Raw genomic sequence first — 47,914 nt, 5'->3', positions numbered from 1 at the left:
CCCCTGCCCCTCTCACCGCATCGCCCCCCCAACCCGCCTCAAGGCGCTGGCTTGCGCACATCGTCCCTGCGGCGCTGGTGGTGTTGATCCTGTGGCTGCCGTTCGGCTTCGCGCTGACCGGACTGATCGAAGAGTGGGACGTCCTGGGCCTGTTCATCAAACATGGCGTCTTCTTTTTCGCCGACACCTCCAGCCCGCTCGCGCCGCACGCCTTGAGGCCGCTGACGATCTTTCCCCACGCCCTGGCCTTTTGGCTGGACAGCAACTCCTTCTTCTACTGGCATGTCCTGCTGATGCTCGCGCTGGTGATCAAGGGCGCCTCCGTCAGCTACCTGATGGAGAAGCTGACGGGCAGCCTGAAGCTGGGCGTCATTGCCTGTGTGCTGGTCATCATCTACCCGGCCGACACGATGCAGCTCTCCTTCAGGGGCGTGCACGTCAACTGGGCCCTCAGCCTGGCCTTGCTGGGCAGCGCCATTTTCCTGCATGCACTGTCGCTCAAGCACAAGCTCCGCGCCTGCCTGTTCAGCGCCCTGGCCAGCGCCTTGTTCGCCTCCGCGTGCTTCATGTACGAGGCCTCGCTGCTGCTCGCCTGCATCCCGGCCCTGATGCTCTTTGCCCGGGACGGCCTGGTGACGACGCTGCGCCAGATCAGGCCGAAGCTGGCGGAGCACGCGATCTGGGTCGCCGGCCCCGCTGCCTATGTGATCTACGCCCTGCGCACATCCGCCGCGGTCAAGAGCTATCAGGCCGGCGTCGTCGGCACCGATCTGCTCTCGACGCTCAAGCTCACCTATCCGAAACTGTTCAGCGTCGGTCTGCTGCGCAGCACGCTGGGCGGGTGGTTCGACGCCCTGAGGATCACTGCCGAAGAGTTCGCCAACTACGGGTACGTCGTCGCGGCGAGCGCTGTCTTGTCCGTGGCCATCGTGGCGCTCCTGCGAAAGGACAACGCAAACCCGGCCGGCACCCGGAACACGTCCGCCCTGGCCTTCAACATCAGACTCGGCCTCACCGGCCTGACACTGATCCTGCTCGGCTACTTCCCTTTCCTGACCTCCTATTCCCACCTTGCGATCAGCCAGAGGACTTTTCTGTTCGCGACACCAGGCGCGGCCTTGCTGCTGGCGGCGATACTGAACGGCGGGTTCAGCCTCTCCAAAGCGCTGACCCGTGCGGCCATCGGCTTTTTCTTCATCACGGGCATTTCGTTTCAGCTCTATCAGTTCCATCACTACATCGAGATATCCCGGACGCAGACGGCCGTACTGAGCGACATCACCCGTCAGTTTGACGGGAACTCCGAAAACAAGACGTTGCTGATCCTCGATCACGGCAATCGGCTGAACCACAATTGGATGTTCATCAATGCAAGCCTGACGGGGGCGTTGTCGTTCCTGTACGACAAACCGATTTCGAACGTCCAGGTCTGCCACCTGCCGAGCAAGTATTGGCAGCGTTCGGACGAACTGGGCCGCAAAGGGCGATGCGTTGAAGGCGCACAGGACTGGACATTCGAGTATCCGACCCCGGTCAGCGGACCGGGCTTCCCCACCAGCCTCCAGCCTGCAAGCCTGGTGATACCGAAAGCATCGATCGTCACTGTGGAGATCGGCAAGACCGACGAGACGCCCCAGGACATCCGGACAGTCCCCAAAGGCGTAGCCGAAAAGCGCTACGAAAGCCTTATCGACTCACTGAATGCGAAGACACGCTTCATCCGCTTCAAGGACACCGTCACGACCGACCGGTACGACTGGACGTTCGGCAAATGGTGGAGCATGGAGATACCGACCCACGGCGCTGGCTGGCGCCAAGGGGAATGGGAAGTCAACAGCTTTCATCACCAAGCATTGGCCTGGAAAAGCGAGCGCTACTCAAGCCTCATCTTCCCGTTCAAGCCCAAAGACCAGCGCACCTACGAACTCAAGGGCCGATTCACGATCTTCGCCGGAAAAACCGACCGGAGCAGCATGAAGATTACGCTCAACGGTCAGCCGCTGGCGCTGCAGTGGAGTGCGGACGGCACGTTCTCGGCCACGATCGCACAGGGAGCGCTCAAAGACGGCGACAACCTCCTGGAGTTCGACTCACCGACCGACGACAGCTACTACGGCCTTGCCGCAAGGCTCGAAGGCATCCATATCGCCCGGCAGCCCTGATACCCCCACGGAACCTGCTCGCCGGCCGCTGAAACGCGTGCCGGCCGGCCAACGCCGGATCCTGTCGACCGAAGCCCGCCAGCGCGCTTCAGTCGGCAATCCCCGCAGCGCAGCTAGCGCTCCTCGACACCCAATTCCCGCGCAATGGATCTCACGACGAAGTCCGCCCCCCCGAGGGGTCAGATGAACGATGTCGAGATAGAAGGCATCACCGCTCGATGCCGACTCCCGCATGAGGCAACCTTCGTCATTGCACATTTTCTGTATGACCGAGATGTAGACGGCCCCGTCTGTCGGGCGTGGGTCGGGAGGTACTGTTCCGCCGCAGCGGTGTGGCTGTCCTGGCCGCCTTCGGTTCAACCGGCGGCCGGGCCGGCGCTATCGTTCGCAAACCTTGCGATAGAGCGCCGCGTAGGCGGCGACCATCGTGTCGGCCGAAAAGACGGACTCGTAGCGGTGCATTGCGCGCCTGCCCATGCCTTCGGCCAACTCGGTGTCCTGCCACAGGGTGTTCATCGCCGCCGCCAGCGACTGAGCGTCGCGTGGAGGCACCACCAGCCCCGTTTCGCCGGCGATGTTGATGAATGTGGTGCCGGAACCCATTTCGCACGAAATGAGCGGCTTGCCGTACATGGCAGCCTCCAGCAGGGAAATGCCGAAGGACTCCGAACGCAGGTGCGAAGGGAAGACGAACGCGTGGCAAAGCGTGAGCAGCGCCGCCTTGTCCTCGTCGCCCAGCCCTCCCAGGAAGCGCACATTGGAAAGCCCGAGGCGCTGCGCCTGCGCCTTCAGCTCGGCCTCCTCATGGCCGCCGCCGAGGATCACCACCGGCAAGCCGGTGATCCTGGCCGCCTCCAGCAAGTAGTCCAGGCCTTTGTAGTAGCGCAACGCCCCCACAAAGAGAAAGAACTTCTCGCCGACCATTCGCCGCCACTCGGCGAGCTTCGCCTCGGGAACGGCCGGATAGGTGGCCCGGTCCAGCCCGTAGGGAATGATTTCGACCTTGTCACGGAAGCGGGACAGCACCGGGCTGCTCTGCGCATAGTTCGGCGAAGAGGCGACGATGCTGTCGACGCTGGACAGGAAGCGGTTCATCAGCGGCTGGTAGAGCTTGAGCAGGGTCTTCTGCTTGACGATGTCGGAGTGGTAGCTGACCACCGCCGGCTTGCCGTGGCGGGTCGCGAAATGCACCAGGTCCATGAAGGGCCACGGAAAGTGGTAGTGCACCACGTCGGCCTTTTTCGCCAGCTGCGAAAAGTCCTTGAAGGCCGACAGCGAGAACCCGGTGGACGCGACGTGCAGGTCCAGTTTCGAACGGTGGGTGATGTGATTGCCCACCGTTTCGCCACGGGCGGCCCCCCGCTCGCTCAGGTAAAGCACCTCGGAGGAAAAGCCGTGGCCGGCGCCGCCCTGGGCGATCTGGAAAATGACCTGTTCGATCCCGCCCATCGTTTCCGGGTAGTAGGTCTTGAAGAAGTGCAGAACCTTGATCATTTTCCGTCGACGACCCTTCGATAGACCTGTTGGGTTTCCCGGGCGCAGCGCTCCCAGGAAAACCCTTGGGCGTGCTGAATGCCTTTGGCCACCGCGATGCCGCGCCAGGCCTCGTCGACCAGGCCCCGCTCCAGCAGCCGGGTCAACTCGTCGATGTCCATCGGTGCGCACATCAACGCCGCGTCGCCGGCCACTTCCGGCAGCGAAGAACTGTTGGAGCACACCACCGGCACGCCGGAACTCATGGCTTCGAGCACCGGCAAGCCGAACCCTTCATAGTGCGACGGGAAAGCGAACAGACGCGCGCCGGCGAACAGCAGGGGAAGATCCTCGCTCGGCACGAATCCGAGGTAATGGGCCCAGCCTTCGCGCCGAGCGGTTTCCAGCTTCTGGTGAATCACATCGCTGCGCCAGCCGTGGTAGCCCGTGAGGATCAGCGGCCAACGCGTGCGCACATCCACCGGCAGCCGGCTGTAGGCGTCCAGCAGCGTTTCGATGTTCTTGCGCGGTTCGATGGTGCCGACGAACAGCGAGTAACCGTTCGCCTTGAGGCCGTAACGGGCCAGTGCCGGCTCAAGCTCGGCAAGCGGCCTCGGGTAGAACTCAGGGGAACTGGCCAGCGGCACGGTGTGGATCCGTTCGATGGGCCAGTTAAAGTACTCGGCCAGCTCCCGGCGGGTGAATTCCGAATCGGTGATCAGCGCATCGGCCCTGGTCAACGTGGCCTTCAGCTCTTTCTGCAGGTAGCGCACCAGTTGCGGGGCGTGGCAATGGGCCCAGGTGAAGGGCGACAGGTCGTGGAACGTCGCCACGCTGCGCCCGGCGAAGGGCGGCAGATAGTAATTGGGGCTGTGGTACAGGAAATCGCCGTGGCCCTTGAGCGCCGCCTTGCGCAGCATCGGCATCAGCAGCCGGTAGGCCTCGACGGCGAGGAAGTTTTTCTGCACCGCACGCTTCAGGCCATAACCGCTGCCGGACTCGTCGGCGGCCGTGGGCAGTTCTGGCAAAAAGCGTCGACCGGCAAAGAACTGCAGGTCTGAAATGTCTGAACTCTGCCGAAGCCTCAGCGCAAGTTCGTAGGTATAGCGACCGATGCCGGTCAGCGGAAAGCGGATCGGCTCAACAGACAGGATTAGCTTCATTTAGTCCGCCGAAAGCATCCAGCTCAACGTTTCATCCAGCGCCGGCGTCTCCCACCCCTTCACCAGTTCACGGAGCCGGGTGTTGTCGCCGCACAGGATCTTCACCTCATTGGCCCGGACGAAGGCCGGATTCACTTCGACTTCGATGCTGTGGCCGGTGAAGGCCGAACACATATCGATGACTTCGCGAAGGGAATGGCTCTTGCCCGAACTGACGTTGACGGTCTGCCCCAACGGCCTGGCTTCGATCAAGCCGCGGTAGGCCTTGACCACCGCGCGGACATCGCTGAAGTCCCGGGAGACGTCGAGGTTGCCCAGTTCGATCTTGTCGGCGCGCCGACGGAAATGCGCGACGATCTTGGGCAACAGGAAACTGTCGGCCTGACCGACGCCCGTGTAGTTGAACGGCCGGGCAATCACGATCGGAAGACGGTCGAACCAGAGGCGGGCCATGTACTCCATCGCCAGCTTGCTGACCGCGTAATCGTTGGCCGGCGCCGGAAGCGTCGCTTCACTGAGCAAGCCGGTGGAGGCATTGCCGTAGACGTTCGCGCTGCTGGCCAGCAGCACGCAGTCAGGCACCTTGCCGCAGGCCGCGATCGCTTCCAGCAGGTGACGGGTTCCGATCAGGTTGACCCGATAGAACGTGTCGGCGGCGCCATGCCCGACGAAGGCCAGCGCCGCCAGATGGATCACGACATCCGGTTGAATGGTTGCCAGCAACTCGCGCAGTGCGGAGCCATCCGCCAGATCGGCTTGAAAGTACCCGGGCTCGTCGGAGGGCTGGGTACCCAGCCCGAACACTTCATAGCCGCCAGCCTTGAGCTCGGCGGCCATGTAACGCCCGGTGAAACCTTGAACTCCTGTAATCAGCGCTCGTTTACCGGCAATACTCATCAGAAGGAAAATCCTTTCTCATTTCGACGCAGGTCAGCCTCGACCATCATGCGGCACAGCTCTTCCAGGGTGGTCTTCGGTTCCCAGCCCAGGGTGGCCTTGGCCTTGGCCGGGTTGCCGATCAGCAGCTCGACTTCCGCCGGACGGTAGTACTTAGGATTAATGCTCACCAGCACCTTGCCGGTCGCGGCGTCGGTGCCCTGCTCGTCTTCGGCCGAACCGCTCCAGGCCAGGTCGATGCCGACGGCCTTGAACGCCATGGTGACGAAGTCGCGCACGGTTTCAGTGCGGTTGGTGGCCAACACGAAGGTATCCGGCTCGTCGGCCTGCAGCATGCGCCACATGCCTTCCACGTATTCCTTGGCGAAGCCCCAGTCGCGCTTGGCGTCGAGGTTGCCCAGCTCCAGCTTGTCCAGCAGGCCCAGCTTGATCTTGGCCACGGAGTCGGTGATCTTGCGGGTCACGAACTCACGGCCGCGCAGCGGCGACTCGTGGTTGAACAGGATGCCGCTGGTGGCGAAGATGCCGTAGGACTCGCGGTAGTTGATGGTCATCCAGTGGGCGTACAGCTTGGCCACACCGTACGGGCTGCGCGGATAGAAAGGCGTGCTTTCGATCTGCGGGATCGCCTGGACCTTGCCGAACATCTCGGAGGTCGACGCCTGGTAGAAGCGCACTTTCGGGTTGACGATCCGGATGGCTTCCAGGAGGTTCACGCAGCCCATGCCGGTGATGTCGCCGGTGGTCAGGGGCTGGTCAAAGGACACGCCTACGAAACTCTGGGCCGCGAGGTTGTAGACCTCGGTCGCGCCGGTGGTCTGGAGCAGACGGATGCTGGCCGACAGGTCGGTCAGGTCGTACTCGACCAGGTGCAGCTCAGGGTGCTTGTCGATGCCAAGCTCCTCGATGCGCCAGAAGTTGACAGAACTGGTCCGGCGGTAGGTGCCATACACCGTGTAGCCCTTTTCCAGCAGCAGTTCCGCCAGGTAGGCGCCGTCTTGCCCAGTAATGCCGGTAACGATAGCTTTCATGCGAATCCTCTAAACTCCATTTGAGCGCCTAGTCAGCAGGCTCTGTTGTGTCGTGTGCGCCATTGGGCTCCGGTCGGCAGAGCCGCAAATTCTTGCAGATCATACAGAATGCGGCCCGGAACGACGATACCCAACCGACCGACAATACGTGTCAGGTCCTTTCCCGTCGCCGCCGGAGAAACCATTGCCCGATGCTGCACAAGGCGTCCGTTCGGTTTTCTCGCCTGCCGGGCGTTACCTTGAAAATTCAATCACTTGAGGGTTTCCGACCGAAGGCCCCGATCTTGCCCCGCCGACTGTAAAGAAAAGATGTAGAAAAGGTGACACTCCCCGCCCCCCAGCCTAAAATGGCGTGTTTTTTTGATCAATAATCTGGTGCTCTTAATGCGCAATGGTTCAGTAAGTATCGCCGTGTCGGACATCATCGCCGCGACAAGGCGGTACGCTTTGGTAGGGACGCTAGGCTGGCAAGACGTGCGACAGCGCTACAGGAGGTCCGCGCTCGGCCCCTTCTGGCTGACCATCAGCATGGGCGTGATGATCGGCACCATCGGCGTGGTGTTCGGCCAGATCTTCAATTCCCCGATGCAGGAGTTCCTTCCGTTCCTGGCCATCGGCATGATCCTCTGGAGCTTCATGTCGACCGTGGTCACCGAAGGCTGCACCGGCTTCATCGCCGCCGAGGGCATCATCAAGCAACTGCCCATTCCCCTGTTCACCCACATCCTGCGCATGATCTGGCGCAACATCCTGATCCTGGGGCACAACATCGTCATTTTCCCGCTCGTGCTGCTGGCCGTCGGCAAGCCGTTGACCTGGCTCGCCCTGATCAGCATTCCGGGCTTCATCCTCGCATTGGTCAACCTGACCTGGATCGCCTTGCTGCTGGGCATCCTCTGCGCCCGCTACCGCGACCTGCCGCAGATCGTCGGCAGCCTGCTGCAAGTGGTGTTCTACCTCACCCCGATCATGTGGATGCCGAGCCTGCTGCCGCAGCGCGCCGGGCTTTACCTGCTCGACCTCAACCCGGTCTACCACGTCATCTCCGTGGTCCGCTCCCCGCTGATCGGACAGATGCCGACCGCCACCAACTGGTGGTTCTCCGTGAGCATGGCCGTGATCGGCTGGATCGTCGCCCTCATGGTGTATGGCCGCTACAAGCGCCGCATCGCTTACTGGCTCTGAGAAGAACTCCCAATGTCCTTGATCGAATTCAATAACGTCAGCGTGGATTTCCCGATCTACAACGCCAACGGCCGTTCCCTGAAGAAACGCCTGATCCAGGTGGCCACCGGCGGGCAACTCGGCGCCGACCAGCAGGGCCGCGTCATCGTCCGGGCCCTCGAAGGCCTCACGTTCACCTTGCGCGACGGCGACCGGGTCGGCCTGCTCGGCCACAACGGCGCCGGCAAGAGCACCCTGCTGCGCCTGCTCAGCAGCGTCTACGAACCGTCCTCCGGCACCGCCCGGATCGACGGCGAGATCGGCTCCCTGATCGACATTTCCCTGGGCACCGACCCGGAAGCCACCGGCCGGGAAAACATCTACCTGCGCGGCGCCATCCTCGGCATGACCAAGGCGCAGATCACCGAAAAGCTCGACGAGATCATCGAGTTCTCCGAGCTGGGCGACTTCGTCGACATGCCGATCCGCACCTATTCTTCGGGCATGCACCTGCGGCTGGCGTTCGCGGTGTCGACCACGATCAAGCCGGAAATCCTGCTGATGGACGAATGGCTGTCGGTCGGCGACGAAGGCTTCAAGCACAAGGCCGAAATCCGCATGAACGAACTGGTGAAGTCGACCAACATCCTGGTGATCGCCAGCCACTCGCGCGAACTGGTCATGCACACCTGCAACCGGGTGCTGTGGCTGGAGCACGGCAAGATCAAGATGGACGGCGACCCGGCGACCGTCACCGCTGCGTACTTCGGAGGCTGAAGCCAGTGAACAGCATCAAGCGCAACGGCGTTGACATCGCAATGGCATTCACTTCGGCGTCCAGGCGCATGCGGATCGCTGCAGTCGTCCAGCCTGTCGCAGCCGCACCGGCCGACATCGCCGAGGCAGCCGTCCACAGCGTGGGCGATGTCGCCGGCGGCGCCCGAACGAGGATCAGCACGATGTTACGACACCAGATCAAACGAGTGCTTCGACGACTGGCCCGCAGCGCCTATCGCGCGACCAAGCCTTTCGCGCGTCCAGTGCTCTTTCGTGTACGCAGCTATTTCACCAGCGCCCTGCGCGAGGAAATGCAGCAGCAGTTCGCCAGGCTGCAGGAACATCAGCAAGAGCAAACCCGGCAAATCATGCAGGAGCTCCAACGCCTGGCGAATGCGGCCAATGTTCAGACCTCGCTCTCTCGCAAACTCATTGCCGAGCAGCTCCCCCTGGAGAAGGCCGGACCGCAGCTGGACCGCATCGAGCACTACTCGCTCATCGACGTCAACCGCGTCGCCATCAACTCCGGATCCGACGAGACCCTGGTGAAGTCGGCTGTCGGCTATGTCCTGTGCGGCGCCAAGGACCATGCCCTTCTGGCCAACCTGATGGAAGCCGGGGAGCTGGAGCCCGGAACCCGAAAGCTCATTGAACGGCTCGTCCGCCCGGGCGACACCTACATCGATGTCGGCGCCAATATCGGCATGCATTCGATCGCGGCGGCCCGGGCGATGGCGGGACGCGGCAAGGTCATCGCCTTCGAGCCGTTCGAACCCACCCGCAAAATGCTCGAAAGGAACCTGTGGCTCAACGGCTTCTCCGAGATCAGCGAAGTTTCCCACTACGCCCTGTCGGACACCACGGGCACCCACAAGCTGCACCTGGGTGCCACCAGCGGCCACCACTCGCTCTACGAACTCGAGACCCCGTCGTTCTCGTCTGCGGCATCGGTCGACATCTCAACGACCACCCTGGATGAGTTCCTGCCCGAACTCCAGACCGCGCGGCTGCTGAAGCTCGATGCGGAAGGGGCCGAGATCGATATCGTCAAAGGCGCAAAACGTCTGCTTTCGACCAACCCGCACATGTTCATCATCGTCGAGCTTGGCCTGTCCCACCTGAAACGGAACTCGATCGCGCTCGAAGACTGGCTGCGACATTTCACCGCCCTGGGGCTAGCCTTCAACGTCGTCAACGACCAAACCGGCGATCTCGAAGACTGGTCGGCCGAACGGCTGTCCCAGGCCGAGTCCGTCAACCTGCTTTTCACCTCCCCCGAATCAATGCAAGCCGCAAGGACGCAAGCATGAAGACCGAAGTCATCGTCATAGGCGCCGGCGGGCATGCCAAGGTCTGCATCGAACTGCTGCAGGCCCAGGGCGACACCGTCGCCTGCTGCGTCGGCAATCCGGACAGCCCGGACACCTGCGTGGGCATCCCCGTGCTGAAAAGTGACGACCACCTGTCCGCGCTCTTCAATGAAGGCTATCGGCGGGTGTTCGTCGCCATCGGCGCAAACGCCGTCCGAAACAAGCTCGCCGCCAAGGCCACCGCCCTGGGCTTCACGCTGGTCAACGCCGTCAGCCCGGCCGCCACCGTTTCGCCCTCGGCCCGGCTTGGCGCAGGGGTCGCCGTGATGGCGGGCGCCGTGATCAATGCCGAGGCGACGATAGCCGACCTCTGCATCGTCAACACCGGCGCCACCATCGACCATGACTGCGTCCTGGGCCAGGCCGTCCACATCGCCCCCCAGTGCGCACTGGCGGGCAACGTCCAGGTCGGCGACCTCAGTTTCGTCGGCGTAGGCAGCAAGATCATTCCGGAGATTCGCATCGGCGAGTCTTCCATGGTAGGCGCCGGCAGCGTCGTCATTTCCAATGTCGGTTCGGCAGTCACGGTTGTGGGCGTGCCGGCCAAAGCTTTAAACAAATTTTGAAGGAAGAGACATGAAACGTATTTCCGTTGCACAACCGAAGCTTGCCGGAAACGAGCGCAAGTACGTACTCGATTGCCTGGACACCAACTGGATTTCCTCCAACGGCAAGTACATCACCGCCTTCGAAGAAAGCTTTGCGGCCTTCTGCGGGGTCAAGCACGCGATCGCGACCAACAACGGCACCACCGCCCTGCACCTGGCGCTGGTCGTGCTCGACCTGCAGCCCGGCGACGAAGTCATCATTCCGACCGTGACGTACATCGCGACCGCGAACGCCGTCCGCTACTGCGGCGCCACCCCGGTGCTGGTGGATGTGTGCGCCGATACGATGAACATCGATCCGCAGACCATCGAAAGCAAGATCACCTCCAAGACCAAGGGCATCATCCCGGTGCACCTCTACGGCCATCCGGCGCAGATGGACGTGATCAACGACATCGCCCGCAAACACAACCTGTGGGTCGTCGAAGACGCCGCCGAAGCCCACGGCGCCGAGGTCAAGGGCAGCAAGGTCGGCAGTCTCGGCACGTGCGCGACCTTCAGCTTCTTCGGCAACAAGATCGTGACCACCGGCGAAGGCGGCATGGTCACCACCAACGACGATGCGCTGGCCGCCAAGCTGCGCCTGTTCCGCGGCCAGGGCATGGATCCGAACCGTCGCTACTGGTTCCCGGTGATCGGCTACAACTACCGCATGACCAACATCCAGGCCGCCATCGGCCTGGCCCAGATGGAAGGCATCGCCACCTCGCTGGCAGACCGCGAACAGATCGCCAACTGGTACGACGAGGCGCTGGCCGACCTCAAGGACAAGATCGTCCTGCCTACCGAGGCGGCCTGGGCCAAGCAGGTGTTCTGGATGTACAACATCTTCCTGGCTGACGGCGACGAGCACAAACGCGACGCCGTCATGCAGAAGCTGGACGCGATGGGCATCGAGACCCGGCCGGTGTTCTACCCGATGCACGTCCTGCCGCCCTACAAGGAAGACGGCATCTATCCGGTGGCGGATCTGTGGTCCGGCCGCGGCATCAACCTGCCGACCCACCAGGACCTGACCCGCGAAGACATCATCAGGATCGCGGCCAGCTTGCGTGAGGTCTTGGCGGCCTGATGAAAATCGCCCTTTGCTCTTCATTCGTCCCTTTCATCAAGGGCGGCGGAAGAAACATCGTCGACTGGCTGGCTTCGACCCTGATCGAAGCCGGACATCAGGTGGAGGTCGTGTACCTTCCGGAGTACGACGCTCCGCCCGACATCCTGTTCCAGCAGATGATGGCGTTGCGCTGGGTGGACCTGCAGGCGGCGGACCGGGTCATCTGCTTCCGCCCTCAGGCGCACCTGATACCGCACCCGCACAAGATTCTGTGGTTCATTCACCACATCCGCACCTTCTACGACCTGTGGGACACCCCGTACCGGGACTTTCCCGACAACGCCGAGAACCGGGCGATCCGCCAATCCCTGATGGAGGTGGACACCCTGGCGATGGGTGAAGCGAAGACCGTGTTCAGCAACTCGAAAGTCGTCTCCCAACGCCTCAAGACCTACAACGGCATCGACAGCGAAGTCCTGTATCCGCCGGTCTTTCAGCCGGAGCGCTTTTTCTGCGCCGGGTACAACGACGAGATCGTCTACATCTGCCGCCTGGAGCACTACAAGCGCCAGCACCTGCTCATCGAGGCGTTGAGCTACACCACCACGCCGGTTCGCCTGCGCATCCTGGGAACGGGCGCGAGCCCGGACTACGGCAACGCCCTCCGGCAGGCGATCGAGACCTGCAACGTCGCGGGCCGGGTCACGCTGGAAGACCGCTGGATCAGCGAGGAGGAGAAGGTGGAGCATCTGTCGCAGTGCCTGGCCGCCGCCTATCTGCCGCTGGACGAAGACTCCTACGGATACCCCAGCCTGGAAGCCAGCCACGCGCAGAAGCCGATCCTCACGACCTCGGACTCCGGCGGCGTGCTGGAGCTGGTCCAGGACGGGCACAACGGCTACGTCGCCGAACCGACCCCCGAATCCCTGGCCGACGCCATGGACAAACTCTACCGGGACAAGAACGTGACCCAAACCATGGGCAGGAATGCCAGTCAGCGGCTGGTCGACCTGAAGATCTCCTGGACACAGGTTCTGGAGCGTCTTCTGGCATGAAAGTATTGATCGTGAACAACATGGCGCCCTTCATCTGGGGGGGCGCGGAAGAGCTGGCCGTCAATCTGCAGAAGAACCTGACCGTCGCCGGGCATGACGCGGAAATCCTGCGGATCCCCTTCCAATGGGAGCCGGCCACCCGCATCCCGTCGCAGATGCTGTTGGCGCGGACGCTGGAGATCGCCAATACCGATCATGTCATCGCCCTGAAGTTTCCGGCGTACCTGGTGCGCCACCACCGCAAATCGCTGTGGCTGCTGCACCAGTACCGGCAAGCCTATGACCTGTACGATGCGGGCCAGACCAACCTGCCCCCAGGCGAGACCGGAGCGGACATCCGCAAAGCCATCGCCCATGCCGACAACGAGACCTTCGCGCAGAGCCGGCACATCTACACCAACTCGGAAGTCACCCGACAGCGCCTGCTCAAGTACAACGGCTTCGACTCCAAAGTGCTGCTTCCGCCCGTCAACGACCCGGAAGCCTTCACCGGCGGCGAAGACGACGGCTACATTTTCGCGGGCGGCCGGGTCAACGGCATGAAACGCCAGTACCTGCTGCTGCAAGCCCTGGCCAAAGCCGACCGGCGCGTGAAAATGATCATTGCCGGCCCGCCCGAAACGCCTGCCGACACACAGCAACTGCATGCGATCATCGAGCAGTTCGGCCTGCAGGACCGCGTCAGGCTCGACCTGCGCTTCCTGCCTCGCGCGACCTACGTGGACTACGTCAACCGTGCGCTGGCCGTTGCCTACATTCCGTTCGACGAAGACTCGTTGGGTTACGTCAGCATGGAAGCGGCGACCGCCCGCAAGGCATTGATCACGACCACCGACAGCGGCGGGATCCTCGGCCTGGTGGTGCCCGGCGAAACCGGATGGCGGGCAGAGCCGTCGGCGGAGAGCCTGGCGCAAGCGATGAACGCCGCTTACGAGAACAGGGCCAGGACCCGACAGTACGGGGAAGGGGCACAGACGCTGTGGAACAGCCTGGGCATCAATTGGCCGGAGACGGTCGAGGCACTGATCAAATGAAACTTGTCATGTTCACGCCGGCCGTCAAGACGTCGGCCATCGGCCGGATGACCCGGCTCGTCGTCCGCCAGCTCCTGGCCCAGCAACACCAGGTCGTGGTGGTCCGCACCGAAAGCCAGCACGTCACGGTCGACGAGCTGCACGACTTCGGCTGCACCGTGCTGCCATGGACCGACGAAGCCCAAGTCGCCCGGGAAATCGAAGCGGCCGACGAATGCGTCTATCAGATCGGCAACAGCTACGAGTTCCATGAAGGCGGCATCGCCTGGCTGACCAAGGCTCCCGGCGTCGTCTGCCTGCACGACTTCTTTCTCGGGCATCTGTTTTTCGGCTGGTCGCAGAACCGGCGCGAAGAGGCGGTCAGGATCCTGGAGCAGTGGTATGGAAACGCCGTTGCGCAGGGGTACTTCCAGATCCATGACGGTTCGGTCTTCATCAGCCAGACCCTCAACGAAGCCCCGCTCACCGAGTGGATCAGCTCGATGGCCAGCACCGTGATCACCCACAGCAATTGGGGTTGCGAGCGCGTGCTGGCGGCCTGTGCCGGCCCGGTCTACGTGACGCCGCTGGCCTACGACGCCCCCGGCGCCACAGGCAACGACGGGCACACCGGCGGTGACCGTCTGAATGTCCTGACCATCGGCCACGTCAACCCCAACAAGCGGGTCGAACGCTGCATCCAGGCCATCGCCGAAAGCCCTTCACTGCGGGCGAACGTCCGTTACCGACTGGTCGGCGCCATCCTTCCGGAAACGGAAAAACGACTGTCCGAGCTGGCGCTCGACAGCGGCGTCGAGCTGATCATCTCCAACGAGGTCGATGACGCGGCGCTGTCCGAAGCCATCCGCGAAGCGGATGTCATCAGTTGCCTGCGCTGGCCCAGCCTGGAGGCCGCCTCCGCCTCGGCCATCGAAGCGATGCTCTACGGCAAGGCCACGATCGTCACGGACACCGGCTTCTACAGTGAGCTGCCCGACGCGTGCGTCCTGAAGATATCGGCGGACAATGAAGTGGAGGACCTGAAACGGATCTTCCTTTCGCTCCACGAGGACCGGACATCGGCCAATGCCATCGGGCAGCGGGCACAAGCGTGGGCACGGGAAACGTTCACGGCCGAAAACTACGCACAGAAGCTGGAGCTGGCAGTCGGCGCTTCGCTTCGGGCGAAGGTGCTGCTCAAGGCCGTCGATCACTTTTCAGGCATCATCGAACAATGGTCGGCCAACCCTGCCCTGCTGGCGACGGCGGACATTCAGGCGCCGCTGAGCGTGTTCAACACCAACACCATCGTCTAGGTCTCGCGGCGCAGGCCCGGATCGCCGGGCCTGCGCCACCGACGCCTGACTATCTCGAACTGTCGAAAACGACCTGAGCGGTCTCTTTCCAGGCCACCGGCAGGTAGCGCTGGCGGATCGCCTCTTCCTTGGCGGCCAACGCCGCCGGGTCGAAGGCGTACTTTTCCAGCTCCGCCGCCCACACCGTGACGTCCCACGGCTCCAGGTAATCCAGCAGATCCCCACCGACCTCCGGAATCGAAGCCGCACTGGAGGCCAGGCAGTACTTGCCCGCCGCCAGGCTTTCCGCCACCGGCAGGCCCCAGCCTTCGTATAGGGACGGGAAGGCCGTCATCATGCAATGGCGATACAGGTGCATCAGATCCGAGTCGGAGACATTGTTGAGGATGCGGATATGGTCTTTCGTGCGCGGATCAAGGCTGATGTCCATCAGCAGATCCCCCACGCCCCAGCCCGGCATGCCGACGAACACCAGCTTGGGCAGGTCCTGCACGCCTTTGTCGACCAGGCGCGTGTAGGCCCGGTACAGCACCTCATGGTTCTTGCGACGCTCGATGGTGGACACGAACAGCACGAAGCGCTCCTTCAGCAGGGCCTTCACGTCCGCGCTGATGTCGTCGCTCAACTCATGGGACAACTGGCAACCCAGTTTGACCACCGCCGTCTCCGGAACAGGCGCGCCCAACTCGCCGAGCAGCGAAATCAGGTCTTTGCGGGTGCATTCCGAAATGCACAGGATCTTGTCCGCGCACCAGGCGACATCGGTGAAGTAGTTGGCGAACTTGGCCGCCACGTCACCCACGCACAGGTGCGGCAAGCGCACAGGGATCACGTCGTAGCAGCAAAGGACGACCCGCAGGCCGACCTTCTTCTTGAGCTCGTACAGGTACGGCAGATCCTTGTTGTCCCAATCCAGGCCGACGGAAATGTAGCTGTCGCCCCTGGAGAAGGGATGCCCGGCGATGCCGGCCTTGCGGGCAACCGGCGCGAACACGTAACCGCGGTTGGCCGGCTTCAGGAAGGCCTTGGCCGCCGAACGCAAATGCCGCACGCCGATCACCGCCTCGACGATCGAGACCCGACGCTGCTGGAAGAACTGATAGATCCGCCCGCTCAGGCGCGTCGGCAGCCGGTTCAGCACCTTGATGGCCTTATCCTTGAGCCGGGCTTCGATCGAGCTTTTGTTCGCGGCGCCGCTGGCGACCTTGCCTGGCGCCACGGCGTGGGCGCCGGAAATGCGCTTCAGCGTGGCCGCGACGTCACCGGCCGAGACCGCCGCGTAGCCGGCGGCATGGTCGTAGGCGCAGAACTTCACGTCTTCGCCGGCAGCGATCAGCTCAAGCGCGTGGGCAGCGGCTTCCGCCTCGGTGCGGATAATGCCTACCGCTGGCCGGCGCCAGCCCAGAATGGTCGTCACATCAAACCAGGTGGTCATGCCTCTTGCGCCTTCTTCTCAATGACTTGTGCCGCTGCTTGCGGAATCGGTTCCAGGCTCCGGGCCCAGGTCAACGGCTCACGGGACGCTCTGTCCGGCCCCTTGCCCTCTGTCGACGCCGGCCCGGTCAAACGGCCGCGGATCGCGGCGTGAAACTCGGCGGGCGAACGCGCGACGCTGATTTCCGGCTGGCTCAGATGCTGCTCGAACCCGCGGAACGCCGACTCGGTCCCGACCACATACTTGCCCGAATAGATGGCTTCCGCCGTCTTGATGTTCGAACCGCCGCCATGGGGGATCGGCAACAGGAACGCATGGGCGAGGGTCTTCACGGCATCCAGGTCTTCGTCGGGCAGCATGTACAGCAACTGCAGGCGCGACAGGTTCAGCTGGCCCCAACGACTGTCGCGCAGCGTCGCCTCCAGGTGCTCGCACACGCTGCCGACCACCACCAGCTTGCTGTCCGGCGGGATGCACGCCAGGGAACTGCCCAGGCACTCGTTGAACCCCTTGAAGTTCGGCGGGTGAGCACTGGCGACGTAGAGGATCCACGGCGATTCCGGCAGGCGCGCCTTCCAGGTCTCCAGAACCTCGGCCTTGGCGGTCCACGGCGCGATGCCGTTGGGTGCGAGCAGCGGCATCGCCGCGCCCCAGGCCTTGAGGATGTCATAGTCCGCCTGCGTGACGGCCACGGCGATGTCCGCCTCCAGCGCCGCCTTGCGCTCCAGCGCCTCGATGTCGGCGATCACCGGCGCTGCGCCCTTGATGCCGTAGCTGTCGAGGATTTCCTGCTTCAGCGGCGCTTCGATGTTCTGCGAACCGTAGATCAGGCAGGCGTTGCGGTACTGGGGCATCTGCTTGATCTTCAGCACCAGCGGCCACAGCCACGGCTGCTCGACATGGATGACGTCGATGGCCGGCGGCAGCTTCTTGAGGATCTCCGGGAACCCGCCCTGCTCCGAGGCCGCGAACTCCCCCGAAAGCAGGTCATTGATCAAGGGCACGTACGCGCCCTTGTACTTCCTGAAGTCGCTGCCGGCCGGGAACTTGACGTCGTTCGGCCCCAGCGTCGACGGCGGATACCCTTCCGGCTCATAGACCGCCAGGTGAGTCACGCTCCAGCCGCTTTGCTCGAAGGTCGAGGCGATGTTGGCCACCCGCACCTGCCCGCCGTGCCGGGGACTGGCGATCGGATAGGTACTCAGCAATAAAACCGTTTTCAAATTATGAACCTTCAGAATTGATGCTTCGCGACCGGCGACCGCGCCTGACCTCTTCGCTCACAGAAGCGCGGTCGCCGTTGGCTGCCAAAAGACCCGGAGCCTCAGGCGCCCGTGATCAGCGCCTCGACGTCCTTGAACCGCGCCTGCATCAGCGCCTCGTCGCCCTTCGCTTCGACATTGAGCCGCAACAGCGGTTCGGTGTTGGAACCGCGCAGGTTGAAACGCCAGTCACCGAAGGACAGGCTGATGCCGTCGGTCTTGTCGAGCTCCGGGCCGTGCGGCAGGTAATGCGCCAGCACCTTCTCCAGCACCGCCGGCACGTCCGCCACCCGGTAGTTGACCTCGCCGCTGCAGGGGTAAGCGGCAATCCGCTCGTCGACCAGCTGGGCCAGCGTCTTGCCGGTGGCGGACATCAAGGCCGCCACGAGCAGCCACGGAATCATCCCGCTGTCGCAGTAGGCAAAGTCGCGGAAGTAGTGGTGGGCGCTCATTTCGCCGCCGTAGATCGCATCTTCCAGGCGCATGCGCTCCTTGATGAACGCGTGCCCGGTCTTGCACAGCACAGGGACGCCGCCGGCCTGCTCGACCTGGTCGATGGTGTTCCAGGTCAGTCGCGGGTCGTGGATGATCTTGCTGCCCGGGTGCTGCTTGAGCAGCATCTCGGCCAGCAGGCCCACGATGTAGTAACCCTCGATGAACCGCCCGTTGCCGTCGAAGAAGAAGCAACGGTCGAAATCGCCGTCCCAGGCCAGGCCGATGTCGCAGCCGTTGTCCAGCAAGGCCTGGCGGGTCAGGTCACGGTTTTCCGGCAGCAGCGGGTTGGGCACGCCGTTGGGGAAATGGCCGTCCGGCTCGGCGTTGATGACCACCCACTCGAACGGCAGCCGGTCGATCAGCGCCTGCAGCGCCGGGCCTGCGGCACCGTTGCCCGGGTCGGCCAGGACCTTCAGGGGCTTGAGCGCGGCGACGTCGATGTAGGTCAGCAGGTGCTCGATGTAGCGCCCCTTGTCCGCCTCGACGCGAACGCTGCCCGGCGTGGCGGCCAGCGGGCCCAGGTCACCGCTGTCGACGCGGTCGCGGATGGCGTTGAGCCCGGTGTCGCCGCTGATCGGCCGCGACTGCGACTTGACCAGCTTCATGCCGTTGTAGCCCTTGGGGTTGTGGCTGGCCGTGATCATCACGCCGCCGTCGGCGCCGAACGCGCTGGTGGCGAAATACACCTCTTCGGTGCCGCACAGGCCGATGTCGATCACATCGGCGCCGGCTTCGAGCAGGCCCCGCGTCATCGCCTCGGCCAGCATCGGGCTCTCGAGCCGCATGTCCCGACCCAGCACAATGCTTTTGCCTTGAAGCTCAGTGACCATCGCCCGGCCGATCCGGTAGGCGACCTCTTCATTGAGGTCCGAAGGCACCTGGCCGCGAATGTCGTAAGCCTTGAAGCACTGGGTCTTGATAGGGGTATGCATGCTGGTCTCTTGCTCGGGATTCAGGTGACGGCACGCCGGGAACATCCGCTGCGCGCCGTCGGGATGGATGGGTGTCGAAGATCGACACATGCAAATAAGCCTGACCGGCAGAACATGCACCGGTCAGGCTTATGGCGTCCGGCCCGCAGTTACTTGTCGACGCGGCCGTAGTTGTCTTCGAAGCGGACGATATCGTCCTCGCCCAGGTAATCGCCGCTCTGCACTTCGATCAGCACCAGCGGAATCACGCCCGGGTTCTCCAGACGGTGCTGGTGGCCGGCGCGGATGAAGGTCGATTCGTTGGTGTTCAGCATCAGCTTCTGCTGATCGTTGACCACCACCGCCATGCCCTCGACGACGATCCAGTGCTCGCTGCGGTGGTGATGCATCTGCAGCGACAGCGAGGCCTTCGGCTTGACGACGATGCGCTTGATCTTGAAGCGCTTGCCCTCTTCCAGGGTGGTGTAGGTGCCCCACGGGCGATGGACCGTGCGGTGCAGCAGGTGCACCGTGTGGCTGCAGGCCTTGAGCTGGCTGACGATGTGCTTCACGTCCTGGGCGTGATCCTTGTGGGCGATCATCACGGCGTCAGGGGTGTCGATGACCAGCAGGTCCTCCACGCCGACCAGGGCGGTCAGGCGCTCTTCGCTGTTCACGTAGTTGTTGCGCGAGTCGTGGGCCAGCACCTCGCCTTCGAACCGGTTGCCGTTCTCGTCCGCCGGGGTCAGTTCGCTCACCGCGTTCCAGGAACCGATGTCGCTCCAGCCGATGTCGCAAGGGATGGTCGCGACCTTCTGGGAACGCTCCATCAGCGCGTAGTCGATGGAGATGTCCGGCACCTGGGCGAACAGCCCGCTGTCCAGGGCCAGGCAACGGTAGTTGTCGGACGACGTCAGGCGCGACGCCTCGATGGTCTTGGCGACCGCGGCGACGACGTCGGGAGCGTGCTGGCGCAGCTCCTCCAGCACCGTGCCGACGCGGAAGCAGAACATGCCGGAGTTCCAGAAGTAGTTGCCGGCGCTGAGGTAGCCCTGGGCGGTTTCCAGGTTCGGCTTCTCGACGAAACGCGCCACCTTCAGGCCGCCCTTGAGCGGAGCGGACTTTTGCGCCTCGATGTAGCCGAAGCCGGTTTCAGGATAGGTCGGCTGGATGCCGAAGGTGACCAGCCAGCCCTCGGAAGCCAGGGTGACGGCGTTGGCCACGGCCGCCGCAAACGCTTTCTCGTCCTTGATCAGGTGGTCGGCCGCCAGCACCAGCATGTGGGCGTCGGCGCCGTGGCTGGCCTCCAGCGAGAGCGCCGCCGCAGCGACGGCGGCTGCGGTGTTGCGACCGAACGGCTCGAGGATGAAGCCCTGGGCGTGCCCGGCCTTGTTGACCAGGCCGTACTCGTCCTCGGTCTTGAACAGCAGCTCACGGTTGGTGACCGTCAGGACTTCGACAACCCCTTCCAGGCGCGAAGCGCGCAGGAACGTCTTCTGGATCAGATTCTGGCCATCCGGCAGCTCCATGAACGGCTTTGGATGGGCCTCACGGGAAACCGGCCACAACCGGCTGCCCACTCCGCCAGACAAAATTACGGGAATCAGTTCCATGCTCTAAATCCTTAAGCCCCTTCCCGCGGATGACCGGCGGGCAAGCGGGTTCAGTTATGTTTCTGGTCGTTCGTGCACCGGATTCAGTGCAAAACCCTCGCCGCTGGCGGCCATTCTACAGCGCCAGCCCCCCATAGATCACTCGGCACGTGCATACGGGCCACAGCAACCGACAGAACGGCCGGCCTCACATCGTCGGGTGGTCCAGCAGCTTCTGAAGATACTGACCGTAACCGGTCTTCTTCAGACGCTCGGCCTGAACCTTCAGTTGCTCTGCGTCGATCCAGCCGTTGTTGTAGGCGATCTCTTCCAGGCACGCGACCTTCAGCCCCTGACGGTGCTCGATGGTGTGGACGAAGTGCCCGGCCTCCAGCAGCGAATCGTGCGTACCGGTGTCCAGCCAGGCGAACCCGCGGCCCAGCATTTCGACGTTGAGGGTCTTCTGCTCCAGGTACGCGCGGTTGATGTCGGTGATTTCCAGCTCGCCGCGCGCCGATGGCTTGATGCCTTTCGCGATCTCGACCACTTTGTTGTCGTAGAAGTACAGCCCGGTGACCGCATAGTTGGATTTGGGCTTCAGCGGTTTCTCTTCGATGCTCAGGGCGCTGCCCGATGCGTCGAATTCGACCACGCCGAAGCGCTCCGGGTCACTGACGTGATAGCCGAACACCGTCGCCCCGGAAGGCTGGGCATTGGCCGAACGCAGGTTTTCGGTGAAGTACTGCCCGTAGAAGATGTTGTCGCCCAGGATCAGGCAGCACGGATCGTCGCCGATGAACGACTCGCCGATGATGAACGCCTGCGCCAGGCCGTCGGGGCTTGGCTGCTCGGCGTAGCTCAGCTCGATGCCGTAGAGGCTGCCGTCGCCCAGCAGCTTGCGGAAATTGGGCAAGTCTTCAGGGGTGGAAATGATCAGGATTTCACGCATGCCGGCCAGCATGAGCACCGACAGCGGATAGAAAATCATCGGCTTGTCGTAGATCGGCAGCAACTGCTTGGACACACCGAGCGTGACCGGATGCAGACGGGTGCCCGAGCCGCCGGCCAGGATGATGCCTTTACGGTTTGTCTTGATCATTTGTTGAGAATTTCCCTAAGCATTCGTGTGACGCCACTTTGCCAATCCGGCAAGTGCAAAGAAAAGTTGTCGCGCAGTTTCTGGTTGCTCAGCCGCGAGTTCAGGGGGCGGCGGGCCGGGGTCGGATAGGCGGCGGAATCGATCGGATTGATCTGCGTGACCGCCAGCTCCTCGCCGAGGTCCCGGGCAAGGCCGATGACGAAAGCGGCGTAGCCGTGCCAGGACACCTCACCGCCGGCCACGAGGTGATACACGCCTGCCAGTTCGGGACGCTGTTGGACCTGCTGGATGGCGTGGGCCGTGACGTCTGCGATCAGGTCCGCACCGGTCGGCGCGCCGACCTGGTCGGCGACGACGTCGAGGCTTGCGCGCTCACGGGCCAGCCTCAGCATGGTCTTGGCGAAATTGCCGCCGCGGGAGCCATAGCACCAACTGGTGCGGAAAATCAGGTGCTTGCAGCCGCTGGCGATGATCGCCTGCTCACCCGCCGCCTTGCTGGCGCCGTAGTGGTTCAGCGGGGCCACCGCATCGGTCTCCAGCCAAGGCGCGGCCCCCTCGCCGCTGAAGACGTAATCGGTGGAATAGTGGATCAGCCACGCCCCCAGGCGCGCCGCTTCCTCGGCCATGACCCGGCTCGCCTGGGCATTCACCCGTTCGGCCAACTCCCGCTCGGCCTCGGCCTTGTCGACGGCGGTGTAGGCCGCGGCATTGACGATGACGTCCGGCCGCACCGTTTGCAGGGTCGCGCGCAGACCGTCCAGGTCGGCAAGATCTCCGCACAGCCCCGGCGCCCCATGACGATCCAAGCAGATCAGCTCGCCGAGGGGCGCGAGCGAGCGTTGCAGCTCCCAGCCCACCTGCCCGCTTTTGCCCAGCAGTAGAATCTTCATGGCTTGCCCGAACGGCCCGCGTAGTTCTGCTCGATCCACTGCTGGTAGCTGCCGCTCTTGACGTGGGCCACCCACTCCGCGTTGTTCAGGTACCACTCGACGGTCTTGCGGATGCCGGTCTCGAAGGTTTCCTCGGGCGCCCAGCCCAGCTCACGCTGGATCTTGCTGGCATCGATGGCATACCGCTGGTCGTGGCCGGGACGGTCCTGGACATACGTGATCAGGTCCGCATGCGGGCGATGGGCGGATTCCGGACGCAGCTCATCGAGCAAGGCGCAAAGCGCATGCACCACTTCGATGTTCTGCTTTTCGTTGTGTCCGCCGATGTTGTAGGTCTCGCCGACGACGCCCTCGGTCACGACCTTGTAGAGCGCCCGCGCGTGATCTTCGACATACAGCCAGTCGCGCACTTGGTTGCCTTTGCCGTACACAGGCAACGGCTTGCCTTCCAGCGCGTTGAGAATGATCAGGGGGATCAGCTTCTCGGGGAAATGGCAGGGGCCGTAGTTGTTGGAGCAATTGGTGACCAGGGTCGGCAGGCCATAGGTACGGGCCCAGGCGCGAACCAGATGGTCCGAACTGGCCTTGCTCGCCGAATACGGGGAGCTCGGCTGGTAGGGCGTGGTCTCGGTGAAGAGGTCTTCCGGCCCTTCCAGGTCGCCGTACACCTCGTCGGTCGAGATGTGATGGAAGCGGAAGCGCGCCTTGCGCGCCTCGTCCATCGCGCCCCAGTACTGGCGCGCGGCCTCAAGCAGGGTGTACGTGCCGATGATGTTGGTCTGGATGAATTCGGACGGCCCGGAGATCGAGCGGTCGACGTGGGACTCCGCGGCCAGGTGCATGATCGCATCCGGCTGATGCTCATTGAGGACGCGGTCGATCTGCCCGCGGTCGCAGATGTCGACCCGCTCGAAAACGTAACGCTCGTCCTGGCTCACTTGCGCCAACGATTCGAGATTACCGGCGTAGGTCAGCTTATCGACGTTCACCACGGAATCGGGCGTGTTGGAAATGATGTGACGGATAACGGCCGAGCCGATGAATCCGGCACCGCCGGTTACGAGAATTTTCACGCGAAGTCATACCCTTGAGCTGCTGACGGATCGCCGACCGGGCGATGTCAAATCCACGAATACAAAAGCCCCTGAACGAAGAGGCCTCTATCGAAATCGGTCCTGACGGAAGCGCAAAGATGCCTCCAGTCGGTCAGGGCGGCATTTTACAGCTTAATGAACGATTTACTAATGGATCTGGATAGGCTGCGGATCAAACGGAACAGCATCGACATTCGGCTTTGTCGCCGCATGTGTCAGGCGAGACGTTTGCGGGACGCCCTGGACGACCGCCCGAAAAGCCAACCGATCAGCGGGCCGATCAACATGCCGAACAGCAACGCCAGCACCATGATCAACGACACAGGCAGCTCGGGGCCGACCCAACCCATGAAGCGCAGCGAAAGCGGTTGCTGGTTTTCCAGCATGAACGCAAGGGTGGCCAGCACCGGCACCAGCAGGAAGACGCCTGCCACGATACGTTTGAGAGGGCTCATGCCGACTCCCCGGAAAGCAGCATGACGATCAAAGCCCCTCCTCCTCTTCGTTCACACGGTCACGCAATTCCTTGCCAGGCTTGAAGTGCGGAACGAACTTCCCGTCGAGGCTGACGGATTGGCCGGTCTTTGGGTTGCGGCCGACGCGCGGCGCACGGTAGTGCAGGGAAAAGCTGCCGAAGCCACGGATCTCGATGCGATCCCCGGTCGCCAGGCATTGGGACATTTGCTCAAGCATGGTCTTGATGGCCAACTCCACATCCTTGGATGAGAGCAGCCCTTGATGGGTGACAATTCGTTCGATCAACTCCGACTTCGTCATGTTTTTCCCTTCTTTTTCAAGCAGCTAGATCAGCGCTTCAAAGGTTTTAGCACGCCCTGAAGAATTTGAACAGCCCAGGGATTGACATATCTTCAACGCCCCGGAAACACCCGCTTTCGGCCCTGCGACGGCTGCGGAGTCACCGACAGATCACCAGCATGGTGCGCGTCACGTAGCCTGCCGGGTTGAACCCGAAAGGAAAGACGTCCTCCTCCTTCGCGTCGTCGGATCTCGCCAACACCTTGTAGCCAGCCCCCTTGCACTCCTTGGCGGCCCGCTTGAGACACCTGTCCCATCCGGACCCCAACCCCGAACAGTCAACCTCTATGCCGCTGACGCCGTGCACCGCATGCGTCTTTGCGCCAGTCGTGCACCCCGCCAACGCCAACATTGCAAACAAAACAATCAGCTTGCTCATTCCGATCCTTATGCCAGGCAAACAGCCCGACCACTGCACTCTTCAATTCAAGCCTAGCTGCGATTGGGCAATTGATCCGCCCAGAGAAACAGACCGCAAAAAAAACGATCCGGTTTCATTCAGTTGCCGAAACCGCTTCATCAAGACCGCGAACGTCAAATCGCAGGCACAAAAAAGGGCGACCGAAGTCGCCCTTTTTCATGACCGATCAGAACTTAGTTCTGTTTGGCCATTGCTTGCTTCAGCAGTGCCGCCATGGTGGTGTCGACTGCTTCGCCTTCCGGAGCTGCTTTCAGGCTCTGGATGGCTTCTTTCTCTTCAGCGTCGTCTTTCGACTTGATCGAGAGCTGGATTACGCGGCTCTTACGGTCAACGCTGATGATCTTGGCTTCGACTTCCTGGCCTTCTTTCAGGACGTTACGCGCGTCTTCAACGCGGTCACGGCTGATTTCGGAGGCTTTCAGGGTCGCTTCGATGTCGTCGGCCAGAACGATGATGGCGCCTTTGGCGTCAACTTCTTTCACGGTGCCCTTGACGATAGCGCCCTTGTCGTTCTCTTGAACGTACTCGGAGAACGGATCGCTTTCCAGTTGCTTGATGCCCAGGGAGATGCGCTCGCGCTCTGGGTCAACCGACAGGATAACGGTGTCCAGCTCGTCACCCTTCTTGTAACGACGCACGGCTTCTTCGCCGGTTTCGTTCCAGGAGATGTCGGACAGGTGAACCAGACCGTCGATGCCGCCGTCCAGGCCGATGAAGATACCGAAGTCGGTGATCGACTTGATGGTGCCGGAGATCTTGTCGCCCTTGTTGAACTGGCCAGAGAAGTCTTCCCATGGGTTCGACTTGCACTGCTTGATGCCCAGGGAGATACGACGACGCTCTTCGTCGATGTCCAGAACCATGACTTCCACTTCGTCGCCGACTTGTACGACTTTCGAAGGGTGGATGTTCTTGTTGGTCCAGTCCATTTCGGAAACGTGCACCAGACCTTCAACGCCTTCTTCCAGCTCAGCGAAGCAGCCGTAGTCGGTCAGGTTGGTCACGCGCGCCATGACGCGGGTGCTTTCCGGGTAACGGGCTTTGATGGCAACCCACGGGTCTTCACCCAGTTGCTTCAGGCCCAGGGAAACACGGTTACGCTCGCGATCGTACTTCAGAACCTTGACGTCGATCTCGTCGCCGACATTGACGATCTCGGAAGGATGCTTGATGCGCTTCCAGGCCATGTCGGTGATGTGCAGCAGGCCGTCCACGCCACCCAGATCGACGAATGCGCCGTAATCGGTGAGGTTCTTGACGATACCTTTGACTTGCTGGCCTTCCTGCAGGGATTCCAGCAGAGCTTCACGCTCGGCGGAGTTCTCGGCTTCCAGGACGCTGCGACGGGAAACGACAACGTTGTTGCGCTTCTGGTCCAGCTTGATGACCTTGAATTCCAGCTCTTTGCCTTCCAGGTGCGTGGTGTCGCGCACTGGACGGACGTCAACCAGGGAACCTGGCAGGAACGCACGGATGCCGTTAACGTCGACAGTGAAGCCGCCCTTAACCTTACCGTTGATAACGCCCTTGACCACTTCCTCGGCTGCGAAGGCTGCTTCCAGAACGATCCAGCATTCAGCGCGCTTGGCTTTTTCACGGGACAGTTTGGTTTCACCGAAACCGTCTTCAACCGAGTCCAGAGCAACGTGAACTTCGTCACCGATGTTGATGTTCAGGTCACCCGAATCGCTCTTGAATTGCTCCAGAGGGATGAGTGCTTCCGACTTCAGGCCAGCGTGGACGGTTACCCAGCCCATTTGGTAGTCGATATCAACGATAACGCCGGTGATGATGGAGCCTGCCTGAAGGTTCAGGGACTTTAGGCTTTCTTCAAAGAGTTCCGCAAAGCTTTCGCTCATTTTAATTCCTGTAGATTAGGGCGAAGGATACGCCCATAGCCACACCCCAGACGGCATGGATCAGTTTCATTTAAAAGAAGCGCCGCAGGACTATGACTGGTCCCCTGCCGCCTTCTGGTCACCCGGCGATATCGCGGAGGGCGATCTCGCTCATGATGCGTTCAAGCACCTGGTCGATGGACAACTCCGTGGAATCCAACTGTATCGCGTCGGCCGCCGGCTTGAGCGGGGCTACGCTTCGCTGGGTGTCACGCTCGTCGCGCGCACGGATCTCATCTAGCAGACTCGACAGACTAACACCCTCGACTTTGCCCTTCAACTGCAAATATCGGCGGCGCGCCCGCTCCTCGGCACTGGCCGTCAGGAAAATCTTCAGGGGGGCGCCGGGAAAGACCACCGTGCCCATGTCGCGGCCGTCGGCCACCAGGCCCGGCATTTCCTGGAAATCGCGCTGGCGCTGCAGCAGCGCCTCGCGCACCGCCGGCAACGCCGCCACCTGGGAGGCGCCGGCGCCGACGCTCTCGGTGCGGATGACATCGCTGACTTCGTCGCCTTCCAGGATGATGCGCTGCAGCTGACCGTTCGTCGCCGGGATGAACTGAACATCCAGATGAGCGGCGAGTTTCTTAAGCAGCTCTTCATTGGTCAGGTCGACACCATGGTTGCGCGCCGCGAACGCCAACAGGCGATACAGCGCGCCGGAGTCCAGCAGGTTCCAGCCCAGGCGCTCGGCCAGAATGCCGGCTACCGTGCCCTTGCCCGAGCCGCTTGGCCCATCGATGGTGATGACCGGTGCGATGCTGTTCACGACTGTGCCTCTTTTGCCACACGGATGCCCACCTGCGCGCACAGCGCCAGGAAGTTCGGGAACGAGGTCGCGACGTTGGCGCAGTCATGGATGCGGATCGGCGCATCGGCGCGCAGCGAGGCCACGCTGAAGGCCATCGCGATGCGATGGTCGCCGTGACCGTGCACTTCGCCGCCGCCGATGCGGCCGCCGTCGATGATGATGCCGTCCGGGGTCGGTTCGCACTTGACGCCCAGCGCCAGCAACCCGTCCGCCATCACCTGGATCCGATCCGATTCCTTGACCCGCAGCTCTTCGGCGCCGGTCAGGACCGTGCGGCCCTCGGCGCAGGCAGCGGCCACGAACAGCACCGGGAACTCGTCGATGGCCAGCGGAACCAGCGCCTCGGGAATCTCGATACCTTTGAGTTTAGCTGCCCGCACCCGCAGGTCGGCCACCGGCTCGCCGCCGACTTCACGCTGGTTCTCCAGGGTGATGTCCGCGCCCATCAGGCGCAGGATGTCGATCACGCCGGTGCGGGTCGGGTTGATGCCGACGTGCTCGAGCACAAGCTCGGAGCCCTCGGCGATCGAGGCCGCCACCAGGAAGAACGCCGACGAGGAAATGTCGCCCGGCACTTCGATGTGGGTTGCGGTCAGCTTGCCGCCCGACTCGACCGAGGCGGTCGCGCCGTCGACGTCCACCGAATAGCCGAAGCCGCGCAGCATGCGCTCGGTATGGTCGCGGGTCGGCGCAGGTTCGGTGACGGTGGTCTTGCCGTCGGCGTACAGGCCGGCCAGCAGCAGGCAGGACTTCACCTGGGCACTGGCCATCGGCATGGTGTAGGTCAGGCCCTTGAGCTTGTTGCCGCCGCGGATGGTCATCGGCGGACGACCCTCGGCGGCGGTTTCGATCACGGCGCCCATCTCGCGCAGCGGATTGGCCACGCGGTTCATCGGACGCTTGGACAGCGAGGCGTCGCCGGTCAGGGTGCTGTCGAAGTCCTGCGCCGCCAGCAGGCCGGACAGCAGGCGCATCGAGGTGCCGGAGTTGCCCAGGTAGATCGGGCCCGGCGCCGGCTTGAGGCCGTGCAGGCCGACGCCGTGAATGGTCACACGACCGTGGTGCGGGCCTTCGATGACCACGCCCATGTCGCGGAACGCCTGCAAGGTCGCCAGAGCGTCTTCGCCCTCAAGGAAACCTTCGACTTCGGTGACGCCTTCAGCCAGGGAGCCGAGCATGATCGAACGGTGGGAAATCGATTTGTCGCCCGGTACGCGAATCCGACCGGACAGGCGGCCACCAGGTTGAGCCAGGAAGATCAGATCGTTGGAGTTCATAGCGTCCACATAGGCCCTGCGGGCCAGGATTTTACTGAAATGCTCGCGGGCAACCCGGGCGCGCGTGAAGACGCCCAACAGTTGGTGCCCATCCCCTGCATCGACCGCGTCGCGCAAGGCGTCGAGATCGCTGCGAAATGTATCGAGTGTGCGCAGGACCGCCTCGCGGTTGGCGAGGAAGATGTCGTGCCACATGACCGGGTCGCTTCCGGCGATTCTTGTGAAATCGCGGAAACCGCCCGCAGCGTAACGGAAGATCTCCAGGTTTTCATTGCGCTTGGCCAGCGAATCGACGAGACCGAAGGCCAGCAGGTGCGGAAGGTGGCTGGTCGCGGCCAGCACCTCGTCGTGACGGTCGACCTGCATGTGCTCGACGTCGGCACCCAGTTCGCGCCACAAGCGATCGACGACCGCCAGCGCTTGCGGATCGGTCTGCTCCAGCGGCGTCAGGATCACTTTGTGACGGCGGAACAGCTCGGCATTGGAGGCTTCCACGCCGCTCTGCTCGGAACCGGCGATCGGATGCCCCGGCACGAAACGCGACGGCATGCCGCCGAACGCTTGCGTGGCCGCGCGCACCACATTGCCCTTGGCGCTGCCGACGTCGGTCAGGATCGCCTGCCCCAGCTCCATGCCGGCCAGACGGCCCAGCACTTTTTCCATGGCCAGGATCGGCACGGCCAGCTGGATCACGTCAGCGCCCTGACAGGCGGCGAGCAGATCCTCCTCGCAGCGATCCACCACGCCCAGCTCGACCGCAAGCTTGCGCGACTGCGGGTCGAGATCGACCCCGACCACTTCGCGGCACAGGCCGCTTTCCCGCAAGCCCTTGGCAAAAGAACCACCGATCAACCCCAGACCGACCACCACCAAGCGACCGATCATAGGTGCAGCAGGTTGCAGCGCAGTGACATCAACCACGGGCCAAAACCTTGCTCAACGCTTCGAGGAAGCGACGGTTTTCCGCCGGCAGACCGATGGTCACCCGCAGATGGTTCGGCATGCCGTAGTTGGCCACCGGACGCACGATCACGCCCTCGCGCAGCAGCCCCTGGAACACCGGCGCCGCCTCCCGGCCGAGGTCGACGCAGATGAAGTTGCCCTTGGACGGAATCCAGCTCAGCCCCAGATCGCGGAAACCCGCCTCGAGCTGCTGCATGCCGGACTCGTTGAGCTGACGGCTCTGCGCCAGGTAGTCCTCATCCTTCAGCGCAGCGCAAGCCGCCGCCAAGGCCAGGCTATTGACGTTGAACGGCTGCCGTACGCGGTTCAGCACGTCCGCCACCACCGGCGTGGAGAGACCGTAGCCCACGCGCAGGGCCGCCAGGCCATAGGCCTTGGAGAAGGTGCGCGACACCAGCAGGTTCGGGTAGGCCGCCAGGAAGTCCAGGCCGTCCGGCAGGTCGGAGCCTTCGGCGTACTCGATGTACGCCTCGTCCAGCACCACCAGCACATGCTCCGGCACGTCCTGCAGGAATTCGTCCAGCGCTTCGGCACCGAACCAGGTGCCGGTCGGGTTGTTCGGGTTGGCGATGAACACGACACGGGTGTTGGCGTCGATGGCCGCCAGCATCGCCGGCAGGTCATGCCCCCAGTCCTTGGCCGGCACGACCTTGGCCTGCGCGCCGACGGCCTGGGTCGCGATCGGGTACACCGCGAAGGCGTGCTCGCTGAACACGGCATTCAGGCCCGGGGCCAGGTAGGCCCGCGCCACCAGTTCCAGAATGTCGTTGGAGCCGTTGCCCAGGGTCACCTGGTTCAGCTCGACGCGGCATTGCTCGGCAAGCAACGACTTGAGCGCAAAACCGTTACCGTCCGGATAGCGGGTCAGTTCGGCCAGCTCGTCGCGAATGGCCGCCAGGGCCTTCGGACTTGCGCCCAACGGGTTCTCGTTGCTGGCCAGTTTGACGATGCTGGCCGGATCCAGGTCCAGCTCGCGGGCCAGTTCGTCCACAGGCTTGCCCGGAACGTAGGGCGAAAGTTGCTGCACGCCCGGCTGCGCCAGGTCGAGGAAGTTACCGCTCATTAGGCTGATACCCCTTAGAGAACTGCTTTCGGGTAGGAACCCAGCACCTTGAGTGCCACCGCTTCCTGACTGATCTTCTCCAGCACACCCTTGACCAGCGGGTCGCGGTGATGGCCGACGAAGTCGATGAAGAACACGTAGGTCCACTTGCCGCTGCGCGACGGACGGGTCTCGATGCGGGTCAGGTCGATGCCGTTGTCATGGAACGGCACCAGCAGCTCGTGGAGCGCGCCGGGCTTGTTGCTCATGGACACGATGATCGAGGTCTTGTCGTCCCCGGTCGGCGGCACTTCCTGGTTGCCGATCATCAGGAACCGCGTGGAGTTGTCCGGACGGTCTTCGATCTTCTCGGCCAGACGGGTCAGGCCGTACAGCCCGGCCGCCATGTCGCCGGCGATCGCCGCCGAGTTCCACTCGCCCTTGACCCGCTTGGCCGCCTCGGCGTTGCTCGGCACCGCTACGCGCTCGACGTTCGGGTAATGGGCGTCCAGCCACTTGCGGCACTGGGCCAGCGACTGGGCGTGGGAATAGATGCGGGTGATGCTGTCGGTCTTGGTGTTCTCGCCCACCAGCAAGTGATGGTGAATGCGCAGCTCGACTTCGCCGCAGATCACCATGTCGTGCTCGAGGAAGCTGTCGAGGGTGTGGTTGACCGCACCTTCGGTGGAGTTCTCCACCGGCACCACGCCGAAGTTCACCGCACCGGCGGCCACTTCGCGGAACACCTCGTCGATGGCCGCCATCGGCTTGCTGATCACGGCATGGCCGAAGTGCTTCATGGCCGCCGCCTGGGTGAAGGTGCCTTCCGGGCCGAGGTAGGCCACTTTCAGCGGCTGCTCCAGCGCCAGGCACGAGGACATGATCTCGCGGAACAGCCGCGCCATCTCTTCGTTGCCCAGCGGCCCCTGGTTGCGCTCCATCACCCGCTTGAGCACCTGGGCCTCTCGCTCGGGCCGGTAGAACACCGGCACCTCGCCTTCGGCCAGCGACGCCATCTTCACCCGGGCGACTTCCTGGGCGCAGCGCGCACGCTCGCTGATCAGGTCCAGGACCTTTTCGTCCAGAGCATCGATGCGCAGGCGCAGCGCCTTGAGTTCTTGTTCGGACATCAGCCGTGTTCCTTCTCGAACTCCGCCATGTACGCCACCAGCGCGTTGACCGCGTTGATGTCGACAGCGTTGTAGATGGAGGCGCGCATGCCGCCCACGGAGCGGTGCCCCTTGAGGTTCAGCAGGCCATGTTCTTCGGCGCCGGCCAGGAACGGCTTGTCCAGACGGTCGTCGGCCAGGCGGAACGGCACGTTCATCCAGGAACGGTCCGATTTCTTGATCGGGTTGTTGTAGAGGCCGCTGGCGTCGATGAAGTCATACAGCGTGCGCTGCTTGGCGTCATTGAGCTTGGCGATGGCCTCTACGCCGCCCTGCTCCTTCAGCCACTGGAACACCAGGCCGGACAGGTACCAGGCCAGGGTCGGCGGGGTGTTGTACATCGAGCCGTTGTCGGCCGCGACCTTGTAGTCGAGCATGGTCGGGCACAGTGCGCGGGCCTTGCCCAGCAGGTCTTCGCGGACGATGTTGACGACGATGCCGCTCGGGCCGATGTTCTTCTGGGCTCCGGCGTAGATCATGCCGAAGCGAGAGATGTCCACCGGGCGCGAGAGGATGTCGGACGACATGTCGGCCACCAGCGGGACGTCGCCGGTTTCCGGGATCCACTGGAACTCCAGGCCGCCGATGGTTTCGTTCGGCGCGTAGTGAACGTAGGCCGCGTCTTTCGACAGCGTCCACTCGTCCTGGCCGGGAATGGCGAAGTAGTCATAGGGCTTGGCGCTGGCGGCGACGTTGACGCGGCCGTAGCGGGACGCCTCTTCGATGGCCTTGTGCGACCAGATGCCGGTGTCGATGTAGTCGGCGCTGCCGCCTTCGGGCAGCAGGTTCAGCGGGATCTGCGCGAACTGTTGGCTCGCGCCGCCCTGCAGGAACAGCACTTTATAGTTCGAGGGGATATTCAGCAGGTCACGCAGATCCTGCTCGGCCTGGGTGGCGATGGAGACGAACTCATCGCTGCGATGGCTCATCTCCATGACCGAAAGACCCTTGCCGTGCCAGTCGAGCAGCTCGGACTGGGCACGCAACAGGACAGCTTCAGGCAGCGCAGCGGGACCTGCGCAGAAGTTATAGGCTCGTTTGCTCACATCCACTCTCGCTATGCAATCACGGTAGCGGACAGAGCAAACACTCTGCCCTGCTACGATTGGGTTAGTCTTGCGACTCTTCTTCGTCTGCGGCGTCCGCCTGCAGGTTGTCGCCTGCGTCGTCCGGCTCGGCGCCGATCACGCCGTCGTCCAGCTCGACACCCTCTTCACCTTCAAGCTCGTCACCCTCGATTTCCGACGGTTCCTGCACCCGCTCAAGGCCCACCAGGGTCTCGTCCTTGGCCAGCTTGATCAGGGTCACGCCCTGGGTGTTACGGCCCAGGCTGGAGACTTCGTCGACACGGGTACGCACCAGCGTGCCCTGGTCGGAGATCAGCATGATCTCCTCGCCGTCGAGCACCTGCACCGCCCCGACCAGACGGCCGTTGCGCTCGTTGCTGACCATGGCGATCACGCCCTGGCCGCCACGCTTGTACTCAGGGAACTCGGAGATCGCGGTGCGCTTGCCGTAGCCGCGCTCGGAAGCGGTGAGGATCTGGCTGCCCTCTTCCGGGATCAGCATGGAAATCAGCTTCTGGCCTTCCGGCAGGCGCATGCCGCGCACGCCGCGGGCGGTACGGCCCATGGCACGAACGTCGGATTCCTTGAAGCGGGTGACCTTGCCGCCGTCGGAGAACAGCATCACTTCGCGTTCGCCGTCGGTGATGGCCGCGGAGATCAGCACGTCGCCTTCGTCCAGCTCCAGCGCGATCAGGCCGACGCTGCGCTGACGGCTGAAGGATTCCAGCGGGGTCTTCTTCACGGTGCCGTTGGCGGTGGCCATGAAGATGTAGTGGCCTTCGGTGTATTCCTCGACCGGCAGCATGGTGGTGATGTACTCACCGTCATCCAGCGGCAGCAGGTTGACCAGCGGACGGCCGCGGGCGGCGCGGGACGCCTCCGGGATCTCGTAGGTCTTGAGCCAGTACACCTTGCCCTTGCTGGAGAACAGCAGCAGCGTGGTGTGGCTGTTGGCGACCAGCAGGTGAGCGATGTAGTCCTCGTCCTTGACGCCGGTGGCCGACTTGCCTTTGCCGCCGCGACGCTGGGCCTGGTAAGCGGCCAGCGGCTGGGTCTTGGCGTAGCCGCCGTGGGAAATGGTCACGACGCGATCCTCTTCCGGGATCATGTCGCCCAAGGTCAGGTCCAGGCGCGCATCGAGGATTTCAGTGCGGCGCACGTCGCCGTATTCGGCGCGGATCACTTCCAGCTCTTCGCGGATCACTTCCATCAGGCGCGCGGAGCTGTTGAGGATGCGGATCAGCTCGCCGATCTGGTTGAGGATCTCCTGATACTCGGCCAGCAGCTTCTCGTGCTCCAGGCCGGTCAGGCGGTGCAGGCGCAGTTCGAGGATGGCCTGGGCCTGCTCCGGCGACAGGAAGTACTTGCCTTCGCGCAGGCCGTACTGCGGATCGAGGTTCTCCGGACGGCACGAATCGGCGCCGGCGCGCTCGACCATCGCCATCACGGCGGTGGATTCCCACGGGGTGCTGACCAGCGCTTCCTTGGCCTCGGACGGCGTCGGCGACGCCTTGATCAGGGCGATCACCGGGTCGATGTTCGACAGGGCGACGGCCTGGCCTTCGAGGATATGGCCGCGCTCGCGGGCCTTGCGCAGTTCGAACACGGTGCGGCGGGTGACGACTTCGCGACGGTGGCGCACGAAGGCTTCCAGCAGGTCCTTGAGGTTGAGGATCCGCGGACGGCCGTCGATCAGGGCCACGATGTTGATGCCGAACACGCTCTGCAGCTGGGTCTGGGCGTAGAGGTTGTTGAGCACCACCTCCGGCACTTCGCCGCGGCGCAGCTCGATCACGATGCGCATGCCGTCCTTGTCGGATTCGTCGCGCAGCTCGGTGATGCCTTCGAGTTTCTTCTCTTTGACCAGCTCGGCGATCTTCTCGATCAGACGCGCCTTGTTCAGCTGGTACGGCAGCTCGGTGACGACGATCTGCTGACGGCCGCCGACCTTGTCGATGTCTTCGATGATCGAGCGGGCGCGCATGTAGATGCGGCCGCGGCCGGTGCGGTAGGCCTCGATGATGCCGGCACGGCCGTTGATCACGGCGGCGGTCGGGAAGTCGGGGCCGGGGATGTGCTGCATCAGCTCATCGACGGTCAGCTCGGGGTTGTCGATGAGGGCCAGGCAACCGTCGATGACCTCGCCGAGGTTGTGCGGCGGGATGTTGGTCGCCATGCCCACGGCGATGCCGCTGGAGCCGTTGACCAGCAGGTTGGGGATCTTGGTCGGCATGACCGCCGGGATCAGTTCGGTGCCGTCGTAGTTCGGCACCCAGTCCACGGTTTCCTTGTGCAGGTCGGCCAGCAGCTCATGCGCCAGCTTGGTCATGCGCACTTCGGTGTATCGCATGGCCGCGGCGTTGTCGCCGTCCACCGAACCGAAGTTGCCCTGGCCGTCGACCAGCAGGTAGCGCAGGGAGAAAGGCTGGGCCATGCGCACGATGGTGTCGTACACCGCGGTGTCACCGTGCGGGTGGTACTTACCGATCACGTCACCGACCACACGGGCGGATTTCTTGTACGGCTTGTTGTAGTCGTTGCCCAGTTCGCTCATCGCGAACAGCACGCGACGGTGCACGGGCTTCAAGCCATCGCGCGCATCCGGCAGTGCACGGCCGACGATCACGCTCATCGCGTAGTCGAGATAGGACTGTTTCAGCTCGTCTTCGATATTGACCGGGAGGATTTCTTTGGCCAGTTCGCCCATGAGAAGCCTGATTCCTTTTTTCTGGTGAAACTTCGTCATATCCATATGGGACCAACGAAGCTCGTCGCTGCAGGCCGGATGCCATGCCACGACTTACGACAAATCGGCGCGCTGCGGCGCGGATTTGCGCAGTGAAGACAACTCCGCGGAGCTGTCTCGGAAAACGCCGGATGTTATCACAACAGCCGCCACGCACCTATCCCCCAGATGCGCATGGAGCATAGTTAGATGACCGATGACAGCCTTAAAGGGGACGTGAGGGGCTCAGAGGCTCATCGGGCGCAAAAATCGGGCCCGAATTGCAGATGTTTGTTGACCTTAAGGCCCCGATCGCCAGCCGGTTGGATCCCACAGGTGGGGCGGCCGGCGCCATTGATGCGAAAGCAAGCCTGCGCGCGACGGCAATGCGCAGGCCGCCCACCGGTCTCAATGCAGGCGCTTGCGGCACATCAGCTGGGCCATTTTCGCGGCGTCCGGGCGCTCAACCACGCCCTTCTCGGTCACGATCGCATCGATCAGATCCGCCGGCGTCACGTCGAACACCGGATTGAAGGCCTGGACATCCGCCCCGACGCGCTTGCCGCCGACCTCCAGCAGTTCGGCGCCGTCACGCTCTTCGATCGGGATGTCGTCGCCGCTGGCCAAGTTCATGTCGATAGTCGAGCTCGGCGCCACCACCATGAAGCGCACGCCGTGGTGCATGGCGTTGACCGCCAGCTGATAGGTGCCGATCTTGTTCGCCACGTCGCCGTTGGCGGTGATCCGGTCGGCGCCGACGATCACCCAGGTGACGCCCTTGGTCTTCATGATGTGCGCGGCGGCGGAGTCGGCATTGAGCGTGACAGGAACGCCTTCGTTGGCCAGCTCCCACGCCGTCAGGCGCGAGCCCTGCAGCCAGGGCCGGGTTTCGTCGGCGTACACATGCTCGACCATGCCCTCGATGAACGCGGCGCGGATCACGCCCAGCGCAGTGCCGAAGCCGCCGGTGGCCAGGGCGCCGGTGTTGCAGTGGGTGAGCAGCGCCTGGGCGTTGCCCTGGTGCTTGCGGATCAGGTCGACGCCCAGCTGGGCCATGGTCAGGTTGGCTTCGCGGTCGCTTTCATGGATGGCGACGGCTTCGGCCTCCAGCGCCGCCAGCGGATCGGCGTGCTCCTTGAGGCGCTCCAGGCGTTCGCGCATGCGGCCCAGCGCCCAGAACAGGTTGACGGCCGTCGGGCGGGATTGCGCCAGCAGCGCGAAGTCTTCCTCCAGCGCCGCCTGCCAGTCGCCGCCGGCCGCGAACCGGGCACGGGCGGCCAGCACCACGCCATACGCCGCCGCGATGCCGATGGCCGGCGCACCGCGCACCACCATCGAGCGTATCGCTTCGGCCACGCCGGCGGCGCCGGTGTAGGCGATCCAGGTTTCCTCGAACGGCAAAATACGCTGATCCAGCAGGTAAAGCGCGCCATCACGCCAATCGATGGCCTTCACTTTCTCTGCAGCCAACAGACGATCGCGCATCCCTCACCCCGCACTCATGAACAAAAGCGGCCGATTATAGCGATCCCCCCGCGAAGACGCTCGGGTATACTTCGCCATCCTTCACAAAAGCCCTGGAACCGATCCTCGATGCCGAAACCTGCCATTGCGCTCGACTTACTCTTGCTGCCGACCTGGCTGGTACCCGTCGAACCCGCAGGCGTGGTGCTCAAAGACCACGGCCTGGGCATCCGCGACGGTCGCATCGCGTTCATCGGCCCGCGCGCCGAAGCGCTCAAGTGCGACGCCGCCGAGGTTCGCGAGTTGCCGGACACGCTGCTCAGCCCAGGCCTGATCAACGCCCACGGCCACGCCGCGATGACCCTGTTCCGTGGCCTGGCCGACGACCTGCCGCTGATGACCTGGCTTGAGAACCACATCTGGCCCGCCGAAGCCAAGTGGGTCGACGAGGCGTTCGTGCGCGACGGCACGGACCTGGCCATCGCCGAGCAGATAAAAGGCGGCATCACCTGTTTCTCGGACATGTATTTCTTCCCGAAGGTTGCCTGCGAGCGCGTGCACAACAGCGGAATCCGCGCGCAGATCGCCATCCCGATCCTGGATTTCCCGATTCCGGGCGCCGCCGACGCCGACGAAGCCATCCGTCAGGGCGTCGAGCTGTTCGGCGACCTCAAGCACCACGAGCGCATCAAGGTCACCTTCGGCCCCCACGCACCCTACACCGTGGGCGACGAGAACCTGGAAAAGATCCGGGTGATCGCCGAAGAGCTCGACGCCTCCATCCACATGCACGTCCATGAGACCGCGTTCGAGGTGCAGCAGGCCACCGAACAGCGCGGCGAGCGCCCGCTGGCCCGCCTCGGCCGCCTCGGCCTGCTCGGCCCGCGCTTCCAGGCCGTGCACATGACCCAGATCAGCGATGACGACCTGGCGTTGCTGGTAGAAAGCAACACCAGCGTGATCCACTGTCCGGAATCGAACCTGAAGCTGGCCAGCGGCTTCTGCCCGGTGGAGCGGCTGTGGCAGGCCGGCGTCAACGTGGCGGTCGGCACCGACGGCGCGGCCAGCAACAATGACCTGGACCTGCTGGGCGAGACCCGCACCGCCGCGCTGCTGGCCAAGGCCGTCGCCGGCTCGGCCACCGCGCTGGACGCCCACCGGGCGCTGCGCATGGCCACCCTCAACGGCGCCCGGGCGCTGGGCATCGACGCGCAGACCGGCTCGCTGGAGCTCGGCAAGGCGGCGGACATCGTCGCCTTCGACCTCTCGGGGCTTGCGCAGCAACCGGTCTACGACCCGGTTTCGCAACTGATTTATGCCACCGGACGCGACTGCGTGAAACACCTTTGGGTCGCCGGCAAGCCACTGCTCGACGACCGGCGCCTGACGCGCATGGACGAACAGCAGCTGGGCGAGACCGCCCGGGCCTGGGGCCTGCGCATCAGCGGCCGCACCGAATCGTAAACACCCCGGGGCAGGCTCCGGGGCTACAGACCTTTTCAGTTTTTCGAGGATTCAATGATGAGCAACGTCGACCACGCCGAAATCGCCAAGTTCGAGGCCCTGGCCCATCGCTGGTGGGACCGCGAAAGCGAGTTCAAACCGCTGCACGACATCAACCCGCTGCGGGTCAACTGGATCGACGAGCGGGCAAGCCTGGCCGGCAAGAAAGTCCTCGACGTCGGCTGCGGCGGCGGCATCCTCAGCGAGGCCATGGCCCAGCGCGGCGCCACGGTCATGGGCATCGACATGGGCGAAGCGCCGCTGGCGGTGGCGCAGCTGCATCAGCTGGAATCGGGCGTGAACGTCGAATACCGGCAGATCACCGCCGAGGCCCTGGCCGAGGAAATGCCCGAGCAGTTCGACGTGGTCACCTGCCTTGAGATGCTCGAGCACGTGCCGGACCCGTCTTCGGTGATCCGCGCCTGCATGCGCATGGTCAAGCCCGGCGGCCAGGTGTTCTTCTCCACCATCAACCGCAACCCCAAGGCTTACCTGTTCGCCATCATCGGCGCCGAATACATCATGAAGCTGCTGCCGCGCGGCACCCACGACTTCAAGAAGTTCATCCGCCCGTCCGAGCTGGGCGCCTGGAGCCGCGCCGCCGGCCTCACCGTCAAGGACATCATCGGCCTGACCTACAACCCGCTGACCAAGCACTACAAGCTGGCGGCGGACGTCGACGTCAACTACATGATCCAGACCCTGCGCGAGGAGTGAGCCGATGACCATCAGAGCAGTCCTTTTCGACATGGACGGCACCCTGCTCGACACCGCGCCGGACTTCATCGCCATCTGCCAGGCGATGCGCGCGGAGCGCGGCCTGGCGCCGATGAACGACAAGCACATCCGCGACGAGATCTCCGGCGGCGCCCGGGCCATGGTGGCGGTGACGTTCTCCATGGATCCGGAATCGCCGGGCTTCGAGGAACTGCGCCAGGAGTTCCTGGAGCGCTACATGGCCGGCTGCGCCGTGCACAGCAAGCTGTTCGACGGCATGGGCGAGCTGCTGGCGGACATCGAAAAGGCCAACCTGACCTGGGGCGTTGTCACCAACAAGCCGGTGCGCTTCGCCGAACCGATCATGCAGCAGCTGGGGCTGGCCGAGCGCTCGGCGCTGCTGATCTGCCCGGATCACGTGAAGAACAGCAAACCGGATCCGGAGCCGCTGATCCTGGCCTGCAAGATGCTCGACCTGGATCCGGCCAGCGTGCTGTTCGTCGGCGATGACCTGCGCGACATCGAGTCCGGGCGCGACGCCGGCACCAAGACCGCCGCCGTGACCTACGGCTACATTCACCCGGACGACAACCCGCGCCACTGGGGCGCGGACGTGGTGGTGGATCACCCGCTGGAGCTGCGCAAGGTCATCGACAGCGCGCTGTGCAGCTGCTGAATGCAGGAGCCGCTCACCTGACGCCTTCGCGGGCAGGCCCACTCCCCCAGGCCCTGCGAAATACCTGTGGGAGCGGGCTTGCCCGCGATGACCGCGCAGCGGTCGCTTGGAAGCACTTACCGTTTTGTTGAGGTTTTTATGTTTGACTACTCCGCCCGCCCCGAACTGCTCAAGGACCGCGTCATCCTGGTCACCGGCGCCGGCCGCGGCATCGGCGCCGCCGCCGCGAAAGCCTACGCCGCCCACGGCGCGACCGTGCTGCTGCTGGGCAAGACCGAAGCCAACCTGACCCAGGTCTACGACGAGATCGAAGCGGCCGGCCATCCGCAGCCGGCGGTGATCCCGTTCAACCTCGAGACCGCCCTGCCCCACCAGTACGATGAGCTGGCGGCGATGATCGAGACCGAATTCGGCCACCTCGACGGCTTGCTGCACAACGCCTCGATCATCGGCCCGCGCACCCCGATCGAACAGCTCTCGGGCGAAAACTTCATGCGTGTCATGCAGGTCAACGTCAACGCCATGTTCATGCTGACCAGCACCCTGCTGCCGCTGCTCAAGCTGTCGCAGGACGCCTCGGTGGTGTTCACCTCCAGCAGCGTCGGACGCAAGGGCCGCGCCTACTGGGGCGCCTACGGCGTCTCCAAGTTCGCCACCGAGGGCCTGATGCAGACCCTGGCCGACGAAGTCGACACCGTGGCTCCGGTGCGCGCCAACAGCATCAACCCGGGAGCGACCCGCACCAGCATGCGCGCGCAGGCGTACCCGGGGGAAAACCCGCTGAACAACCCGACGCCCGAGGAGATCATGCCGGTCTATCTGTACCTCATGGGCCCGGACAGCGCAGGCATCAACGGGCAGGCGTTCAACGCCCAGTGATGCCATACGTCGCTTTTGTTGCCGCGGCGGTTTCCCGTCGCGGCAGGTTTTTACCGCTCATCCGTGACCGCATCAGTCAATAAACCAGCGCCTCGCTCCTCCCTTCAGTCACAACCCATTGATTCGTAACGATTTAAAAGATTGCGAACTGAATGGCACGACTTTCGCTCTAAATTTCCTCAAAGCACGCCGTGTGAAGGCAGTCGGGCGGGGCTTGATTCGATAGCTGACTAATCGACATCAAGCAGACTAAACTTGCGCCAAATGTCCTACGGGACTGATGGATCAGTATGACGCGCAGCCCATAGCCGCTTCACCCAGCCTGTAAGACAGACTTACTGCTTAGGGGCTCACGCCATATGAAATCACCCTCCCAGACCACTGCAATTGATTTTGACAGCGCAAAATTGCAACGCCTGGGCTTCGGTCAACAGCCTCCGCTTCTGGAACGGCCGGTCACTGTCGCGCAATTGCGCCAGCAACTGGGCCTGCAGCTGCAAACCAGTCTTGAGCCGCAACGCATCCTCGGCCTGTTTTTTCGCGAAGTTCAGCGCCTGGTGCCCCTCGACGCCCTGAGCTATCAGCACCAGAGCAGCGACCTGCGCCTGGAATTCGGTACCCGCGGCCGTCACTCGGTCAGCTACAGCCTCAGCCATGAAGGCGAGCACATGGGCGAACTGGTGTTCCGCCGCAACGAGCGCTTCAGCGAACAGGACCAGGGCCATCTCGAATCGCTGCTGTCGGCGCTGCTGTATCCGATGCGCAACGCCCTGCTCTATCGGGCGGCGACCCAAAGCGCGCTGCGCGATCCACTGACCGGCACCGGCAACCGCATCGCCATGGAGCAGACCCTGCAGAGGGAAATCGAGATGGCGCGCCGGCACCAACAGCCGCTGTCGCTGCTGATGCTGGACATCGATCACTTCAAGCGGGTCAACGACATCCACGGGCACACCGCCGGCGACGATGTGCTGAAGGCCGTGGCGGCCTCGATCAAGAGCCAACTGCGCAACGTCGACATGGTGTTCCGCTACGGCGGGGAAGAGTTTCTGGTTCTGCTGTCGAACACCGGCCGCGAGGCGGCGGCGATGGTCGGAGAACGCCTGCGCCAGGCCACCCAGGCCCAGGACTATTACGCCAGCAACCAGTTGATCGAGCTGACCGTGAGCCTGGGTTGCTCGACCCTGTTGCCGGGCGAATCGGTCGACAGCCTGCTGCGCCGGGCCGACAGCGCGCTGTACGTGGCCAAGCGCGAGGGACGCAACCGCCTCACCATGGCGGGCTGACGGCCCGTCTTCGTTCCGTCAGGCGGCGCGCCCGCTGGCGCCATCGCCAGCAGGCCGGCTCCCGCAGGTTCCGTGACGCAACCGAACTTCCTGCGGGAGCAACCTGATCAGCTCTCGACCAGTTCCCGCCGCTCGCGCCCGGCCATCACCCGCTCCGCCGGCTCCAGCTGCATGCACCGCTCAAGGAACAGGTACATGTAGTCGTAGCTCTTGCAGATGGCCTGACGCAGCTCGACCTGCAGCGCCTTGCTCGGGTTCAGGCCCGCCAGCGTGCAGATGATCTCCAGCGCTTCCCAGGGGTGCGCATCGTCGTACTGGGCGTGCATCTTCAGCCATTTCATGGCCCGCTTGCGGTCTTCCTCAGGGAAGGCGGCGGCATAGACGCCGGTGGAGCAGACCAGCGCCGACCACTCCCCGGTCGCGCCTTCGATGGCGTAGTTGGTGGCGGCGATGGCCACGATGAGCGAGTCCGCCGAGCTGGTGTGCCAGCACCAGTGGCTCAAGGCATGCAGCTCCGGCGGCACTTGCTGGGCCTGCAGGTCTTCCAGGCTCACCCCATGGGCCCGGCTCCAGTTCAGCCAATAGTCGGCGTGGTTGAGCTCGACGCGAATGTTGCGCATCAGCCAGCGCCGCGCCATGTCTTCGCCGGGATGGCGGGCGAACTTGGTCTTGGTGAGGTTCTGCGCCATGTACAACGCAAATTGCTCGACCACCGGCCAGCCCCCGATCAGGTACTGACGCATGGTCTTGGCACTCAGTTTGTTGTCCCGCATGCGCAGATACAGTTCATGTTCGACAACCCGGCGTTTGCTCTCGCTGCAATCCTGGATCAACTGTTGCGCCCAGGCTGGGTAACTAGCGGCTTCCATGAGTGGACCGGTTCGGTTGAATGTGTCGATCACTGTTCGGCTCCTTTTGATTTGTGATTGTAAGGATCGGCGAGAGTCTTCAACGGAACGTGCCAGGCGCTTTGAACAACAGCGGCTGCGGCCTGGCGGGCCGACTTTGCAAACTGTCACAGGTGAACAACTGCGGGCGGTCGATGACATAACCCTGAGCGTAATCCACGCCGATTTCAAGCAATGCCTGCTCGATCTGCGGCGTTTCGGCAAACTCGGCAATCGTCCGCTTGCCCATGACATGCCCGATGTGATTGATCACTTCGACCATTGCGCGGTTAATCGGGTCGTCCAGCATGTCCTTTACGAAACTCCCGTCGATCTTCAGGAAGTCTACAGGCAAATGTTTGAGATACGCGAACGAAGACATTCCGGCGCAAAAGTCATCGAGCGAAAAGAAACAACCTAAACCTTTGAGCTCATTGATAAATCGAATGGCGCTGCCGAGATTGGCGATTGCACTGGTTTCGGTGATTTCAAAACAAATCATTTCAGGCGGAACATTGTAATTAACAAACTGTTCACGCAAGAAGTGCAAGAACGCGTCATCTCCGATAGTTATGCCTGAAAGATTAATCGCACACATCGCCAACGGCCCAGGACACTCCTCTTCAATACATTGGCCAATGACCTTGAATACGTTCTGCACCACCCAACGGTCCAGCGACGTCATCAGGCCGTAGCGCTCGGCCGCCGGAATGAAACTGTCCGGGAGGATCATGCGCCCGGCCTCGTCATGCAGGCGCAACAGGATCTCGATGTGCCCGCGCGCGCCGTCGGCGGGGCCCAGCGGCGCGATCTCCTGGGCGTACAGGCAAAAGCGGTTTTCCTCCAGCGCCATATGCAGGCGCTGCACCCAGGCCATTTCGCCGAAGCGCAGCGACAGCTCCGAATCGTCGGCGTGATAGACCTGCACCCGGTTGCGGCCCTTCTCCTTGGCCATGTAGCAGGCCATGTCAGCGGCGCGCAGGGACGCTTCAAGGGTGGTAGGGGTCTGGGCGATGTGCACCAGGCCGACGCTCACAGTGGTCAGGAAGGGCCTGCCCTTCCAGACGAAATGCAGGTTCTGCACGGTCTGGCGCAGGCCCTCGGCGATCTTTTCCGCGGCCTCCGGCGCGCAGTTCTCCAGCAAGACGCCGAACTCGTCGCCGCCCAGCCGCGCCAACGTATCGCCCTCGCGCAGACCGGACTGCAGCAGCGCGCAGATGTGCCGCAGCAACTCGTCCCCCGCCGCGTGGCCGCAGGTGTCGTTGACCAGCTTGAACTGGTCCAGGTCGAGAAACATCAACGCATGCCGCCCAGCCTGGCGGGACAGGTTATGCAGGGCCTGCTCCAGGCGGTATTCGAACTCCCGGCGGTTGGCCAGCCCGGTCAGCGCATCGTGGGTGGCCTGCCACGACAGATTGGCGATGTATTGACGCTCCTGGGTCATGTCGTGCAGCACCAGCACCGAGCCGCTGACTTTGCCGGCGTTGCGGATCGGCGCCCCCACCAGGGTCACCGACACCGTGCTGCCGTCCAGGCGCTGGATGAGCCTTGAATGCTCGCTGCCGCCGGTGAGCTGGCCGCTCAGGATGCGTTCGATCAGCGTCGGGCCTTCGGCCTGGGCATTGTCGTCCAGCAGGTTGAACAGCGCCGCCAGCGGCAGGCCGGCGGCCTGCTCCGCCTTCCAGTGGCTCAGGGCTTCGGCGGCGGGGTTCATGTAGTCGATCGCACCGTTGACGTCGGTGGTGATCACGCCGTCGCCGATCGAGTGCAAGGTGATGTGGGCGCGGTCCTTTTCCAGTTGCAGCGCCTCGGCGAACGCGTGCCGCTGCTTGAGCAGCTTGCGGGTGCGCCACAGGGCCAGCACGATCAGGCCCAGCGCCGTGGCCAGATTGGTGAACAGCAACAAGCGCAGGATCACCCGCGATCCTTCGCCCAACGCGTCGCTGAACGCCTTCGCCGCAGGCGTCACGCCATCGTTGATCGCAAAGATGCGCCCCTTCCAGCGTCGAATGTCTTCATCGCCGGCGGCGTTTGCGCTGATTTTCTCGTGCATCTCCCGGGCCACGCCGTCGAGCTCCACCAGATAGGCGTCGCCCAGGGTCCAGCGGTCGATGGCGGTCTCCAGATAGCTGAAGTGCCGGAAATTGAGGTACAGCCAGATCAGGCTGGAGACATCGTCGGGATGGTTGCCGCCCTTGAGGATGCCCTCCCGCGCCGCCTGCAGGTCGGGCGGACGCCGATCCAGGGCCAGGCGCAGCTGATGCCCGCCCTGAGGCACGGCGATCGCGTTCTGGTACTTGAGGTAGATCGCCTCGTCACGGCTGTCGGCGTAGAGGTTGAGGTAATAGATGGCGTCCTTCTGGCCTTTGGACCAGAGGCTTTCGCCGGCCACATAGCCACGTACCGCCGACAGGACGTAAAGGCTCACGCCCCCCAACAAAGCCTGAAACAGCACGACGGCGATGAATGGCCAGACGATGCCCAGCAACCGCGGCGTTCCGAGAGTACGCGTTCGAGTCATGTGGTTCCTTGCATGGTCACTGCCTGATCGTCCGTCTCTATCAGACCATCTCCCCAAGACTAGGAGGCCTTGCGGGTTACGGCAAGCGGCTGATCGGCCACCCTGCGGCAGAATCGTGCGCCCTGCATATGTACCGCCAACCGGGACGCGGACGCCGATTTACTGGGCACTCCGGATTCCCGACATGCCTGTCGGGACCATCGCCAAGGACTGCGACATGACCCAGACAACCGAAACGGCAACCGACACGACCGTCACCGATGAACATCGCGCGCGGCAGGCGCTCGGTCTCGATGACGTCCCGAGCGTGGAACGGCTGATCCGTCAGCCCGGTGCCAAGGACCGAAAACTGTTCCGATGGCTGCAGCGCCACCATCGCGCCACCCTCCAAGCGCTGACGCTCGAAGACTTCGCGGCAAAGCGTCGCGACGCGCTGATCGTCACCACGGTGAAGCACTTCATGGCCGGCCGGCCGTCGCTGATCAGGAGGCTGGGCGCCGATGTACTGCGCTCCGTCAGCGAAAAGGAATTGCGCGCAACACCTTGGGCACTCCTGTCAAAAGTGCTGGAATCGCCGCCGGCGCAGGAGCTCACCGGCCGCCTGCTCCAGACGCTGAGGTGGCATGGCGCCGCCCCCGGCGAGCAGACCCCGGACTCATTGCGCCATCAGTTGCTGTGCCGGGCCATCACCGTCTACTCGTCCGGGCCGACGACGGACGATCCGCAAACCCTGGCCGGCTTCCGCTGGGGGGATCCTGCCCTCTGGGGCCATGGCTATCAGACCCTGCGCGAGCGCTTCGAACAGCACTTGCGGCAGACGGGAGCGGCTCGAACCGCCAAGGAAGCGATTTTGCTGGCCCATGTGCTGCAGACCCGGCTGTCAAAGGACTTCGCCGTGCGAGACATCCCCTGCGACCTTCGCTACAAGAGCTCGGTGGTGTGGGTGAACTTCATGCACGGTGTGCTGTTGTCCGAGGAACTGAGCCTGGATGATGCACAGCCGCTGTCGTTCCAGCAGCTCGTCGACCTGCCTCTGGAGCGCAGCGTCGATGCCTCGGCGCAGGAACTGGCGATGATCACACGGTTGCGGCTGACGCCCGCACTGGAGTGGGCGGTGTGTAACGGGGTGATTCGCTCCCGTCCCGCCGGCAATTACGAAAAGGCCGATATCGAACAGGTGTTCAGAGCCCTGGAGGCTCACGAAACCAGCCTGATCAACGCTGTGCTGGCACTGGACTCGCCGCCTCCGGAAAGAATGAAGATGGCCAAGCAGATCAAGGACCGCCTGTTCGGCGCCGACGCGTTCGAGTCCGACGGCCGCACACTTCTGCCGAACAGCCCCTCGAACAAGTACGGACACGGGCGCGTACCGACCCACACGCATCGAGGCAATACGTTTGTCGATGTCTATGCCGACGGACAATTCGAAAACGCCAGGAAGTGGTTTGTCACCAAGACTGACGGCAGGACACACAACGGCAGCTGGATCAGGATCGACGGCAAGAGGATCGTCCACCACGAGGCAGAGGAAGCCCGGGGCAATGGAACGCTGCCGGTCATCTTCCTGGGAAGACCCAATCCAAACGGCAAGACACTGCCTGACATCAATGCTTTGTTCGAGGACAGTTTCAGCCTTTACCTTTCGACCGCCAGGGCCGCCTACCGGACCCTGATCACCGGCCTGCTGGCCTCTTTGCCGCTCAGCGACCGCCGTTTGCTGGAAACGGGCGAGATCCGTGTGCTGTGCCTGCGCAAGGTGCTGGGCGCAGGCCGAGGGCTTGAGACGGTTCAGGCAAGAAAGGGATTTCTTCTGGAGGTGCTCATCGACGATGACGCCCATTACTACGAGCTCATTCCGAGCGCCGGGATCGTTCGCCGACACACCGCTCTGAAGTTCGTCCTCTCCAGCGCGGAGGGCACCGAATACCCCT

The 47,914-nt window shown here is 63.4% G+C and carries 39 protein-coding genes (1 of these 39 only partly in view); 15 read left to right on the top strand and 24 right to left on the bottom strand.

Annotated elements, in window-relative coordinates; translation table 11 throughout:
- A partial coding sequence (locus CAG29_RS28445) for a hypothetical protein (protein WP_170930448.1) occupies positions 1–2,162 on the top strand: 2,162 nt, incomplete at its 5' end.
- Positions 2,163–2,540: 378 nt separating this feature from the next.
- Here the strand turns inward: CAG29_RS28445 and CAG29_RS06550 are convergent.
- From CAG29_RS06550 to gmd, 4 genes are read right to left on the bottom strand one after another with little or no spacing between them, the layout of a single operon-like run.
- Positions 2,541–3,656 (bottom strand): glycosyltransferase family 4 protein, encoded by a 1,116-nt coding sequence (locus tag CAG29_RS06550; protein ID WP_085578025.1) that lies wholly within the window; start codon positions 3,654–3,656, stop codon positions 2,541–2,543.
- Entirely contained in the window at positions 3,653–4,798 is a 1,146-nt protein-coding gene (locus CAG29_RS06545) for a glycosyltransferase family 1 protein (protein ID WP_085629777.1), read from the bottom strand. The genes CAG29_RS06550 and CAG29_RS06545 overlap by 4 nt, the downstream gene beginning before the upstream one ends.
- Entirely contained in the window at positions 4,799–5,695 is an 897-nt protein-coding gene (locus tag CAG29_RS06540; RefSeq protein ID WP_085578027.1) for a GDP-mannose 4,6-dehydratase, read from the bottom strand.
- A complete protein-coding gene (gene gmd / locus CAG29_RS06535) occupies positions 5,695–6,726 on the bottom strand; it encodes a GDP-mannose 4,6-dehydratase (protein ID WP_085578028.1) in 1,032 nt (343 codons plus the stop codon). The genes CAG29_RS06540 and gmd overlap by 1 nt, the downstream gene beginning before the upstream one ends.
- Before the next feature lie 384 nt (positions 6,727–7,110).
- Between gmd and CAG29_RS06530 the strand changes: the two genes are divergently transcribed.
- The 8 genes from CAG29_RS06530 to CAG29_RS06495 are packed head-to-tail and all read left to right on the top strand — an operon-like array spanning position 7,111 to position 15,083.
- The gene (locus tag CAG29_RS06530) at positions 7,111–7,911 is read left to right on the top strand and encodes an ABC transporter permease (RefSeq protein WP_085578029.1); all 801 of its coding nucleotides are present in this window, start codon (positions 7,111–7,113) and stop codon (positions 7,909–7,911) included.
- 12 nt (positions 7,912–7,923) lie between these two features.
- On the top strand, positions 7,924–8,667 hold the full coding sequence (locus CAG29_RS06525) for an ABC transporter ATP-binding protein (RefSeq protein WP_085578030.1): 744 nt from the start codon (positions 7,924–7,926) through the stop codon (positions 8,665–8,667).
- A gap of 5 nt (positions 8,668–8,672) precedes the next feature.
- Positions 8,673–9,977, top strand: a complete 1,305-nt coding sequence (locus CAG29_RS06520; protein WP_085629773.1) for an FkbM family methyltransferase — start codon at positions 8,673–8,675, stop codon at positions 9,975–9,977.
- Complete coding sequence (locus CAG29_RS06515) at positions 9,974–10,603, top strand: acetyltransferase (protein WP_085578032.1); 630 nt, start codon at positions 9,974–9,976, stop codon at positions 10,601–10,603. The genes CAG29_RS06520 and CAG29_RS06515 overlap by 4 nt, the downstream gene beginning before the upstream one ends.
- A 10-nt stretch (positions 10,604–10,613) precedes the next feature.
- Positions 10,614–11,717, top strand: a complete 1,104-nt coding sequence (locus tag CAG29_RS06510; RefSeq protein ID WP_085578033.1) for a DegT/DnrJ/EryC1/StrS aminotransferase family protein — start codon at positions 10,614–10,616, stop codon at positions 11,715–11,717.
- On the top strand, positions 11,717–12,754 hold the full coding sequence (locus CAG29_RS06505) for a glycosyltransferase family 4 protein (protein WP_085694002.1): 1,038 nt from the start codon (positions 11,717–11,719) through the stop codon (positions 12,752–12,754). Before CAG29_RS06510 ends, CAG29_RS06505 begins: the two co-directional genes overlap by 1 nt.
- On the top strand, positions 12,751–13,788 hold the full coding sequence (locus CAG29_RS06500) for a glycosyltransferase family 4 protein (RefSeq protein WP_085578035.1): 1,038 nt from the start codon (positions 12,751–12,753) through the stop codon (positions 13,786–13,788). Before CAG29_RS06505 ends, CAG29_RS06500 begins: the two co-directional genes overlap by 4 nt.
- A gap of 8 nt (positions 13,789–13,796) precedes the next feature.
- Positions 13,797–15,083, top strand: a complete 1,287-nt coding sequence (locus CAG29_RS06495; protein ID WP_170930364.1) for a glycosyltransferase — start codon at positions 13,797–13,799, stop codon at positions 15,081–15,083.
- A gap of 49 nt (positions 15,084–15,132) precedes the next feature.
- Here CAG29_RS06495 and CAG29_RS06490 read toward each other — a convergent pair whose 3' ends face one another.
- From CAG29_RS06490 to mtnA, 18 genes are all read right to left on the bottom strand, one after another.
- On the bottom strand, positions 15,133–16,518 hold the full coding sequence (locus tag CAG29_RS06490; RefSeq protein ID WP_085693998.1) for a glycosyltransferase family 1 protein: 1,386 nt from the start codon (positions 16,516–16,518) through the stop codon (positions 15,133–15,135).
- Entirely contained in the window at positions 16,515–17,741 is a 1,227-nt protein-coding gene (locus CAG29_RS06485; protein ID WP_139831346.1) for a glycosyltransferase family 4 protein, read from the bottom strand. Before CAG29_RS06485 ends, CAG29_RS06490 begins: the two co-directional genes overlap by 4 nt.
- A gap of 101 nt (positions 17,742–17,842) precedes the next feature.
- The gene (locus CAG29_RS06480) at positions 17,843–19,207 is read right to left on the bottom strand and encodes a phosphomannomutase (protein ID WP_085694012.1); all 1,365 of its coding nucleotides are present in this window, start codon (positions 19,205–19,207) and stop codon (positions 17,843–17,845) included.
- Positions 19,208–19,356: 149 nt separating this feature from the next.
- Positions 19,357–20,799 carry a mannose-1-phosphate guanylyltransferase/mannose-6-phosphate isomerase gene (locus CAG29_RS06475; protein ID WP_085578039.1) on the bottom strand — a complete coding sequence of 481 codons (1,443 nt, stop codon included), beginning with the start codon at positions 20,797–20,799 and terminating at the stop codon, positions 19,357–19,359.
- Positions 20,800–20,986: 187 nt separating this feature from the next.
- Positions 20,987–21,877, bottom strand: a complete 891-nt coding sequence (gene rfbA, locus CAG29_RS06470) for a glucose-1-phosphate thymidylyltransferase RfbA (RefSeq protein WP_085578040.1) — start codon at positions 21,875–21,877, stop codon at positions 20,987–20,989.
- Positions 21,874–22,767: a dTDP-4-dehydrorhamnose reductase gene (gene rfbD, locus CAG29_RS06465; RefSeq protein WP_085693996.1), complete on the bottom strand. Its 894-nt coding sequence runs from the start codon at positions 22,765–22,767 to the stop codon at positions 21,874–21,876. Before rfbD ends, rfbA begins: the two co-directional genes overlap by 4 nt.
- Positions 22,764–23,840 carry a dTDP-glucose 4,6-dehydratase gene (gene rfbB, locus CAG29_RS06460; RefSeq protein ID WP_085629763.1) on the bottom strand — a complete coding sequence of 359 codons (1,077 nt, stop codon included), beginning with the start codon at positions 23,838–23,840 and terminating at the stop codon, positions 22,764–22,766. The genes rfbD and rfbB overlap by 4 nt, the downstream gene beginning before the upstream one ends.
- Before the next feature lie 236 nt (positions 23,841–24,076).
- Positions 24,077–24,316 (bottom strand): LapA family protein, encoded by a 240-nt coding sequence (locus tag CAG29_RS06455; RefSeq protein WP_085578043.1) that lies wholly within the window; start codon positions 24,314–24,316, stop codon positions 24,077–24,079.
- 28 nt (positions 24,317–24,344) lie between these two features.
- Complete coding sequence (gene ihfB, locus CAG29_RS06450) at positions 24,345–24,638, bottom strand: integration host factor subunit beta (protein ID WP_077047287.1); 294 nt, start codon at positions 24,636–24,638, stop codon at positions 24,345–24,347.
- A gap of 139 nt (positions 24,639–24,777) precedes the next feature.
- Positions 24,778–25,056, bottom strand: a complete 279-nt coding sequence (locus CAG29_RS06445) for a hypothetical protein (RefSeq protein ID WP_085578044.1) — start codon at positions 25,054–25,056, stop codon at positions 24,778–24,780.
- Between the two features lie 215 nt (positions 25,057–25,271).
- Positions 25,272–26,957 (bottom strand): 30S ribosomal protein S1, encoded by a 1,686-nt coding sequence (gene rpsA / locus CAG29_RS06440; RefSeq protein WP_085578045.1) that lies wholly within the window; start codon positions 26,955–26,957, stop codon positions 25,272–25,274.
- 118 nt (positions 26,958–27,075) lie between these two features.
- Positions 27,076–27,765, bottom strand: a complete 690-nt coding sequence (cmk, locus tag CAG29_RS06435; protein ID WP_085578046.1) for a (d)CMP kinase — start codon at positions 27,763–27,765, stop codon at positions 27,076–27,078.
- Complete coding sequence (locus tag CAG29_RS06430; protein WP_256576782.1) at positions 27,762–29,969, bottom strand: bifunctional prephenate dehydrogenase/3-phosphoshikimate 1-carboxyvinyltransferase; 2,208 nt, start codon at positions 29,967–29,969, stop codon at positions 27,762–27,764. The genes cmk and CAG29_RS06430 overlap by 4 nt, the downstream gene beginning before the upstream one ends.
- Before the next feature lie 28 nt (positions 29,970–29,997).
- Positions 29,998–31,110: a histidinol-phosphate transaminase gene (hisC, locus tag CAG29_RS06425; protein ID WP_085578048.1), complete on the bottom strand. Its 1,113-nt coding sequence runs from the start codon at positions 31,108–31,110 to the stop codon at positions 29,998–30,000.
- A 14-nt stretch (positions 31,111–31,124) separates the two neighbouring features.
- Complete coding sequence (pheA, locus tag CAG29_RS06420) at positions 31,125–32,219, bottom strand: prephenate dehydratase (RefSeq protein ID WP_085578049.1); 1,095 nt, start codon at positions 32,217–32,219, stop codon at positions 31,125–31,127.
- The gene (gene serC / locus CAG29_RS06415) at positions 32,219–33,304 is read right to left on the bottom strand and encodes a 3-phosphoserine/phosphohydroxythreonine transaminase (RefSeq protein WP_085578279.1); all 1,086 of its coding nucleotides are present in this window, start codon (positions 33,302–33,304) and stop codon (positions 32,219–32,221) included. The genes pheA and serC overlap by 1 nt, the downstream gene beginning before the upstream one ends.
- Positions 33,305–33,368: 64 nt before the next feature.
- Entirely contained in the window at positions 33,369–36,032 is a 2,664-nt protein-coding gene (gene gyrA / locus CAG29_RS06410) for a DNA gyrase subunit A (RefSeq protein ID WP_085578050.1), read from the bottom strand.
- 426 nt (positions 36,033–36,458) lie between these two features.
- Entirely contained in the window at positions 36,459–37,535 is a 1,077-nt protein-coding gene (gene mtnA, locus CAG29_RS06405) for an S-methyl-5-thioribose-1-phosphate isomerase (protein ID WP_085578051.1), read from the bottom strand.
- Positions 37,536–37,643: 108 nt separating this feature from the next.
- On the opposite strand from mtnA, the gene CAG29_RS06400 reads away from it, so the two are divergent.
- The 5 genes from CAG29_RS06400 (at position 37,644) to CAG29_RS06380 (ending at position 42,575) form a co-directional block, all read left to right on the top strand.
- Positions 37,644–38,978, top strand: a complete 1,335-nt coding sequence (locus tag CAG29_RS06400) for a TRZ/ATZ family hydrolase (protein ID WP_085693992.1) — start codon at positions 37,644–37,646, stop codon at positions 38,976–38,978.
- 57 nt (positions 38,979–39,035) lie between these two features.
- Entirely contained in the window at positions 39,036–39,734 is a 699-nt protein-coding gene (ubiG, locus tag CAG29_RS06395) for a bifunctional 2-polyprenyl-6-hydroxyphenol methylase/3-demethylubiquinol 3-O-methyltransferase UbiG (RefSeq protein ID WP_085578053.1), read from the top strand.
- A gap of 4 nt (positions 39,735–39,738) precedes the next feature.
- A complete protein-coding gene (gene mupP / locus CAG29_RS06390; RefSeq protein ID WP_085578054.1) occupies positions 39,739–40,410 on the top strand; it encodes an N-acetylmuramic acid 6-phosphate phosphatase MupP in 672 nt (223 codons plus the stop codon).
- A 138-nt stretch (positions 40,411–40,548) separates the two neighbouring features.
- A complete protein-coding gene (locus CAG29_RS06385; RefSeq protein ID WP_085578055.1) occupies positions 40,549–41,289 on the top strand; it encodes a YciK family oxidoreductase in 741 nt (246 codons plus the stop codon).
- 359 nt (positions 41,290–41,648) lie between these two features.
- Positions 41,649–42,575 carry a GGDEF domain-containing protein gene (locus tag CAG29_RS06380; protein ID WP_085578056.1) on the top strand — a complete coding sequence of 309 codons (927 nt, stop codon included), beginning with the start codon at positions 41,649–41,651 and terminating at the stop codon, positions 42,573–42,575.
- Positions 42,576–42,682: 107 nt separating this feature from the next.
- Here CAG29_RS06380 and CAG29_RS06375 read toward each other — a convergent pair whose 3' ends face one another.
- The gene (locus tag CAG29_RS06375) at positions 42,683–43,444 is read right to left on the bottom strand and encodes a TenA family transcriptional regulator (protein ID WP_371856086.1); all 762 of its coding nucleotides are present in this window, start codon (positions 43,442–43,444) and stop codon (positions 42,683–42,685) included.
- 79 nt (positions 43,445–43,523) lie between these two features.
- Complete coding sequence (locus tag CAG29_RS06370) at positions 43,524–45,983, bottom strand: EAL domain-containing protein (protein WP_085578058.1); 2,460 nt, start codon at positions 45,981–45,983, stop codon at positions 43,524–43,526.
- A 217-nt stretch (positions 45,984–46,200) separates the two neighbouring features.
- On the opposite strand from CAG29_RS06370, the gene CAG29_RS06365 reads away from it, so the two are divergent.
- Positions 46,201–47,914 carry the 5' portion of a deaminase domain-containing protein gene (locus tag CAG29_RS06365; RefSeq protein WP_085694010.1) on the top strand. 2,444 nt of this gene lie beyond the right edge of the window, so 1,714 of the gene's 4,158 nt are visible here — the first part of the coding sequence; it begins with the start codon at positions 46,201–46,203; the stop codon falls past the right edge of the window.

This window comes from Pseudomonas sp. B7(2017) (assembly GCF_002112745.1).
Lineage (GTDB): Bacteria > Pseudomonadota > Gammaproteobacteria > Pseudomonadales > Pseudomonadaceae > Aquipseudomonas > Aquipseudomonas ekonensis.
Note: the sequence above shows the minus strand (reverse complement) of the source record. Positions and strands in the feature narration are given on the sequence as shown.

Coding starts and splice junctions, on each gene's coding strand:
- CAG29_RS06370 (WP_085578058.1), bottom strand. CDS start 45,983: ATGACTCGAACGCGTACTCTCGGAACGCCGCGGTTGCTGGGCATCGTC.
- CAG29_RS06505 (WP_085694002.1), top strand. CDS start 11,717: ATGAAAATCGCCCTTTGCTCTTCATTCGTCCCTTTCATCAAGGGCGGC.
- CAG29_RS06500 (WP_085578035.1), top strand. CDS start 12,751: ATGAAAGTATTGATCGTGAACAACATGGCGCCCTTCATCTGGGGGGGC.
- rfbA (WP_085578040.1), bottom strand. CDS start 21,877: ATGATCAAGACAAACCGTAAAGGCATCATCCTGGCCGGCGGCTCGGGC.
- CAG29_RS06380 (WP_085578056.1), top strand. CDS start 41,649: ATGAAATCACCCTCCCAGACCACTGCAATTGATTTTGACAGCGCAAAA.
- CAG29_RS06540 (WP_085578027.1), bottom strand. CDS start 5,695: ATGAGTATTGCCGGTAAACGAGCGCTGATTACAGGAGTTCAAGGTTTC.
- hisC (WP_085578048.1), bottom strand. CDS start 31,110: ATGAGCGGTAACTTCCTCGACCTGGCGCAGCCGGGCGTGCAGCAACTT.
- CAG29_RS06545 (WP_085629777.1), bottom strand. CDS start 4,798: ATGAAGCTAATCCTGTCTGTTGAGCCGATCCGCTTTCCGCTGACCGGC.
- rfbD (WP_085693996.1), bottom strand. CDS start 22,767: ATGAAGATTCTACTGCTGGGCAAAAGCGGGCAGGTGGGCTGGGAGCTG.
- CAG29_RS06480 (WP_085694012.1), bottom strand. CDS start 19,207: ATGCATACCCCTATCAAGACCCAGTGCTTCAAGGCTTACGACATTCGC.
- CAG29_RS06530 (WP_085578029.1), top strand. CDS start 7,111: ATGCGCAATGGTTCAGTAAGTATCGCCGTGTCGGACATCATCGCCGCG.
- CAG29_RS06510 (WP_085578033.1), top strand. CDS start 10,614: ATGAAACGTATTTCCGTTGCACAACCGAAGCTTGCCGGAAACGAGCGC.
- pheA (WP_085578049.1), bottom strand. CDS start 32,219: ATGTCCGAACAAGAACTCAAGGCGCTGCGCCTGCGCATCGATGCTCTG.
- CAG29_RS06490 (WP_085693998.1), bottom strand. CDS start 16,518: ATGACCACCTGGTTTGATGTGACGACCATTCTGGGCTGGCGCCGGCCA.
- rpsA (WP_085578045.1), bottom strand. CDS start 26,957: ATGAGCGAAAGCTTTGCGGAACTCTTTGAAGAAAGCCTAAAGTCCCTG.
- ubiG (WP_085578053.1), top strand. CDS start 39,036: ATGAGCAACGTCGACCACGCCGAAATCGCCAAGTTCGAGGCCCTGGCC.
- CAG29_RS06445 (WP_085578044.1), bottom strand. CDS start 25,056: ATGAGCAAGCTGATTGTTTTGTTTGCAATGTTGGCGTTGGCGGGGTGC.
- gmd (WP_085578028.1), bottom strand. CDS start 6,726: ATGAAAGCTATCGTTACCGGCATTACTGGGCAAGACGGCGCCTACCTG.
- CAG29_RS06455 (WP_085578043.1), bottom strand. CDS start 24,316: ATGAGCCCTCTCAAACGTATCGTGGCAGGCGTCTTCCTGCTGGTGCCG.
- CAG29_RS06375 (WP_371856086.1), bottom strand. CDS start 43,444: ATGGAAGCCGCTAGTTACCCAGCCTGGGCGCAACAGTTGATCCAGGAT.
- CAG29_RS06550 (WP_085578025.1), bottom strand. CDS start 3,656: ATGATCAAGGTTCTGCACTTCTTCAAGACCTACTACCCGGAAACGATG.
- CAG29_RS06495 (WP_170930364.1), top strand. CDS start 13,797: ATGTTCACGCCGGCCGTCAAGACGTCGGCCATCGGCCGGATGACCCGG.
- CAG29_RS06525 (WP_085578030.1), top strand. CDS start 7,924: ATGTCCTTGATCGAATTCAATAACGTCAGCGTGGATTTCCCGATCTAC.
- CAG29_RS06475 (WP_085578039.1), bottom strand. CDS start 20,799: ATGGAACTGATTCCCGTAATTTTGTCTGGCGGAGTGGGCAGCCGGTTG.
- mupP (WP_085578054.1), top strand. CDS start 39,739: ATGACCATCAGAGCAGTCCTTTTCGACATGGACGGCACCCTGCTCGAC.
- gyrA (WP_085578050.1), bottom strand. CDS start 36,032: ATGGGCGAACTGGCCAAAGAAATCCTCCCGGTCAATATCGAAGACGAG.
- CAG29_RS06515 (WP_085578032.1), top strand. CDS start 9,974: ATGAAGACCGAAGTCATCGTCATAGGCGCCGGCGGGCATGCCAAGGTC.
- CAG29_RS06400 (WP_085693992.1), top strand. CDS start 37,644: ATGCCGAAACCTGCCATTGCGCTCGACTTACTCTTGCTGCCGACCTGG.
- CAG29_RS06385 (WP_085578055.1), top strand. CDS start 40,549: ATGTTTGACTACTCCGCCCGCCCCGAACTGCTCAAGGACCGCGTCATC.
- mtnA (WP_085578051.1), bottom strand. CDS start 37,535: ATGCGCGATCGTCTGTTGGCTGCAGAGAAAGTGAAGGCCATCGATTGG.
- CAG29_RS06430 (WP_256576782.1), bottom strand. CDS start 29,969: ATGATCGGTCGCTTGGTGGTGGTCGGTCTGGGGTTGATCGGTGGTTCT.
- ihfB (WP_077047287.1), bottom strand. CDS start 24,638: ATGACGAAGTCGGAGTTGATCGAACGAATTGTCACCCATCAAGGGCTG.